We start from the raw sequence: 54924 nt of genomic DNA, 5'->3' as shown, positions 1-54924 counted from the left end.
CCGCGACCGCAGCCATGCCGTCCGGCATGGGCCGACGTTTCGCCGAACCGCCGGCGTGTCGCTCAGCGGGGCCTGAGTCCGTCGACGACGACGTCCAGCATGCGGTTCAGCTGGGGGCGCTGCTCGGGTGCGCCGGCCACGGAGAGCAGACCGGCGAGGATGCCGCCCACCTCGACCGGGTCGATGTCGCTGCGCAGTTCTCCTGCTGCGGCGCCGGCCTCGAGCACCATCGCCAGGACCTGCTGAACCTCGTCACAGACCGGTCCGGTGCCGAAGCGGCCGGAAGCGCTCATGGCGACCAGGGCCTCGCAGATGCCGCGTCGTTCGCCGGCCCAGTCGGCGAATCGGAGCATCCACGCGTGGAGGGCCTGTGCGGGCGGCTCGGTGGCCAGCAGGGTGCGCGCGTCCTCGCGCAAGGGGCGGATCTGGTCCCGGTAGACCTCTTCGACCAGATCCTCCCGGGTGGGGAAGTGTCGGTACAGGGTGGCGTTCCCCACTCCCGCGCGTTTGGCGATCGCGTCCAGCGAGATCGGGCGTCCGGAGGCGAAGGCTTCGGCGGCCGTGGCGATCAGCTGCTCGCGGTTGCGCTGCGCGTCGGCGCGCAGGGTGCTGCGTGGAGGGGTCATGACCTTCGCGATCGTGAGTGGCGGATGAGGCTCGGGAGCGATTCGGGGATGTCCCCGGTTCAGTGTACGGTGAGACAACCGGGGAGTTCCCCGATTACGGGTGGTCCCACCCACCCACCGCCTCAGCGACGAAGGGTTTGCCATGCCTACAGCGGTCATCACCGGGGGGACGACCGGGATCGGCAGAGCGACGGCCGAGCTGCTGCACGCCCGCGGCTACCAGGTCGCGGTCACCGGACAGAATCCCGAATCCCTCGCGCGGGCGCAGTCCGAGCTTCCCGATGACGTGCTCGTCGTCCGATCCGACGGGCGCGTGCTCTCCGACACCGACGCCCTGATGTCGGCGGTGTCGGCGCGGTTCGGATCGTTGGACCTGCTCTTCCTCAACGCCGGGATCCTCCGTCCGGCACCGGTTGCCGAGGTGACGGAGGAATCGTTCGACGAGCACGCCGACCTCAACTTCAAAGGCCAGTACTTCACCCTCCAAAAGGCCCTTCCCCTCATGAACGACGGCGGCTCGATCGTGCTGACCGTCGGCATCGGATCCCGTCGCGGCATCCCTGGCGCCACGGTGGGGGCGGCGACACGCGGCGCGCTGCTGGCCATGCTGCCCTCCCTCGCGCTCGAACTGGCCCCGCGCGGGATTCGCGTCAACGCCGTGAGCCCCGGGGCCACCGACACCCCGCTGCTCGACAAGCTGGGGGTGCCCGAGAGCGGCCGGGACGCCCTGCGCTCGAAGATCCCCCTCAAGCGCTTCGGAACCAGTCAGGAGGTCGCGGAAGCAGTCGCCTTCCTCGCCTCGGACGCCGCCGGCTACATCACCGGCCAGGACATCACCGTGGCCGGCGGCTACGGGCTCGGCGCCTGAAACCCGGGCGGGTCGACCACCGATCCGCATCTCTCGAACGCCACGAACCGCACCTCACAGGAGAACACGATGGCACTCACTCTCGACACCTATCGGCTGCTGGGCCGTTCCGGCCTCCGGGTCTCACCGCTGGCGCTGGGTACGGCGACCTTCGGCACCGAGTGGGGCTGGGGCGCCGAGCGCGACGAGGCGCGCAAGATCTTCGACCGCTACACCGAGCTCGGCGGCAACTTCTTCGACACCGCCAGCACCTACACCAACGGCAGCTCCGAGCGACTGCTCGGCGAATTCGCCCGCACCAACCGCGACAGGATGGTGCTGGCGACGAAGTACTCGACGCTGCGTCAGCCCGGTGACCCGAATTCCGGGGGTACCCACCGCAAGAGCATGCTGGCGTCGGTGGAAGCCAGTCTGCGGCAGCTGAACACCGACTACATCGATCTGCTCTACGTGAACGTATGGGACTTCAGGACGCCGGTGGAGGAGATCCTGCGGGGCCTGGACGACCTGGTGAGGCAGAGCAAGGTGCTGTACGTGGCGATCTCCAGCGCCCCGGCCTGGCAGGTGTCGCGCATGCAGGCGATCGCCGACCTGCGCGGCTGGGCGCCACTGGTCGCACTGGAGACCGAGTACAGCCTGATCGAGCGCACCGCGGAGCGTGACCTGATCCCGATGGCACGCGAGATGGGACTCGGCGTGGTCCCCTTCTCCCCATTGGGCGGCGGAGTGCTCACCGGCAAGTACAGCCGGGAGGACCGGAACCGGGCGGGCTCCGTTGTCGGCGAGACCGCCGGCAACCGCAAGAGCCTCAACGTCGCCCTGGGATGGGTCACCGACCGCAACCTTGCCATTGCCGACGCGGTGAAGCAGGTGGCCTCGGAGCTGGGCCGCACACCCGCCCAGGTGGCACTGGCCTGGGCCCTGAACGCCCCGGGCGTGACGGCACCCATCATCGGCGCCCGCACCGTCGCGCAGCTGGAGGACAACCTGGGTGCCCTACAGGTCGACCTCACTCCTTCCCAGCTGGCCCGCCTCGACGAGGTCAGCGCCATCGGGCTCGGCAATCCGCACGAGCTGCTCACCAGCGATCACATCCGCGCGGTCACCACAGGCGACATGAAGATCCAAACCCTGGGCTGATCCGCTTCATGAATGGCGACGTCCAGATGTATCGGCATGTACTCGATGAGGGAACGGAGCAACCTCGGTATGGGTAGGTACAGCGACAAGAATGTGGTGATCACGGGTGGCAGCAGCGGCATGGGGCTCGCGCTGGCGGAGCTGCTGGTGCAAGGCGGAGCCCGCGTGGTGATCACCGGCCGTTCCCGGGCCAAGCTCGACGCGGCCCGCGAACGGCTCGGCGAGAACGCCGTGGCCGTCCGGGCGGACGTGGCCGCACTGCCCGACCTGGATATGCTCGCCGGCCGTGTGAAGAGCGAGTTCGGCTCGATCGAGGCCTTGTTCGTCAACGCCGGCATCTCACCCCTCACGCCCCTCGAGTCGACGACCGAGGAGGTGTACGACGAGCTGTTCGCGATCAACGTCAAGGGCGCCTTCTTCACCGTGCAGAAGCTCGCCCCGCTGCTGAGCGCGAACGCCGGCATCGTCCTCACCACCTCGATCGCGAACGTCATCGGCATGGTGGACACCAGCGTCTATGCGGCCGGCAAGGCGGCGCTGCGCTCGATGGCCCGCACCTTCTCCCGCGAGCTGCTTCCGCGGGGAATCCGTGTCAATGCCATCAGCCCGGGTCCCATCGACTCGGGGATTCTCGAAACGATGAACTTGTCCGAGGAGGCCGCTGACCAGTTCAGGGCGGAACGGACCGCGAGCAACCCCATGAAGCGCTACGGCACCGTCGAAGAGTTCGCCGAGGCGGCCGCATTCCTCGCCTTCGACGCCACGTACACCACCGGCATCGAGCTGGCCGTGGACGGCGGTGAAACCCAGCTCTGAGTCGTCCACCGTGCCGTCGCCGTCCGCGCCGTGCCCGGTGTCGTCACCCGCGATCAGATCTTCAGCCGCGTTCGGGTCGTGTGACTGAGCCGGTCCGGCGTGCCGCGACGGAACCGCTTCTCGAAGTCCTTGATCGCCTTGCCCACCAGCCGCCGCACCTGCCCGCTGCCACCGCTGCCACCGCGCCGCCGATCCGTGCGTCCACGTCTCCCGCGTCTCCCGCGTCACCCGCCCAACCCGCCCCCGCCCCGCTCCTCGCGTCCGGCGAAGCACGGACGGTCTCCCAGGAGCCCGCCGCCGCCTCCCCGGCGCGGCCGGGCGGAACCGTGCAAGCCGCCTGCACAGAGCCACCTGCTCAGCGGCCTGCTCGGCCGTCGCGGAGGTCGCGCGACGTGGTGTGCGGGGACCATCTCCCCGCGCCGGTCCCGCCCGCGCGAGCCCGTACCGTCCAGCGCGCGCGGCACGCCGCCCGACCCCTCGCGCGCGGCGTGCCGCGAAGATCGAACACGCGCACCCAGAAAAAGTGCTTGCACGGCCCCGTTAGAATGGGGCCCATGGCCATTCTCCTCGCGCATTAGACGGCGGGAACGTCCTCAGCCGTCCATCCCGCCCCCACCCGCTCTGGAGTCTGTCCGTGATCTCCGCCTCCGGCATCGAGCTGCGCGCCGGTGCCCGCATCCTCATCGAGAACGCCTCCTTCCGCATCACCAAGGGCGACCGCATCGGTCTCGTCGGGCGCAACGGCGCCGGCAAGACGACGCTGACGAAGGTCCTCGCCGGTGAGGGCATCCCCGCCGCGGGCCAGGTCACCCGGTCCGGCGAGGTCGGCTACCTCCCGCAGGACCCCCGCACCGGAGACCTCGACGTCCTCGCCCGCGACCGCATCCTCTCCGCCCGCGGTCTCGACGTACTGATCCGCAAGATGCGCGACAACGAGCAGCGCATCGCCAACGGCTCGGGCGCCACCCGCGAGAAGGCCATGCGGCAGTACGAGCGCCAGGAGACGGAGTTCCTCACCAAGGGCGGGTACTCCGCCGAGGCCGAGGCATCCACCATCGCCGCCGCGCTCAACCTGCCCGACCGGGTGCTCGGCCAGCCCCTGCACACGCTCTCCGGCGGTCAGCGCCGCCGGGTCGAGCTGGCCCGGATCCTGTTCTCCGACGCGGACACCCTGCTCCTCGACGAACCGACGAACCACCTGGACGCCGACTCGATCGTCTGGCTGCGGGACTACCTCAAGACCTACCGCGGCGGCTTCATCGTGATCTCCCACGACGTCGACCTGGTCGAGACGGTCGTCAACAAGGTGTTCTACCTGGACGCCAACCGTTCCCAGATCGACGTCTACAACATGGGCTGGAAGCTCTACCAGCAGCAGCGCGAGGCCGACGAGAAGCGCCGCAAGCGCGAGCGGCAGAACGCCGAGAAGAAGGCCGCCGCACTGCACACGCAGGCCGACAAGATGCGCGCCAAGGCCACCAAGACGGTCGCCGCGCAGAACATGGCCAAGCGGGCCGACCGGCTGCTCGCCGGCCTGGAGGCGGTGCGGGCCTCCGACAAGGTCGCCAAGCTGCGCTTCCCGGAGCCCGCGCCCTGCGGCAGGACCCCGCTGATGGCCGAGGGTCTGTCGAAGTCGTACGGCTCGCTGGAGATCTTCACCGACGTCGACCTGGCCATCGACAAGGGCTCCCGCGTCGTCATCCTCGGCCTCAACGGCGCCGGCAAGACCACCCTGCTCCGTCTCCTCGGCGGCGTGGAGACGCCCGACACGGGCGAGGTGCGCCCCGGCCACGGACTCAAGCTCGGCTACTACGCCCAGGAGCACGAGACCCTCGACCCCGAGCGCTCGGTCCTGGAGAACATGCGCTCCGCGGCCCCCGACCTGGACCTCGTGGAGGTCCGCAAGGTGCTCGGCTCGTTCCTGTTCTCCGGCGACGACGTCGACAAGCCGGCCGGCGTCCTGTCCGGCGGCGAGAAGACCCGGCTGGCCCTGGCCACCCTCGTGGTCTCCTCGGCCAACGTGCTGCTGCTCGACGAGCCCACCAACAACCTCGACCCGGCCAGCCGCGAGGAGATCCTGGGCGCGCTGCGCACCTACAAGGGCGCGGTCGTCCTCGTCACCCACGACGAGGGCGCCGTGCAGGCGCTCCAGCCCGAGCGGATCATCCTGCTGCCCGACGGCGTCGAGGACCTGTGGGGCTCCGACTACGCGGACCTCGTCGCCCTGGCTTGATCGAATGAGTGATCCACGGCGTATGGATCATTCGGCCTACCGGTGATCCATCATCTGTGTGAGATCTCCTCGTATCGAGGTGTGTCCTGCATCGATCTCGCGGCCGACCCCTTTGTCGACAGGGGTCGGCCGTCGTGCGTCGCTGACCTGGTACTTCGCCGATGAACCCGTTCGGCCGTACGAACGCGCGTCACTGGAATGACAGGTTCCACTTGTGGGGACGCGCTCCTGTCGTCAAAACCCTGTCCCACGGACCTTGCCGAATGGGTGGCCATCGGGCCCCGGAGGGGTGATCATGAGGGGACCAGAGCGCACTTCCCACGAGGAGGCACGGGTGGCCGAGACTCTGAAGAAGGGCAGCCGGGTAACCGGCGCCGCGCGCGACAAGCTCGCGGCAGACCTGAAGAAGAAGTACGACTCCGGTGCGAGCATCCGGGCACTGGCCGAGGAGACCGGCCGCTCGTATGGCTTCGTGCACCGGATGCTCAGCGAGTCGGGCGTCACGCTGCGTGGGCGTGGCGGGGCGACACGCGGGAAGAAGGCCGCCTCATCCTGATCCGGGCGGCCCGACGGCTTCGATGGTGACCACCCGGTCGGTCTTCCGATCGGCCGGGTGGTTACTGTGCAGTCACTTAGCTGACCGCTAGCTGACCGCACCCATCGGAGGCGCCCCATGGCCACGCCCGACCAGGAACTCGTTCCCCTGCTCGACAAGGACGGCGTACGGCTCACCGTCGACGACGCACTCGCCACGGTGACGCTGACCAACCCCGCCAAGCGCAACGCGCAGAGCCCGGCGATGTGGCGCGCGCTGGCCGAGGCGGGTCGGCAACTGCCGGGCTCCGTCCGTGTGGTCGTGCTGCGCGGCGAGGGCAAGTCCTTCTCCGCCGGCCTCGACCGGCAGATGTTCACGCCCGAGGGGATCGAGGGCGAGCCGTCCTTCATCGATCTCGCACGCAGTGGCGACGCCGAACTCGACGGCGCCATCGCCGGGTTCCAGGAGGGCTTCACCTGGTGGCGGCGCAACGACCTGGTGTCGATCGCCGCCGTCCAGGGCCACGCCATCGGCGCGGGCTTCCAGCTGGCCCTCGCCTGTGACCTGCGCGTCGTCGCCGACGACGTGCAGTTCGCCATGCGCGAGACCGGCCTCGGCCTGGTACCGGACCTGACCGGCACGCACCCCCTCGTCTCCCTCGTGGGGTACGGCCGCGCCGTCGAGATCTGCCTGACCGGCCGCTTCGTGCACGCCCAGGAGGCGGTCGCCACCGGCCTCGCCAACGTCTCCGTGCCCGCCGCCGAGCTGGACCCGACGGTCCGTGAACTGGCCGCCGCGATCCTGGCCGCGCCGCGTGACGCGGTCGTCGAGACGAAGACACTGCTGCGCGGCGCCGGCGACCGGACGTACGACGAGCAGCGGGCGGCCGAGCGCGCCTCCCAGGCCCGCCGCCTGCGGGACCTCGCCGGCCTCGGAGAGTGAGCGCGACGGAGGAGTGAGCGCGGCGGGCCCGAGGCGCGGGGTGGGCCCCGGTGTGTGTGGCCGGGTGTGCGCCTCGTGCCCCATGCGCGTGGCGAGCCCGGCGCGGGTGCCGGGCGCGGCGTGCGTTCAGCGCGCCGAGGTCACCAGCACCGCCACGGTCGGCGGATCCGGCAGCGCGTTCCACACCGCCGCGCGTACCTCCCGGGCCACGTCCACCGCCCGGTGGTCGGCCCGCACGGCGATCTCCACCCGCGCGTGCAGCCGCGGCAGGGCGGCTGGTCCGTCCCGCCGCTCCTCCAGGCGCACCGCCCGTCCGAGCACGTCCGTCAGCGCGGACACCCCCGGCACCGAGAGAACGGCCTCGGCGACGCGCGCCTCGTCACCCTCCCGCGCCACCCCGGCCGACCGGGGCGGCGAGGGCGACCGCTCGAAGCCCGGCTCGGGCTCCGGCCCGGGCCCGGGTTCCGGCTCCGGCCGCTCCGCCTCCCCGTCGAGCAGCGCCGTCACCCGCAGGTCCACCTCGGCCACCACCAGCCCGAGCCGCTCCGCCGCCGCCACCGCCAGCACCGTACGCAGCCGGGCCGCGGTCGTCGGCAGGGGTTCGGAGGCCGCCGCCGCGAAGGCCGCCGTCACCCGCAAGGGCCCCGGAGGCAGCGCGCTCGGCGGCGCCGGCACCACCGGCTCGTACGTCCGCCCGGGATCCGCGACCGCGATCCGCAGCACGCCCAGGCGCACGCCGGGCAGCTCCCGTGCCGCCTCGCGCAGCACCGCGTCCGCCGCCTCCTCCGCGATCCACGCACCGTCCCGCGGTCCGCCCAGGGGGAGCAACCGGCCCAGTCCGATCTGTTCACGCACCGCGCGCGTCCATCTGTCCGCCGTCATTCCTCCAGCCTGCCGCATCCCTGGGGCGAGGTCGGCCCACCGCGCTTACGGTGGCAGGAGGACGACGACCGAAAAGGACGTACGGCGATGAGTGAGACGACCGAACAGAGCAGGACGCAGCTCCCGGACGGCGGCAACGAGACCGTGTCGACCCGGAAGACGACCAGGCGAGGCGGCGGAGACCCGGCGTCCCGCGGACGCACCACCATCGCCGACGGCGTCGTGGAGAAGATCGCCGGACTGGCGGCCCGGGACGTGGTCGGCGTGCACGCGATGGGCAGCGGCGTCAGCCGCACCTTCGGAGCCGTGCGCGACCGGGTGCCCGGCGGCACGAAGTCCGTCACCCGCGGCGTCAAGGCCGAGGTCGGCGAGGTGCAGACGGCCCTCGACCTTGAGATCGTGGTCGACTACGGCGTGTCCATCACCGAGGTCTCCAGGGACGTGCGCGAGAACGTCATCGCCGCCGTCGAACGGATGACCGGCCTCGAGGTGGTGGAGGTCAACATCGCGGTGAGCGACGTCAAGCTGCCCGAGGAAGAGGACGAGGAGCCGGAGTCCCGGCTCCAGTGACACACCGGCCACCGGGCGACCGGACCGCTGAAGGGAGTGCACCGTGAATCTGGCCGTGGTGGGCATGATCGCCGGCATGGCACTGGGCTTCGCCGGATACTTCGGCGGGTTCGGGGCCTTCCTGCTGGTGGCGGCGCTGGGCGCCGTCGGGTTCGTCGTCGGCCGGTTCCTCGAGGGGGACCTGGAACTCGGCGACTTCTTCCGCACGCGCGACGACCGGCGCCGGTGACCTCCGTGAGCGAGGGGCCCGGCGTGCCCGGCACCCGCCCGGCCGTCGTCCCGGCGGCGGAGCGGGGCGCCACCCGGATCGCCGACCGGGTCGTCGCGAAGGTCGCCGCGCAGGCGGCGCGCGAGGCCGTGGGGTCGCTGCCGCCCGACGCCGCCCGCCCGCACGCCACCGTGGTGGTCCATCACCACGCCGCCCACATCCGCGTCCACCTGGAACTCGGCTATCCGACCGACATCGGTCCGCGCTGCCATGCGGTGCGTCGTCATGTCACCGAGCGGGTAGGCGCGTTGGTGGGAATGGAGGTGCCGGAGGTCGCCGTCCAGGTGGAACGCCTGCACCTGGCGGCGGAGCACGGCGTGGTACACGGGAGGACGCCATGAGCGAGCCCCTGGGCTCCGAGGGCACCACACGACGACTGCCGGTTCTGGAGCGGGCGGTGGAGGCAGACGTACCCGCGCCCGAGCCCGGATCCGAGTCCGTCCCCGCGCCGAGCAGCGGGCGCTTCTGGTCGGCCCGCCGGGTCCCGGCGGCCGTCGTCGCGCTGCTGCTCGCCGCCCTCGCGGGCGTCCTCCTGTACGACATCGCCGCCGTGCGTGCCGACCGGCCGGCCCTGCACGTGCGCCGCGAGCTGGCGCGGCAGCTCGCACGACGACCCGTGGACGACACGTGGGTCCTCGTCGGCGCGGGCGTCGCCGCGGCCCTCGGCCTCTGGCTGATCCTGCTCGCCGTCACGCCGGGACTGCGCGACGTCCTGCCCATGCGGCGTCCCCACCCCGATGTCCGCGCCGGCCTTCACCGGGGCGCCGTCGGGCTGGTGCTGCGCGACCGGGCCGTCGAGGTCGCCGGCGTGCAGTCGGTCCACGTCCGCTCCGGGCGCCGCCGGGCCGACGTGCGGGCGGTCGCCCACTTCCGCGACCTGGACGAGGTGCGCGCCGACCTGGACGAGGTGCTCGGCGACGCCGTCCGCGGCCTGGGGCTCGCCCGGCCGCCGAGGCTGTCCGTGCACGTGCGCCGACCCGGACGGAAGGGATGACGACGATGCTCAGGACTGTCAACCGCGTGGCTCTGGGACTCGTGGGCCTCGTCCTGCTCGCCGTCGGCGGCGCCGTGCTCGCCGTCGGCCTGGGCGCCGACCCGCCCTCCTGGTGGATCCACGACGACCGGCACGACGTCCTGCTCAGCACCGCCGAGCGCACCCACTGGCGGGACGAGGGCTGGTGGTGGCCGACCGTCATCGCCGTACTGGCGGTGCTCGTCCTGCTCGCCCTGTGGTGGCTGGTCGCGGTCCTGCGCCGGCACCGTCTCGGCGAGGTCCTCGTCGACACCGGCGACGGCGCGGGCGCCCTGCTGCGCGGCCGGGCCCTGGAGGGCGTCCTGGCCGGCGACGCGGCCCGCCTGGACGGCGTGTCCCACAGCCACGCCCACCTCACGGGCCGCAGGGACGCCCCCGAGGCCCACGTACGGCTCCTGCTGGAACCGCACGTGGACCCCTCCGCGGCCCTGGACCACCTGACGCACGAGTCCCTGGCCCACGCACGGGAATCGGCGGCGCTGACCTCGCTCCCGGCGGAGGTCCGCCTGAGGACCGCCAAGCACAAGGCCGAACGCGTGAGTTGACGCCGGTCGGGGCGGACGCCGCTGGTGACCGGTTGATTCCGGTCACCGGTCGGGGGCAGGCGCCGCTGGTCCGGAACAGGCCCCGGCGCGGCCGGACGCAGCCCGGACGCAGCCCGGACGCGGGTCCGGAAACGCCTGTTGGCGTCGGCCTCAACCCGGAAGCCGACCGGGGACAGGTCCCCGCGGCCGGCCTGAACCCGGTCGCCGGTCGGGGGCAGCTCCGGCGCGGCCGGTCGGACCCCGGACGCGGAGCTGGAACAGGCCCGGTGGAGGCCGGTCTGCATCCGGTCACCGGTCGGGGGCAGCTTCGGTGCCGCCGGTCGGAGCCCGAGGCGGGTCCGGACAGGCCACGGTGGCCGCCGTCTGCATCCGGAGGCCGACCGGGGGCACGCCCGGTGGAGGCCGGTCTGAACCGGCCGCTGGTCCGGAACAGGCCCCGGCGCGGCCGGTAGGACCCCCGACGACGGTCCGGAGCAGGACCGGCGCGGCCGGTCAGAAGCCGTGTCGCATTCCGCCGTCCACGGGGACCATGATCCCGGTCAGATAGGAAGCGGCCGGGGACAGCAGGAAGGCCGCCACCCGCCCGAACTCCTCCGGCGCCCCGTACCGGCGCAGCGGAATCCGGGACTCGTTCGCCGTCCGGGTCGCCTTCGGATCGGCCGACAGCCCGTCCAGCTCGCGCACCCGGTCCGTGTCGATCCGCGCCGGCAACAGCCCCACGACCCGGATCCCGCGCGGCCCCAGCTCGTCGGCGAGCGACTTGGCGAACCCGGCCAGCCCCGGCCGCAACCCGTTGGAGATCGTCAGCCCCGGAATCGGCTCGTGCACCGATCCGGACAGCACGAACCCGATGACACCCCCGGGCCTCAGTTCGGCGGCGGCCGCCCGCGCCAGCCGCACGGCGCCGAGGAACACCGACTCGAACGCGGTCCGCCACTGTTCGTCCGTGGTGTCCGCGGCGAAGCCGGGCGGCGGCCCGCCCACACTCACCAGCACACCGTCGAAGCGGCCGAAGGCCTCCCGCGCGGCCGCGATCAGCCGCGCGGGCGCCTCGGGGTCGGCGTTGTCGACGGCGACCCCGACCGCCTCCGGCCCCAACGCCTTCGCCGCCTCGGCGGCACGCTCCGCGTCCCGTCCCGTGACGACCACCTTCGCGCCGTCCGCGACCAGCTCGCGCGCCGCGGCGTTGCCGAGGCCGCGGGTGGCCCCGGTGACGACGTACACCCGGTCCTTCAGTCCAAGATCCATGGCCCTATCCTGCCTGCTCGCCGCCGTACAGCGTGAGGGCGGTGTTGACGAGGCCGATGTGGCTGAACGCCTGCGGGTAGTTCCCCAGGTGGCGGCCGGCCTTCGGGTCGTACTCCTCCGCCAGCAGTCCCACGTCGTTGGCCAGCGCCACCAGACGGTCGAACAGCTCCCGCGCCTCCTGGACCCGGCCCGTCATGTGCAGGGCGTCCGCGAGCCAGAAGGAGCACGCCAGGAAGGCGCCCTCGTCACCGGGCAGGCCGTCGACCGCCTGCCCGGCGGTGCTGTAGCGGCGCAGCAGACCGTCGTGCCCGAGTTCCTCGCGGACGGCGTCGACGGTGCCGATCACGCGCGGGTCATCGGGCGGCAGGAAGCCGACGCGCGGGATGAGGAGCAGGGAGGAGTCCAGTTCGCGCGAGCCGTAGAACTGCGTGAAGGTGTTGCGCTCGGGGTCGTAACCCTTCTCGCACACCTCGTGGTGCACCTCGTCGCGCAGCGCCCGCCATGCCTCCACGTCGCCGTCGAGACTCGGGTACCGCTCCACCGCGCGGACGGCGCGGTCCGCGGCCACCCACACCATCACCTTGGAGTGCACGAACTGACGGCGGCCGCCGCGCACCTCCCACAGCCCCTCGTCGGGCTGGCGCCAGTTGTCGACGAGCCAGTTCATCAACGCGCACTGGAGCGCCCACATGTGCGGCTTGGGCGACATCCCCGAGACGCGGGCCAGCGACAGCGAGTCCATCACCTCGCCGTAGACGTCCAGCTGGAGCTGGGTCACGGCGCCGTTGCCGATGCGTACGGGACGGGAGTCGGCGTAGCCGGACAGCCACGGCAGCTCGCATTCGGGCAGTCGGCGCTCACCCGCCAGCCCGTACATGATCTGGAGGTCCGCCGGGTCGCCCGCGACGGCGCGCAGCAGCCAGTCCCGCCAGGCCTCGGCCTCCTCCCCGTAACCGGCCGCGAGCAGGACGCCGAGGGTGAGGGTGGAGTCGCGCAGCCAGCAGTAGCGGTAGTCCCAGTTGCGGATCCCGCCCATCTCCTCGGGCAGGGACGTGGTGAGCGCGGCGGCGATACCGCCCGTCGGCACGTAGGTGAGGGCCTTGAGGGTGATGAGGGAGCGGACCACGGCGTCCCGGTGGGGTCCGTCGTAGCGGCAGCGTCCCGACCACGCCCGCCAGTCCTCGACGCTGGCCCGCAGCGCGTCGTACGGGTCGATGAGCGGCGGGCGCGCGTGGTGCGAGGGGTGCCACGTGAGCACGAACGCGACCGTCTCGCCCGCGGCGACCGTGAACTCCGAGTGGGTGCCGAAGTCCTCGCCCCAGGTGTGCACCTCCGGCTCGCTGCGCAACCACACCGCGTCCGGCCCGGCGACCGCCACCCGGTGGCCGTCGACCCGGCGCATCCACGGGACGACCCAGCCGTAGTCGAAGCGCAGCCGCAGGGCGCTGTGGACGGTGACGCGGCCGCGCAGCCCTTCGACGATGCGTACGACGTCGGGTGCTCTGTCGCGCTGCGGCATCAGGTCGGTGACACGGATCGCGCCCTCGTCCGTCTCCCACTCGGTGTCCAGGACGAGCGTGTCGGGGCGGTAGGCGCGGCGGGTGCAGTGCTTCCCGTCGGCGCCCTTGGGCGCGATGCGCCAGTGGCCGTTCTCCTCGTCGCCCAGGAGCCGGGCGAAGCAGGCCCCCGAGTCGAAGCGGGGCAGGCACAACCAGTCGACCGAGCCGTCCATGCCGACCAGGGCCGCGGTCTGTTCGTCGCCGATGACGGCGTAGTCCTCGATGCGGGGGTGCACGGGGTGCGGGTTCCCGGCGAGGCGGCCGGCAACCGGGGCGGGGCCCGGCAGGCTGACACGGTGCCGGTTCGTGCGGCCGACGGCGGTCCGTGGCCCGGGCGCGGGCCGGGCCGGGCCGGCGGCGATCGCCGCACCGATGCCCCGAGATACCGCACGTCCGGGCGGGACCGGACACACCGGCACGGAGACCGGCATGGAGTCGGCATGGAGACCGCACGGAGCCGGCACGGAGACCGGCATGGAGCCGGCACAGAGACCGCACGGAGCCGGCACGGAGCCGGCACGGAGCCGGCACAGAGACCGGCACAGAGACCGGCACAGAGCCGGCACGGAGAGCGCCCCGCGGGCGTCGCTCAGACCGCCGCGGGCTGCGCCTGTGTCGTCTCCTGCGAGGCGGCGGCCTCCCGGCGGTCGCGCAGCTCCCGCCGGACCAGGATCACCCAGCCGATCGGTACGCCCGCGGAGAACAGCCACCACTGGACGGCGTACGCGTAGTTGAGCGCGGCGTCCTCGTCGCCGGGCCTGCCGATCAGCTCCGGGGTGCCGTTGTCGGGCTCGGGCGCCGTCTGCGCGATGTAACCGCCGAGCACCCGCGCGCCGAGGCGCCGCGCCTCCTGCTCGCTGTTGATCAGCATGACCTGCCGGTCGGGCAGCCCCCGGAGGTTCTTGATGCCGCTCGCCGCGGTCGTCTCGTCGGGCATCAGCCGCCCGGTCACGGTGACCTGCCCGGCGGGCGGCGCCGGGATCTCGGGGAACGTGGTCTGGCTGGGGGCGTCGGCGGGGATCCAGCCGCGGTTGACCAGCAGCACCTTGCCGTCCGTCAGGACGAACGGCGTCAGGACGTGGAAACCGACCTCCTCGTCGCCGTTGACGCGACGCCGGACGACGACCTCCCGCCCGGCGTCGAAGTGGCCCACGGCGGTCACGGAGCGGTACCGCTGGCCGGTGCTCACGGTGTGGCCCGGGGAGGTCATCCTCTCCACCGGCACGGGGTCGGCGCCGAGGGCGGCGGCGACCAGGTCGTTGCGGGCGGTGCGCTCGTCGTAGCGGTGCATCTGCCAGATGCCCAGCCTGATCATCGTGGGGATCAGGAGGAGGGCGACGAGCGTGATGATCACCCACTGCCGGGACAACAGGAAGCGGTACACCCCACGACCGTACCTCCCGGTCGTGGGGTGTACTCGGGTGGGGGCCGCCTCAGACCCGGTCGACGATGCCCGCCTTTCCCTCCGCGCGGGCGCAGTGGGCACCGCAGAACCAGTGCCCCTCGACCTCCACGCCCTGGCCGATGATCTGCACCCGGCAGTGCTCGCAGATCGGGGCCATGCGGTGGATCGCACAGGCGAAGCAGTCGAAGACGTGCACGACGCCCTGCGCGTGCACCTCGAAGGTCATTCCGTAGTTGTTGCCGCAAACCTCACATGTCGCCATGCGCCACAGGGTGAGCCGTCGGCGCGGCACGGGCGAGACGGCGCCGGGCGAGTCGCCCGCCAATCACCCGTCCGTACGGTCACCGCCGCGCGGCCGGCTCGACATCCCGCAGCAGCTGGCCGAACGCCGCCTCGTCCACCACCGGCGTGCCGAACTGGCGGGCCTTGACCACCTTGGAGGTGCCCGAGTCCGGATCATTGGTGACGAGCAGGCTGGTCAGCCGGGAGATCGACGTGGCGACGTGCAGCCCGGCCTCGGTCGCGCGGTCCTCCAGCAGCTCGCGCTCGACCGAGGTGTCCCCGGAGAACGCGATCCGCATGCCCTGTTTGAGGCGTTCGCCGTCTTCGTACCGCCCCGGATTGGGGTAGGGGCACGCGGGCCGCTTGCGGGCCGGACGCCAACTCGTCGGCCGGTGGCCGCCGGGCCCTCCCGCCTGCCGGCCGATCAGCGGCGCGGGCCGGTCCTGCCACTCCGTCAGCGGCCGGCACTCGTGCAGCGGCAGCCGTACGCCGCCCGCCGCCGCGGCCCGCAGACTCGGCCGGAACGCCTCCGCCAGCACGCGCGCGTCGTCCAGCGCGTGGTGCGCCCGCCGCTGGACGACACCGAAGTGGGCGGCGAGGGACTCCAGCTTGTGGTTGGGCAGGGGCAGGGCCAGTTCCTTGGAGAGCGCGATGGTGCACAGCCGCTGCCGCACCGGGGCCTCGCGCTTCGCACGCGCGTACTCGCGGGCGATCATCTGCCAGTCGAACACCGCGTTGTGCGCCACCAGGACGCGGCCGTCCAGCCGGTCCGCGAACTCCTGTGCCACGTCCTGGAAGAGGGGCGCGCCCTCCAGTGCCGCGCTCGTCAGACCGTGGATCCACACCGGGCCGGGGTCGCGCTCCGGGTTGACCAGCGTGTACCAGTGGTCCTCGACCTCACCGCGCGCGTCCAGCCGGTAGACGGCGGCGGAGATGATCCGGTCGTCGCGGGCCAGGCCGGTGGTCTCCACGTCAACGACCGCGTATCCGCGGGGATACGCGGCCGGCCACTCCGTGGCGGAGGACACTGTGGGCGTACGGTCTTCGAGCATGGTCAATGAGGATACGGGCCGCCACCGACAGCGGCGGCACGCCTCCCACCCCACCACCCGGCCCACCCACACGCGCGTGCGGGACGAAGCCGGACGGAAGACGCCCGGGGCGTACGGGAGTTCGACACCGGGGCCGGGCGGCGGGGGCGGCGCATGTCACGCCCTCGCGGTCCGCGCCGATCCCCGTCCCGGCAGGCCCTCTTCGGTACCCGTGCGGGGAGCGTCGGTGCGGGGTCCCCGCCGCCCCGGATGCCATCCTCCCGGTGTGACGGAACCAACCCACGACGAGGCTCACGGCGGGTCGCTCGGAGCCCGGCTCAACTGGCTGCGGGCCGCCGTGCTCGGCGCGAACGACGGCATCGTGTCCACCGCGGGGCTCGTCGTCGGCGTGGCCGGAGTCACCGGCGACCGCTCGGCGCTGCTGACGGCGGGTCTGGCCGGCCTGCTGGCCGGGTCGATGTCGATGGCGGCGGGGGAGTACGTGTCGGTGTCGACGCAGCGCGACTCCGAGATGGCCGCCCTCGCACTGGAACGACGGGAGTTGCGGGAGCAGCCGGAGGCCGAGCTGGAGGAGCTGACCGAACTGCTGGAGGAACGCGGCCTGAGCCGCCAGGTGGCCCGGGACGCGGCCGTCCAGCTGACGGAACGCGACGCGCTGCGCGCCCACGCGCGCGTGGAGCTGGGCATCGATCCCGACGACCTCACCAACCCCTGGCACGCGGCCTGGGCGAGCTTCCTCGCCTTCACGGCGGGCGCCCTGCTCCCGCTGCTGGCGATCGTGCTGCCCCCGGCGGACCGGCGGCTGCCCGTGACGGTGGGGTCGGTCCTCGTCGCCCTGGCCTGCACGGGATGGAGCAGCGCCCGCCTGGGAGCGGCGGCACCCGCGCGGGCGGTCCTGCGCACCATGGGCGGCGGGGCGGTGGCGATGGCGGTGACGTACGCGGCCGGGTCGCTGCTGGGCGCGGCGGGGGTCTGAACGGCGGCGGTTCGAGCGGCGGTTCGAGCGGCCGGGTCCGAGCACGGCGGCGGTTCGAGCGGCCGGGCCCGGGCGGTGAGATCCGAACGGCGGCCCCCGAGCGGACCCCGTGGTTCGAGCGGCCGGGTCCGAGCGGTGAGATCCGAACGGCGGCCCCCGAGCGGACCCCGTGGTTCGAGCGGCCGGGCCCGGGCGGTGAGATCCGAACGGCGGCCCCCGAGCGGACCCCGTGGTTCGAGCGGCCGGGTCCGAGCGGCAAGGTCCGAACGGCGGCCTCCGAGCGGACCCCGTGGTTCGAGCGGCCGGGTCCGAGCGGCAAGGTCCGAACGGCGGCCTCCGAGCGGACCTCGCGGTTCGAGCGGCCGGGTCCGGGCGGCAAGGTCCGAACGGCGGCCCCCGAGCGGACCCCAGCTGCTGCCCGACGCCCTGGGCGGCGCTGCTGCCCCACGCCCGCTGTGGCCCATCGGCCCATCGGCCCGTCACCCGGCTTGGCGTGACCGTCACCGTCACCGTCCACGCGTACCGGGCGGCTACCGGGCGGCTACCGGGCCGCGATCGAGCGATCGACGACCACGCCGCGCTCGGGGCCGTGGTGCCCGGCTGAGCCGTCGACCCGGTTCCGCGCCCCTCCCACCGGGCGCGCGGCTCCCCCAGGGGCCCGGCGTCCGGTTTCAGGACCAGCGTGCGGAGTCCGTTCCCCACGGGCCCGGCGGTCGCGTCCAGTCGCCCGGCCCGCCGTCGAAGGACACCGGCGGCAGGACGTACCGCAGCCGCCCGATCGGGCTGACGGTCTCGGCGAGCCAGGACTCCGGCAGAGCGCCGTCGATACCCTCCTCATCCGGTTCCGTGGGGTGCGTGAGCCACGTCGCCGTCCGCGCCAGCGCCAGCCGCACCACACGGCCGTAGCCCTCGGACGACTGCTCGGTGAGGGCGCGCAGGACCGCTGCGGCCAGGAGGTGCCCGGTGCCGTGGTCGAGGGCCTGGGCCGGCAGCGCGCCGGGGCGTTCCGGGGTGCCCTCGACGGCCGCGATGCCGGTCGCCGCCTGCACCAGGCTGTCGAACCCGCGCCGATCGGCCCAGGGCCCGTACGCGCCCCACGCCGACAACTGCGCCACGACCAGCCCCGGCCGGCGCGCGGTCAGTTCCTCCGCCGAGAGCCCGAACCGGTCCAGGGCGCCGGGCCGGTAACCCGTGACCACGACGTCCGCCGTGGCGAGCAACTCCTCGAACCTCCGCCGGTCGACGGCGAGGTCCAGTGTCGCCGACCGTTTCCCGAAGCCGGTGTCGGCGTGCTGGTCGGGCAGTTCGGGCGATTCGGGCGGGTCGAGGCGGAGCACGTCCGCGCCCAGCAGGGCGAGGGTGCGGGTGGCGACCGGGCCGGCGATCACGCGGGTGAGGTCCAGGACGCGGAGCCCGGCGGCGGGCAGCAGGGGAGTGCCGGTCAGGGCGGGAAGCACGCGCGCGCGGGTGGTGTCGAGGCGTTCGCTCTCGACGAGGGGGCGCCGGGCGACTTCCGCCCCCTGCGCGTGGGCGGCCCACTGGGCGGGCGTCCGCGTGGCGACGGCCAGGCCCCCCGCGGCGTACACCGTCTCCTCCACCTCCAGGGCGGATCGCTCGGCGAGGGCCCTCTCGACGGCGGCCGGGTCCGCGGGCAGGTCCAGCGCCCGCAGCAGCCGTTCCCGGTGGTGCGGATAGTTGGCGTGCGTGCGAACCCAGCCGTCGGCCGTGCGCCAGAACCGCGACAGCGGCGCGAACGTGACCGGTGCCCGCCCGTCGATCAGCAGATGCCGCTCACTGGTGAAGGCGGAGGCCACCGCCCCGTCGTCCAGACGTACCCGCGGCACCTCGGCGAGTCCGGCCCGGCGCGCCCCCAGTTCGGCCGCGGCCAGCGCGCACACCCCGACCGAGGCCCGTGCCAGCTCGCGCACCGGGAGCCGGGCCGCGAGGGCGCCCCGCCGTACGACGGCCGACACACGCGCGAGGAGGGCGGGATCGCCGCCCAGCTCCGACCAGGCGAACTCCATGTCAGTCATGACTGCACTATGCATCATTGATTGAATCAATATATAAGCGTGGGGTGTGCAGAGATGGCTCCCTGGTTGTCCCGACGTGCCGGGAGGCCGGGCGGATCAGCTCCGCCCGGCCTCCCGGGTACCGCATGGTCCTGCTGTCGGCTACCTCACCGCGCGCAGCGCGTTCACCACGCCGAAGCCGAAGAAGCCGTTGACGCGCTTGCCGCCCTCGCAGGTCGCGTCCACCACACCGTCACCGTTGCCGTCGTACGGCTCGGTCGGGCAGCCCGGGTTGTCGGCCTGCGCCTTGAGCAGCACCTGGAGCGCCGCCGGAGAGGCCCACGGATGGGTGGACTTCAGCAGCGCGGCCACCCCGGCGACGTGCGGGGACGCCATCGAGGTGCCCTGGAGGAAGCCGTACGCGTTGTTCGGCATCGTCGACAGGATGCGGCCGTTGGCCGACGGGGTCTCCGGGACCTGGTACCGGTCGCCACCCGGCGCCGCCACGTCCACGGCGCCCAGACCGTACGTGGAGTAGTACGACTTGGTGCCCTTGACGCCCGTCGCGCTCACCGTGACGACCCCCGGCAGCTGGGTCGGCACGTCGAAGCACTCGTGCGGGTCCACCGTCCGCGTCACCGGAGTGGAGTCGTCCGGGCTGGAGGCGTCCACGATCGCGTCGGAGTCCAGGTCGTGGTTGGAGTTGCCCGCCGAGGCCACGTTGAGCGTGCCCTTCGACTGGGCGTACAGCTGCGCCCTGTTGACCGCGTCGACGATGGCCTTCTGGTCGGGATCGTCCATGCAGTTGTACAGCCACGGGTCGACGTAGTAGCTGTTGTTCGTGATCTCGACGCCGTGGTCGGCGGCGAACACGAAGGCGCAGACGACGTTCTCCGGGTAGAAGAGGCCGTCCTTCGGGTCGCTCACCTTGATGCCGGCGACCTTCACGCCGGGCGCGACACCGGCCACGCCGATGCCGTTGCGGGCCGCCGCGATCTCACCGGCGACATGCGTGCCGTGGTAGTCCTCGGTCGGGTTGTACGGCCGCCAGGCGCCCTCGCTGGTGTCGGCGACGCCGCCGACGCAGTTCGCCGACTGAGACGCGGAGAAGTTCGGGGCGAGGTCCGGGTGCGTGTCGTCCACACCGGTGTCGATGACGGCGACGGTCACCCTGCTGCTGCCCGGGTTGATCTCCGCGGCCTTGTCGGCGCCGATGGCGCGCAGGTCCCACTGGTCGGCCTCGAGCGGCTCGCTCGCACCGGCCGCGGCGGACGCGCCGGCCGTCCTGGCGGCCTCGGCCGCGGACATCAGCTGGGCGGCGCCCTCGTCGGTCGTTCCCGCCAGGCTCAGCGGCGCGGTGCGCGTCGCGCCCGCCGACTGCACCCCGCGCACCGCGCGTATCCGCGCGCCGAAGTCGGGGTCGGCCGAGTGCACGACGATGACGCCGATCTTCGCGTAGGTCGCGACGACGGTGCCGTCGGCCGCGGCGATCGCCTTCTTCACCGACTCGATCGTGCGGTGGTCCACCTTGGTGTTGACGACGTACGCCAGCGTCGCGGCGTCGGCCGTCCGGGTGGCCGGAGTCGTGTCCGGAACCGCCGAGGCGGCCGTCGGCAGGAAGCCGAGGGACGCGGTCAGCGACAGCACGACGGGCACCGCGAGGGCGAGGCGGCGTCTGGAAGGCAGATGAGCCATGGGGTCTCCACATCATCCGGAAGCGAGACCTGTCCGGACACGGGTTGTGCCTGGACAGGTACATGACGGGTGGTGCTCGCCCGAAGCTATCTCCCCTCCTCACCGACCAGCAATGACCTTCGGGAGGTGAGTTCACCGGCCATGACCTACGGCGGCCGCCGCTCGTTGGCCATGAGCCGCCGTAGGCCACTTCGGAAACCCGTGCGAGGTGTTGAACCCGTCGCCGTGCGCCGCCGTGACCTTGGGCAGGGACGGCGAGGACCCTCGCCCGTCCCCTCACCCACCGCATCCGCAACGCGAGGAGACTCCGTGCCCGCCGAGACACCGCCCCCCTCGAAATCCCCAGCCCAACTCCCCTCCACCGAGGAGTTCGTCGCGGTGCAGGAGAGCGCGGAGTTCGGTGAACTGCGCCGCTCCTACCGCGGCTTCGCCTTCCCGCTGACCTTCGCCTTCATCGCCTGGTACCTGCTGTACGTCCTGCTGTCCAGCTACGCGGGCGACTTCATGGGCACCAAGCTGTTCGGCAACTTCAACGTCGCCATGGCGCTGGGTCTCGCCCAGTTCCTCACCACGTTCCTCATCGCCTGGTGGTACGCGCGCGTGGCCGCCGACAGGTTCGACCCCAAGGCCGACGCGATCAAGTCCCGGATGGAGGGCGGCGCATGAGCACCGCGCACACGTTCCTCGCCGCCGGCGAGGCGAGCGAGCACCGCACGCTGATCATCACCCTGTTCGCCGTCTTCGTCGTCGCCACGCTCGTCATCACCGTGTGGGCGGGCCGCCAGACCAAGGACGCCGCCGACTTCTACGCGGGCGGCCGCCAGTTCACCGGCTTCCAGAACGGTCTCGCCGTCTCGGGCGACTACATGTCGGCCGCGTCCTTCCTCGGCATCGCCGGCGCCATCGCCCTCTTCGGCTACGACGGCTTCCTGTACTCCATCGGATTCCTGGTCGCCTGGCTGGTCGCCCTGCTCCTGGTCGCCGAGCCGCTGCGCAACTCCGGCCGCTACACCATGGGCGACGTCCTCGCGTACCGCATGCGCCAGCGCCCGGTCCGCACGGCGGCCGGCACCTCCACGATCGTCGTGTCGATCTTCTACCTGCTGGCGCAGATGGCGGGCGCGGGCGTCCTCGTCTCCCTGCTCCTCGGCATCACCAGCGACGGCGGCAAGATCGGCATCGTCGCCCTCGTCGGCGTCCTGATGATCGTGTACGTCACCATCGGCGGCATGAAGGGCACCACCTGGGTCCAGATGGTCAAGGCCGTCCTGCTCATCGCCGGCGCTCTGCTGCTCACCTTCCTGGTGCTGCTGAAGTTCGACTTCAACCTCTCCGACCTGCTGGGCTCGGCCGCCGACAACAGCGGCAAGGGCGCCGCCTTCCTGGAGCCCGGCCTGAAGTACGGCGCCACCGGCACCACGAAGCTGGACTTCATCTCCCTCGGCATCGCCCTGGTCCTCGGCACCGCGGGCCTGCCGCACATCCTGATCCGCTTCTACACCGTGCCCACCGCCAGGGCCGCCCGTAAGTCGGTCCTGTGGGCCATCGGCCTGATCGGCGCCTTCTACCTGATGACCCTCGCCCTGGGCTTCGGCGCCGCCGCGCTCATCAAGCCGGACGAGATCACCGCCTCCAACAAGGCGGGCAACACGGCCGCACCCCTGCTCGCGCTCCATCTCGGCGGCGTCGACTCCACCTGGGGCGCCATCCTGCTCGCCACCATCTCCGCCGTCGCCTTCGCCACGATCCTCGCGGTCGTCGCGGGCCTGACCCTGGCCTCGTCCTCCTCCTTCGCCCACGACATCTACGCGAACGTCATCAAGAGGGGCACGGCCACCGAGAAGCAGGAGATCAACGCGGCCCGGTACGCGACCGTCGGCATCGGCGCCGTCTCCATCCTGCTGGGAGCCCTCGCGAGGGACCTGAACGTCGCCGGACTGGTCGCCCTGGCCTTCGCGGTCGCCGCCTCCGCCAACCTTCCGACCATCCTCTACAGCCTGTTCTGGAAGCGGTTCACCACCGCCGGCGCCCTGTGGTCCATCTACGGCGGGCTGGGCACCGCCGTCGGCCTCGTACTGTTCTCCCCCGTCGTCTCGGGCAAGCCCACCTCGATGTTCCCCGACGTCGACTTCCACTGGTTCCCGCTGGAGAACCCCGGCATCATCTCCATCCCCGTCGGGTTCCTGCTCGGCTGGCTCGGCACGCTCCTCTCCAAGGAGGAGCCCGACACCGGCAAGTACGCGGAGCTGGAAGTACGTTCCATGACCGGCACCGGCGCACACTGACGCACCACCTCGAAGGGGCCGCGTCGCGGGCGATCTGTAGATCCCTACGACGCGGCCCCTTCGTGCTCGTGGAGATCGGGCCCCCTCGTTGTCGGTGGTGTCCCGTAGGCTCAAGGTGACGGAACACCTTCGAACCGCTACGAGGGAGGGGGCCCGCGTGCTCATCGACACCTACGGCCGGGTGGCCACCGACCTGCGCGTCTCGCTGACCGACCGATGCAATCTGCGGTGCACGTACTGCATGCCCGAGGAGGGCCTGCAGTGGCTGGCCAAACCGGACCTGCTCACGGACGACGAGATCGTCCGCCTCATCGACATCGCCGTGACCTCCCTCGGCATCGAGGAGGTCCGTTTCACCGGCGGCGAGCCCCTGCTGCGCCCCGGCCTGGTCGGCATCGTCGAGCGGGTCGCGGCCCTGAGCCCGCGCCCCCAGATGTCGCTGACCACCAACGGCATCGGCCTCAGGCGCACGGCGCCGGCCCTCAAGGCCGCGGGCCTGGACCGGGTCAACGTCTCCCTGGACACCCTGCGCCCGGACGTCTTCAAGACCCTCACCCGCCGGGACCGCCACAAGGACGTCCTCGAAGGCCTCCAGGCCGCCCGCGACGCGGGTCTGACCCCGGTCAAGGTGAACGCGGTCCTGATGCCGGGACTCAACGCCGACGAGGCCCCCGACCTCCTCGCCTGGGCCGTCGAGCACGACTACGAACTGCGGTTCATCGAGCAGATGCCCCTGGACGCCCAGCACGGCTGGAAGCGCGACGGCATGGTCACGGCGGGCGACATCCTCACCTCCCTGCGCACCCGCTTCGACCTCACCGAGGAGGGCTCCCAGGAGCGCGGCTCGGCCCCGGCCGAGCGCTGGATCGTCGACGGCGGCCCGCACCGCGTCGGCGTCATCGCCTCCGTCACCCGCCCGTTCTGCGCGGCCTGCGACCGCACCCGCCTCACGGCGGACGGCCAGGTCCGCACCTGCCTCTTCGCCCGCGAGGAGACCGACCTGCGCGCGGCCCTGCGCTCCGACGCCCGCGACGAGGAGATAGCGCGCATCTGGCGCCTGGCCATGTGGGGCAAGAAGGCGGGCGCCGGCCTGGACGACCCGACCTTCGTCCAGCCGGACCGGCCGATGTCGGCGATCGGCGGCTAGGGCCGGGAGGCTCCGGGGCCCGCCTCGCCCCGGGCCGAAGGCCCGGTGGATGCCCCGTTGGACGACTCGGTGGCTCCCTCGCGGGTCTCCCACTCGGCCAGCAGGACCACGTCCTTCAGGAAGCCACGCACCCCGAGGAACTGGGACAGGTGCTCCCGGTGCTCCTCACACGCCAGCCACGTCTTGCGGCGCTCCGGCGTGTGGAGCTTCGGGTTGTTCCACGCCAGCACCCACAGGGCGTCGGTGCGGCAGCCCTTCGCGGAGCAGATCGGGGTCTCGTCACTCACAGATTCGTCTCACAAGTGCGCTGAAAAAGGCGACGCCGAGCAGCCACGGGGGGAGCTGCCCGGCGTCGGTCCGTCGCTCCGACGGGGGATGCGGAGCGCGTACGAAGTATGTCACGACGACCCGGCGCCACGGCACTGGAACAACAGCTTTTATTGGGTCCGGCGCACAGCCGGCTCAAGGCCGCCGCTCGGCCGGACCGCCCTCCGCGTTCCCCGGCAGGGGCCCGGATTCCTCGCGTGCCGACTCCGGTTCCGTCCGCACGGATTCCGCCCGCACGGACTCCGCGGAGGGCTCCTCCCGCGCCGTCCGTTCCTCCGCGCGCGCGGAGGTGATCATCGGGGGCAGGGGGGCGCTCACGAACGTCGACGGGAGTCCCGGCGCGTTCTCCCGCCCGGCATTGGCGATCACCACCGCCACGTACGGCAGGACCAGGCCCAGGACCAGCGCCACCACCGCGACGTGCCGTTCCACGTTCCACAGCGTCGCCGCCAGGATCACCGCCACCGTACGGACCGACATCGAGATCACATACCGCCGCTGCCGGCCCCGCACATCGTCCTGAAGCCCCTGACGTGCCCCGGTGATCCGGAACACCTGGACGTCGCCGCCGTGCTGCTTCCGCATCACATTCCACCATCCACCCGCTGGAACTCTCCCACTCCACCACGGTACGCCGCGGGCGGGCCGCCCCGGAGACCGGGGCGCCGCCGGTCCGGGAGCCGCCGTGCGCCGTACCACGTACGGCCGCACCCGACATGCGGCGTACCGCGGTCGGGCCGACACTGAGGTCAATGCTGGCGTAGAGCCGTACGAGGAGGCAGCCATGGGCTGGTTGTGGGCGATCATCGTGGGATTCGTGCTGGGCCTGATCGCGAAGGCGATCATCCCGGGCAAGCAGCACAGCCCGCTGTGGCTGACCACCATCTTCGGCATGCTGGGCGCGATCGTCGGCAATGCCGTCGCGCGGGGCTTCGGAGTCGACGAGACGCCAGGCATCGACTGGAGCCGGCACATCTTCCAGCTCGTCGCCGCGATCGTGATCGTGGCCTTCGGCGACATGCTGTACATGGCGACGCTGGGCAAGCGCAAGCAGCGCGTCTGAGCATGGGCGAGGGCGCGGCCCGGCGCGCGAGGCGGCCGCGGAGAATCCACGGCCCGGGCACCGGACGCGCGCCCCTGGGGCGCCTACGCTCCCGTCACCTCGACGGCGGCCAGGTTCTTCTTGCCGCGCCGCAGCACCAGCCACCGCCCGTGCAGGAGATCCTCCGCCACCGGGACGGCGTCCTCGGCGGTCACCTTGACGTTGTTCACGTAGGCCCCGCCCTCCTTCACCGTGCGCCGGGCCGCGGACTTGCTGGCCACCAGGCCGACCTCGGCGAGGAGGTCGACCACCGGCGCCGGCTCGGCGACCCGGATGTGCGGCACCTCGGACAGGGCCGCGGCCAGCGTCCGCTCGTCGAGGTCCGCCAGCTCGCCCTGCCCGAACAGCGCCTTGGACGCGGCGATCACGGCGGCCGTCTGCCCGGCGCCGTGCACCAGCGTCGTCAGCTCCTCGGCCAGCGCCCGCTGCGCGGCCCGCGCCTGCGGCCGCTCCTCGGTCTGCCGCTCCAGCTCCTCCAGCTCCTCGCGGGACCGGAAGGACAGGATGCGCAGGTAGGTGGAGATATCCCGGTCGTCCACGTTCAGCCAGAACTGGTAGAACGCGTACGGCGTCGTCATCTCCGGGTCGAGCCAGACGGCGCCGCCCTCGGTCTTGCCGAACTTGGTGCCGTCCGCCTTGGTCATCAGCGGCGTCGCCAGCGCGTGCACGGAGGCGTCCGGCTCCAGGCGGTGGATCAGGTCCAGGCCGGCCGTCAGGTTGCCCCACTGGTCGCTGCCGCCCTGCTGGAGCGTGCAGCCGTAGCGCCGGTAGAGCTGGAGGAAGTCCATGCCCTGGAGGAGCTGGTAGCTGAACTCGGTGTAGCTGATGCCCTGGTCGGACTCCAGGCGGCGGGCCACGGAGTCCTTCGTCAGCATCTTGTTGACGCGGAAGTGCTTGCCGATGTCCCGCAGGAACTCGATCGCGGACAGACCGGCCGTCCAGTCCAGGTTGTTGACCATCACGGCCGCGTTCTCCCCCTCGAACGAGAGGAACGGCTCGATCTGGGAGCGCAGCTTGCCGACCCAGCCGGCGACGGTCTCGGGGTCGTTCAGCGTGCGCTCCGCCGTCGGACGGGGGTCGCCGATCAGGCCCGTGGCGCCGCCGACCAGTGCCAGCGGCCGGTGCCCGGCCTGCTGGAGCCGGCGCACGGTGAGCACCTGCACCAGGTGTCCGACGTGCAGGGACGGCGCGGTCGGGTCGAAGCCGCAATAGAACGTGACGGGACCGTCCGCGAGCGCCTTGCGCAAAGCGTCCTCGTCGGTGGACAGGGAGAACAGCCCCCGCCACTTCAGCTCGTCGACGATGTCCGTCACTGTTCTCGCGTCTCCTTGATGATCTCCGGGCGGTCGGGTGACCACCGGCTACGAGGTTATACGCCCTGGCTGACAGAGCTCATGTTGAAGTCCGGCACCCGCAGTGCGGGCATCGCGGACCTGGTGAACCAGTCGCTCCACTCCCTGGGCAGCGTCTTCTCCGTGCGCCCGGCCTCGGTGGCCCGGCCCAGCAGGCCGACCGGGGACTCGTTGAACCGGAAGTTGGTGACCTCGCCGACCACCTCGCCGTCCTCGACGAGATAGACGCCGTCCCGGGTCAGCCCGGTCAGCAGCAGCGTCGCCGGGTCCACCTCGCGGATGTACCACAGGCAGGTGAGCAGCAGCCCCCGCCGGGTGTCGGCGACCATGTCCTCCAGGGAACGGTCGGAACCGCCGTCCAGGATGAGGTTGTCGGCCCCGGGAGCCACCGGCAGACCGGTCAGGGCCGCGCTGTGCCGGCTGGTGGTGAGCTGCTTCAGCTCGCCACCGCTGATCCACTCGGTGGCCCGGATCGGCAGCCCGTTGTCGAAGACCGACTGGTCACCGCCCGAGGAGTGCGCCACGACGAACGGCGCCGACTCCAGACCCGGCTCGTTCGGGTCGCTGCGCAGGGTCAGCGGCAGCTCGGCCAGCTTCTCGCCGAGCCGGGTGCCGCCGCCCGGCTTGGAGAACACCGTCCGCCCCTCGGCCGCGTCCCGGCCCGACGCCGACCACAGCTGGTAGATCATCAGGTCCGCCACCGCGGTCGGCGGCAGCAGCGTCTCGTACCGGCCCGCCGGCAGGTCGATCCGCCGCTCGGCCCAGCCGAGCCGGACGGCCAGTTCGGCGTCGAGCGCCCCCGGGTCGACGTCCTTGAAGTCCCGCGTCGAGCGGCCCGCCCACGCCGAGCGGGTACGGTCCGGCGACTTCGCGTTCAGCTCCAGCGTCCCGTTGGGCTGGTCGTGCCGCAGCCGCAGCCCCGTCGACGTGCCCAGGTAGGTCGAGACCAGCTCGTGGTTGGCGAAGCCGTACAGTTCCCGGCCGCCCGCACGCGCGCGGGCGAACGCCTCGCCCAGCGCCGGCGCGAAGTCGGCGAACACGGCGGACGAGGTCTCGACGGGCGCCTCGGTGAACTCGGGGGACCGCGCCCCGCCCGTCACCAGGGGCTGCGCGTCCTCGGCCGGAGCGGCACCGCGCGCGGCGGCCTCCGCCGCCCGCACCAGCGGCTCCAGCTCGTCGGCGGTCACCGCGGACCGCGAGACGACCCCGGAGGCGGTGCCCTCCTTGCCGTCGACGGTCGCGATCACGGTGAGCGTGCGCCCGCGCGTGACGCCGTTGGTGGTCAGCGCGTTGCCCGCCCAGCGCAGATTCGCGGTCGACCGCTCGTCGGCGATCACCACACAGCCGTCCGCCCGCGACAGCTCCAGCGCGCGCTCCACGACCTCGTGCGGCTTGTCGGTACGGGCGCTCATCGGCCGGCCTCCTGCGTCGTGTTGAGGATGTTGACGCCCTTGAACAGGGCGGACGGACAGCCGTGCGACACGGCCGCGACCTGGCCCGGCTGGGCCTTGCCGCAGTTGAAGGCGCCGCCCAGGACGTACGTCTGCGGGCCGCCGACGGCCGCCATGGAGCCCCAGAAGTCGGTGGTCGTCGCCTGGTAGGCCACGTCCCGCAACTGGCCGGTGATCCGCCCGTTCTCGATCCGGAAGAACCGCTGCCCGGTGAACTGGAAGTTGTAGCGCTGCATGTCGATCGACCAGGACCGGTCCCCGACGACGTAGATCCCCCGGTCCACGCTTCCGATCAGGCCCTCGGTGGACATCCCCGCCGGATCCGGCCGCAACGACACGTTGGCCATGCGCTGCACCGGCACGTGCGCGGGCGAGTCGGCGAACGCGCACCCGTTGGAGCGCTCGAACCCGGTCAGTCTCGCGATCCGCCGGTCCAGCTGGTAGCCGACGAGCGTGCCGTCCTTGACCAGGTCCCAGGACTGCGCCTCGACGCCCTCGTCGTCGAAGCCGACGGTCGCCAGGCCGTGCTCGGCGGTTCGGTCGCCGGTCACGTTCATCAGCTCCGAGCCGTAGCGCAAGGTGCCGAGCTGGTCGAAGGTGGCGAAGGAGGTACCCGCGTAGGCGGCCTCGTAGCCGAGCGCCCGGTCCAGCTCGGTGGCGTGCCCGATCGACTCGTGGATGGTCAGCCACAGGTTGGACGGGTCGACCACCAGGTCGTACAGGCCCGGCTCGACGCTCGGTGCCCGCATCTTCTCGGCGAGCAGCTCCGGGATCCGCTCCAGCTCCTCGTCCCAGTCCCAGCCGGTGCCGGTGAGGTACTCCCAGCCGCGCCCGGCCGGCGGCGCGATCGTCCGCATCGAGTCGAACTCGCCGCTGGACTCGTCGACGGACACCGCCGTCAGCGCCGGGTGCAGCCGTACCCGCTGCTGAGTGGTCACCGTCCCCGCGGTGTCGGCGTAGAACTTGTTCTCGTGGACGGTGAGCAACGAGGCGTCGACATGGTTGATCCCGTCGGCCGCCAGCAGCCGCGCGCTCCAGTCCGCGAGCAGCGCCGCCTTCTCCTCGTCGGGCACGGTGAACGGATCGATCTCGTACGACGAGATCCAGGTGCGGTCGGCGTGCACCGGCTCGCCGGCCAGCTCCACACGCTCGTCGGACCCGGCCGCCGCGATCACCCGCGCGGAGAGCTTCGCCATCGCCACCGCCTGCGAGGCGACCTTGGCCGCGGCGTCCATCGTCAGATCCACACCGGACGCGAACCCCCACGTCCCGCCGTGCACCACCCGCACCGCGTACCCGAGGTCCGTCGTGTCCGACGACCCGGAGGGCCGGGCGTCCCGGAGCCGCCAGGAGGCGCTGCGCACCCGCTCGAACCGGAAGTCCGCATGGTCCGCGCCGAGCGCACGCGCGCGTGCCAGGGCGGCGTCCGCCAGGGCCCGCAGGGGTAGTGCCAGAAATGACTGATCGATTTCATGGGGCACGGATGCGATCCCTTCGAACTGCTCGCCTGCGAGATACGTCGCAAGCAGTGAATCATGGCTCACCGCGCCCGTTCCTCGGAAAAAGTGGACGACGTTTCCGGCCTGTCCCGTGGGATGTTCCGCGCTCTGCGGCAGGACATCGGACCGCTCCCCGGGGACCCCCCGACCGCGGGAAGCCCGAAACGGCCGGCGCCGAGGGCCCGCCCGCCCATGCCCCCGGAACGGCGGACCGACGTCCCGGCGAACTGTAGAAACCCGACAGTCACCTGTACACGCCACTGTCGGTGCCCGATTCCCTGTCGGCGGGCCCGGACCGATAGGTTCTCGAAGAAGCCGCCTGTCGATCCAGCTGTCCGGGCGGGTGTCAAGACCCCTACGGAAAGGGTGATCCGTTGAGCCGCTCGGTTCTCGTCACCGGAGGCAACCGAGGCATCGGCCTCGCCATCGCCCGCGCGTTCGCCGACGCCGGCGACAAGGTCGCGATCACATACCGGTCGGGGGAGCCGCCGGCCGGCTTCCTGGCCGTCAAGTGCGACATCACCGACTCCGAGCAGGTGGAGCAGGCCTACAAGGAGATCGAGGCCGAGCACGGCCCGGTCGAGGTCCTGATCGCCAACGCCGGCGTCACCAGGGACCAGCTCCTGATGCGCATGTCCGAGGACGACTTCACCTCGGTCCTCGACACCAACCTCACCGGCACCTTCCGGGTCGTCAAGCGCGCCAACCGCGGCATGCTGCGCGCCAAGAAGGGCCGGGTCGTCCTGATCTCCTCGGTGGTCGGGCTGCTCGGCTCCGCGGGGCAGGCGAACTACGCCGCCTCCAAGGCCGGCCTGGTCGGCTTCGCGCGTTCCCTGGCCCGTGAGCTGGGCTCGCGCAACATCACCTTCAACGTCGTCGCGCCCGGCTTCGTCGACACCGACATGACGCAGGCGCTGACCGACGAGCAGCGTGCGAACATCGTCTCGCAGGTGCCGCTCGGCCGGTACGCGCAGCCCGACGAGATCGCCGCGACGGTGCGGTTCCTCGCCTCGGACGACGCCTCGTACATCACTGGAGCCGTCATCCCCGTAGACGGCGGACTGGGAATGGGTCACTGATCACCATGAGCGGAATTCTCGAGGGCAAGCGCGTCCTGATCTCCGGAGTGCTGATGGAGTCCTCCATCGCCTTCCACGCCGCCAAGCTGGCTCAGGAGCAGGGCGCCGAGATCATCCTGACCGCGTTCCCGCGGCCCACGCTGACCGAGCGCATCGCCCGGAAGCTGCCCAAGCCCACCAAGGTCATCGAACTCGACGTGACCAACGACGAGCACCTGGGCCGACTGGCCGACGTGGTCGGCGAGGAGCTGGGCGGCCTCGACGGCGTCGTGCACTCCATCGGCTTCGCTCCGCAGGACGCCCTCGGCGGCAACTTCCTGAACACACCGTTCGAGTCGGTCGCCACGGCCATGCACGTCTCGGCGTTCTCCCTGAAGTCGCTCACCATGGCCTGCCTGCCGCTGATGCAGAACGGCGGCTCCGTCGTCGGCCTCACCTTCGACGCGCAGTACGCCTGGCCGCAGTACGACTGGATGGGCCCGGCCAAGGCCGCCCTGGAGGCCACCAGCCGCTACATGGCGCGCGATCTGGGCAAGCAGAACATCCGCTGCAACCTCATCTCCGCGGGCCCTCTCGGCTCGATGGCCGCGAAGTCCATCCCGGGCTTCGGCGACCTGGCCGCCGTCTGGGACACCCGTTCCCCGCTCGAGTGGGACCTCAAGGACCCCGACCCGGCCGGCCGCGGCATCGTCGCCCTGCTGAGCGACTGGTTCCCGAAGACCACCGGCGAGATCATCCACGTGGACGGCGGCCTGCACGCCATCGGCGCCTGATCTCCCGGCACGTCACCGACGCCCCGCAGCCCGCATCGCGCGGGAGGCGGGGCGTCACCCGTTCGGCGCATCCGGCCGGGCGGCGGGGCACCCGCGCGGGGCACTCTGGAGTGCGCGCCCGTCAAGCGCTTCCCTCCCCAGCCCGGCCGAGGAGGTCCCCTTGTGCGCCTGTTCCGCAGCCTGGCCCCAGTGACCGTCGCCGTCTGCCTCGTCCTGTCCCTGCCGTACGAGGCGTTCCCCCACGCGCGCGTGGAGGACCGGCGTGCCGGCGCCGTACCCGAGGAGCCGTTCGGCGCGGAGTGCCGGACCAGCGTCGACGGGTCGCGGGTGACCGCCTACTGCCACAACCCCGACGCCGTCACCGACCGGGTGCGCCTGCACATCGAGTGCGCGCGCTGGTGGGACCTGGACACCGACGGCGGCCCCGTCGACGTGGGACCGGCCGTGACCGTGCGGCTGACCGGACGCTGCTGGAAGGAGGTCGGCGCGGCCTGGGTCAGTCATCGGCCGGCGTGAACCGGCCGGGCCGGCACAGGAACGGATAGCTCGCCGCCTCGACCGCCGCCGCCTCCGCGTCCCCCGCGCGGATCGCGTCGACCAGCCGGGTGTGGTCCATACGTGTCTCCGGCGTCAGCTCCTCGCCGACGTCCTCGCGCAGCCAGTCCCGCAGGACCTCGCCCAGATCGGCGTACATGGCCGTCATCGCGTCGTTGTGCGAGGCGGCCACCACCGCCAGGTGGAAGGTCGCGTCCGCCGTCACGAAGACCTCGGTGTCCCCCGACTCCCACGCCTCGTCGCGGCGCAGCAGCAGCGTGTCCAGCTGTCCGAGGTCCTTTTCCGTGCGCCGCTCGGCGGCCAGCCGGGCCGCGCCCGACTCCAGGGTGGCCCGCAGTTCGGCGATGTGCCGCGGGTCGGCGTCCGCGAAGCGGCGGTGCATCACGCCCGCCAGCTCGCTGGTCGCCACCACATAGGTGCCCGAGCCCTGCCGGATGTCCAGCAGGCCGTTGTGCGCCAGTGCCCGGACGGCCTCGCGCACCGTGTTGCGCGCGACGCCCAGTTGCTCGACCAGTTCGGGCTCCGTCGGGATGCGCGAGCCCACCGGCCACTCGCCCGAGGTGATCTGGGTGCGCAGCGCGGCGATGACCTGCTCGGCCAGCGCGGAGCGACGGGGATGGCTCAGGGGCATGGCACACCTTCGCACGGGCGGGGCCGGACAACGGGCACCGGGGATGGACAGCCAATCATCCTATGATTCTATGATGGACGACATGGTGAGCGAGAAAACCACGAGCACGCGCGATCAGGTGGCCCCGGCGACGCAGGGCCGTCCGGTGTCCCGGCCCCCCGCCCCGAGCGCGTGGGCGACCCGCCTGGTCGTCCTCGGCATCGTCCTCGCCGCCCTCAACCTCCGCCCCGCGATCACCAGCCTCGGCGCCCTCCTCGAAGAGGTCCGATCCGGCCTCGGCATGAGCGGCGGCGTAGCCGGCCTCCTCACCTCCGTACCCCCGCTCTGCTTCGCCGTCTTCGGCGTCATGGCGCCCCGCCTCGCCCGCCGCTTCGGCGCCGGCGCGGTGGTCTGCGCCGGCATGGCCGCCATCACCGCGGGCCTGCTCGTACGGCCCTACGCGGGCGGTACGGCGGGCTTCCTCGCCGCCAGCGCCCTCGCCCTCATGGGCATCGCCGTCAGCAACGTCCTGATGCCGGTCATCGTCAAGCGCTGGTTCCCCGACCGCGTCGGCTCCATGACCGGCCTGTACTCCATGGCCCTCGCCCTCGGCACGTCGGCCGCCGCCGCCGTCACCGTGCCCATGACCGACGCGCTCGGCGGCGACTGGCGGTCCGGGCTCGTGGTCTGGGCGGGCCTGGCGGCGGCGGCCGTACTGCCGTGGCTGCCGTTGGCGGCCCGCGAGCGGAGGACCACGCCCGCCGCGCGGACCTCCGCGCGCGTGGAGGCACCCGCCGTACTGCGCATCACCCGCAGCCGCACCGCCTGGGCGCTCGCCGTCTTCTTCGGGCTCCAGGCCACCGCCGCCTACATCACCATGGGCTGGATGCCGCAGATCTTCCGCGACGCGGGTGTGCCCGCGAGCACGGCCGGACTCCTGCTGGCCGTCACCATGGTCATGGGGGTGCCGCTGGCCTTCGTGATCCCGCGCGTCGCGACCCGGCTGCCGCACCAGGGACCGATCGTCGTCGTGCTCGGCCTGTGCGGTCTCGCCGGGTACGCCGGCCTGCACTTCGCGCCCGCCGCCGGCGCCTGGGCCTGGGCGCTGCTGCTCGGCGTCTCCAACTGCGCCTTCCCGCTGGCGCTGACCATGGTCGGGATGCGGGCCCGGACCAGCGGGGGAGTGGCCCAGCTGTCGGCCTTCGCGCAGAGCGCCGGCTACCTGCTGTCGATCCCCGGACCGCTGCTGGTGGGCGTGCTCTACCAGCACAGCGGTGGCTGGGGTCTGCCCCTCGCGCTGATGGCGGCGCTCATGATCCCGCAGATGGCGGTGGGAGTGCTCGCCGGCCGCGACCGCACGGTGGAGGAGGAGACCGCCCGCTGACGGCCGCCCGCGCGCCGCTGTCGTCCCGCGGGCCCGCCGACGCCCGCCTCTCCGGCCGCTGTCCTCCTGCGGGCCCGCCGACGCCCCTGCCGTCCTGCGGGCCCGCCGACGCCCGCTCCGGGAGCCGTTGCCCTCCGCCCCGCGAGCCGTTGCCCTCCCGGGAGCCCGCTGGCTCCGCTGCCCTGCCGCGGGCCCGCCGACGCCCCCACGCCCTCGCTGACCCCGCGGGATTTCTGCCGTGCGCCGGGTGCGAGACTTGACCCATGCCAGTGCTCGATCCGAACCCCGAGAACGGCCAGAAGAAGATGCTCATCGTCTTCGGCTCGTTCCTCCTCATTTTTGTGATCATCGGGATCATCGCCACCATCGCCTCCCCCTGACGCGACCCGGCCCCGACCGGCCACGGTGGGGTTAACCCCCCTGTCCCCTAGGGGGTGAGGGTCAGGGTCAAGTGGGTGGACCACCGGATGGGACGACGGCCTCCGGATCCGTACCTTCGAGAGGTGGCCGCACGACGCGGCCGGGAACCCTCGGAGACCAGCGGAGGCACCCATGTCGGCCCCCTCACACACCCGGCCCCACCCGGCCGCCCAGGGCAGCGGCGCCGACACCCGGCTGCCCTGGTGGGCGCTGGCCCTGCCGACCCTCGCCTTCGTCGCCCTTCTCACACTGATACTCAACCCGTCCGACGCCCAGGCGGCATCCGGCGACCCGGCGATCACCGACCTCGTCGACCGCGTGCGGCAGCTCCTCGCGCGCTAGCGCCGGCGATCACGCCCGGGCGCACTCTTCACACCCCGGACCCCGGCCGAGGCGCGTGTCAACTCCCTGCGCCCCATGGCCTGTTTCATGCGAAGCTGGGAGTCATGAGCGTCGCAGAACCCCGCAGGATCGTCCTCTTCCGGCATGCGAAAGCCGACTGGCCACAGGTGACCGACCACGAGCGACCGCTCGCTGACCGGGGCCGCCAGGACGCGGCCCGGGCCGGACGCCGACTGACCGGTACCGGCATTCCCGTCGACCTCGCCCTGTGCTCCACCGCGACCCGCACCCGTGAGACGTGGAAACTCGCCGTCCACGAGTTCCCGCACCGGCCGAGGACGGTCTACGAGGAGCGGATCTACGAGGCCTCGCCCGGCGAGCTGATCGCCCTGCTCAACGAAACCCCGGAAGAGGTGCACAACCTCCTCCTGGTCGGCCACAACCCGGGCATCGAGGGCCTCGCCGAGATCCTCTCCGGCGCCGCCGAGGGCGACGCACGCGAGCGGATGACCCGGCGCGGCTTCCCGGCCGCCGCCTTCGCCGTCGTGTCCTTCGACGGCTCCTGGAAATCCCTGGAGCCGGGTGCGGCCACGCTCGTCGACTACTGGGCGCCGTCCGAGTGACACCGTCACGGTAGACGTGAGGCCCGGCAGCACGCCGGGCCCCGCGGTCGGTCCCGGCCGCTACCCCTCGTCGTGCGTGTCCGCCGCCTCGACCTCTTCCCGGGTGACACCCAGCAGGTACAGGACGGTGTCCAGGAACGGCACGTTCACCGCCGTGTGCGCGGCCTCGCGCACCACCGGCTTGGCGTTGAAGGCGACACCGAGACCGGCCGCGTTCAGCATGTCCAGATCATTGGCGCCGTCACCGATCGCCACCGTCTGCGACAGCGGTACGCCCGCCTCCGCGGCGAACCTGCGCAGCAGCCGCGCCTTGCCCGCGCGGTCCACGATCTCCCCCGTGACCCGGCCGGTCAGCTTGCCGTCGACGATCTCCAGGGTGTTGGCCTGCGCGAAGTCCAGCCCCAGCCGCTCCTTGAGGTCGTCGGTGACCTGGGTGAAGCCGCCGGAGACGACGCCGACCTGGTAACCCAGCCGCTTCAGGGTGCGGATCAGCGTGCGCGCGCCCGGCGTCAGCCGCACCTCGGCGCGCACCTTGTCCACCACCGAGGCGTCGAGGCCCGCGAGCAGCGCCACGCGCGCGTGCAGCGACTGCTCGAAGTCCAGCTCGCCGCGCATCGCCGCCGCCGTCACCTCGGCGACCTCGTCCTCACAGCCGGCGTGCCCCGCGAAGAGTTCGATCACCTCGTCCTGGATGAGCGTGGAGTCGACGTCCATGACGACCAGCCGCTGGGCGCGCCGGTGCAGCCCCGCCGCGACGACGGCGACATCGACACCGAGTGCCGCGGCGTCGGTGACCAGCGCGGTGCGCAGCGGCGCGGTCTCCACCCCGGAGACCGCGAACTCGACGGCGGTGACCGGATACTTGGCCAGCCGGAAGATACGGTCGATGTTGCCGCCGACCTTGGTGATCCTGGCGGCGACGGAGGCAGTGGCCTCCGCGGTGAGCGGGTGCCCGAGCACGGTGACCAGCGACCGTCCGAGTCCGCGCGGCCGGTTGTCCCCGAGGCCGGAGATGATCTCGGCCTGCATCTTCATGGACTCCGCCCAGCTGTGGACGGTCGACCGCAGATCCCCCTCCAGCCCTTGCGGCGGCTCGGTCACGAGCGCGCACAGCACCATGCGGCCACGGGTGACGACCTGCTCGATGTCGACCACGTCGACGGAGTAGGCGGCGAGGGTGTCGAAGAGGCCGGCCGTGATGCCCGGCCTGTCCTTGCCGAAGATCTTGACAAGGAGAGTCGGGAGATCGGAGGCCGAGGTCGGCGAGGTCTGCGAAGCGCTCATGGTGTATCCACCGTATCCGGCACCCAGTGCCTCCCGCCGCCGAGGTCCGCCAGGCGGACACCGAACAGTGGGTGTCGGGTACGCGGCGATCATGTGAAGGGAACACAGGTGAGCGGTCGGCGGGGCCGGATGAGTAGGAGCACTCATGACGCCGTCCGCTCGCCGGCCACAGGCTGGCCGCGTGAACGTGAAACGGAACGTCGAACCCCATGACCTCGGCGACTGGGCCGGGTGGTTTCCGCTGGCCGTGCTGTTCTGGAGCTGGGCGGCGCTGCTCGTGTTCGGCCCCGTCGTGCTCTTGGCCGTTCTCTCGGTTGCCTGGGCACAGCCGATGACCTCACTGGCGCCGTGGGCGAGGGTGGCGGTGCTCCAGGTCGGCGTCACCGCGGCCGTACTGGCACCCCTCCGCTTCGCTCCCGGCGTCCGCCGTCTCGCCCGCCCGGCCCGGTTCGCGTCGCTGGGGTTCCTGGCCGGCGCTGTCGCACCGGCCGTGCTCCTCTGCCTCGACCTCCCTCCCCTGTGACTCACCGACCACCGCCCGGCCGGTCGGGAGGCGGGGGAGGCGGTGGCGGGGGTGGTGGCACGGGGCCGTCGTCCGGTGACCGCTCCCCGGAGCGTGGGTGGCGGGGCGGGCGCCGGGGGCGTCCGGCCGACGGCTCGACGGGGCCCACCATCGTCGGTGCGTCGTACAGTCCGTCCCCGGAGCGTGCGTCCTCCGGTTCTCCCAGCGCTTCCGGCACCCGCAGGTAGGGGTTGGTCGCCGGGTTGGGCGGCCGGTACGGCGTACCCGGCGCGTACGGCCCGGAGTCGCCGTCCGCCGCCTCCGGATGCCCGGACCCGTGCGGCGCCCGCCCCGGACCGGGCCCGTACGGGGGTTGCCCGACCTGCCCAGGCGTCGGGGCCGCCCGGTCGTCCGCCGGGCCCGCCGCCCAGTGATCCATCCGGCCCGCCGCCCCCTCACCCATCGGGCCCGCCGCCCCGTCACCCGCCGGCCCCGCCGTCATGTCACGGGTCGCCGGCGCCACCGCCCGGGTGCCCGCCGCCCCGGTCGCCCGGGCGAGCAGGGCACCGGCCGCGCCGGCGCCGGCCCCCCACGCGGCCCCGAGCAGCAAGGCCGTGCCGAGACGGCCGTGCAGGTCCACGCCGGCGCCGAAGGCGTCGAACCCGAGCACGGACAGGGAGGCGTCCACGGACACGTCCGTCAGCCAGGCGAGCAGCGGCAGGGCCGTCGCGGTCACGACGCCCAGTCGCACCGCGCACCGCCCGACGAAGCCGGCGGCTCCCTCCTCCCGCGCACCACCGGGACGGGAGTCCGCGGCGTCCGCCGCCCTCGCCCGCCCCACGGGGCTCCGCACGGCCGCCAACACCCCCGCCAGCAGCATCATCACCGCCGCCGCGACCCCCAACAGCCATACCCGACCGTCCAGTTCGGCCAGCCGGCCCAGGGTCACCGCCTGATCGGTGTCACTGGCCAGCAGGTCGTCGAGCGGATCGGGCAGCACCCGCGTCAGGACACCCGTCGCCCTGCCGTCCCACGGCACGAACAGACCGACGTCCACCCCGAGCCACACCCCGTTGGGCGCACCGAGCAGCGCCGCGCCCGCGATCCGCTTCGGGTGGTCGTCGCCGATCGCCGCGTACGCGGCCGCCGCGAGCCCGGCGCCCACCGCGACCAGCACCACCGTGACGAGGGCGGACACGGCGGGCCGCACCACCCGGTGCACGGTGTCCCAGCCGTGCGGCAGTGGCGTCCGGCGGGAGGCCAGCAGGGCGATCAGCAGGACCGCGGCCGACCAGACGAGAGCGCCGAGGAGCGTCGCGGCCGTGTCGACGGTGAACCCGACCGCGGCCTGCGCGTCGACCAGGTCCCCGAGCCGGTCGGGCAGCAGGGCACCGATGTCCCCGAGGTCGCCCACCCCGGGGATCCCGACGCCGCCCGCGTCACCGCCGCCGGGCAGGTCGTCCAGCCCCAGGGCCCCGCCGTCGATGGTGATGACGTCGTGGCCGGCCCAGGCCAGGCCGCCCAGGGTGGCCACGAACAGGGCGACCACCGTGCCCCCGCGCGCGAGGAGTTCGGCCGGCGTGACCACGACTCCGGTCGCGCGCAGGGATCGTAGGAAGAACCACGACAGGAGCACCGCGCCCGTCAGGCTCACGCCCAGTGGCGTGATCTCGACGGCGGTGTTCGCCTCCGCGCCCGTCAGGCCGAACGTGGACACATCGCCCGACGGCGTCACGGAACCGCCCGCGCCGAGCGCCACGACGGCCGCCGTCATGGGCCCCAGCGAACCCGCGGTGTCGGCCCCCAGCAGATGCAGCCCGAGCGCCGCCGTCCCCGCCATCCCGATCAACGCCCAGCTCACCGCGGCGATCGCGGACAGCAGCACGTCCAGCCACGGCACACCCTGGTCGTACGCCGCGCTCCCGTCGTTCCCGACGCTCGTGCCGGCACTCATGCAGACCCCCCGATCCGCGGTGCGGAGCGCGGAGATCACCGCGTCCGTCCCCCTCGCGTGCGTTTACCACTCTCCGGCCCGGTTTCAACCCCGTCAACGGGAACGGCCGATGAGACCGCGGGCAGCCCGCGCGCCCCCTTCACAAGGCCCGACTTTCGGTCAGGGGGCCGGGCCTGAAATAGTTCCCGACGATGTTCGACATCCCTAGACTCCCTGTGATGGGGGTAACTCGGGGGACTACTCAGTGGGGCATGGAGTGCCGGAACTCGTACTGGAATTGAACGGACGCACCTGGACGCTCGATCCGTCCAGGTCATACACCCTCGGACGGGATCCGCAGGGGGAGGTCGTCCTCGACGACGCCAGGGTCTCGTGGCGTCACGCCACGGTCACCTTCAACGGCCACGGCTGGATACTGGAGGACCACGGCAGCACCAACGGAACGTTCGTACAGGGCCAGCGCGTCCACCAGGTGGACATCGGGCCCGGCTCGGTGGTCCACCTCGGAAACGCCACCGACGGACCGCGCCTGCACCTCTCCGCCGCACAGACGGCGGTCGCACAGCCGCAGCAGCCGTACGCCGCGCAGGCCGCGAACCCGGGCTGGGCCCAGCAGGCCCCGCCCCAGCAGCAGATGCCGCCGCAGCAGATGCCGCCGCAGCAGATGCCGCAGCCCGGATGGCAGCCGCCGCAGAAGGTCTCCGCGCCCGTGCCGCAGCAGCAGGGCCCCGGCGTCGGCGCGGGGGCGCCGCCGGTCTACGGCGACCGCAGCCCGACCACGTTCCACCAGTTCTCCCTCGGCCGCGTCATGCGCATCGGCCGCGCCCTGGAGAACGACCTGGTCGTCTCCGACCTCCAGGTCTCGCGCAACCACGCCGAGTTCCACTCGACGCCCGACGGGCGCATGGAGATCCGCGACCTCGGCTCGCACAACGGCACGTACGTCAACGGCCAGCCGATCGCCAAGGGCGGCTCGCAACTGCTCGGCCCCACCGACATCGTGGGCGTCGGTCACTCGACGTTCCGGATCGTCGGCGACCGGCTCGAGGAGTTCGTCGACACCGGTGAGGTCTCCTTCTCCGCACGCCACCTGACGGTGACGGTCGACGGCGGCAAGCAGATCCTGAAGGACGTCTCCTTCGGTGTTCCGGAGAAGTCGCTGATCGCGGTCATCGGCCCGTCCGGCTCCGGCAAGTCCACCCTGCTCAAGGCCCTCACCGGCTACCGGCCCGCCAACGAGGGCGACGTCCTCTACGACAACCGGAACCTCTACAAGCAGTTCGCCGAGCTGCGCCAGCGCATCGGTCTGGTCCCGCAGGACGACATCCTGCACAAGGAACTGACCGTCAAGAAGGCCCTCAAGTACGCGGCCAAGCTCCGCTTCCCGGCCGACACCACGGCCGCCGAGCGCAACGCCCGCATCGACGAGGTGCTGCGCGAGCTGAAGCTGGACATCCACAAGGAGAAGAAGGTCACCTCCCTCTCCGGCGGCCAGCGCAAGCGCGTGTCGGTGGCCCTGGAGCTGCTGACCAAGCCGTCGCTGATCTTCCTCGACGAGCCGACCTCGGGTCTCGACCCGGGCATGGACCGCGACGTCATGCAGCTGCTGCGCGGTCTCGCCGACGACGGCCGTACGGTCCTCGTGGTCACGCACTCGGTGGCCGAACTCGCGATCTGCGACAAGCTGCTCGTGATGGCGCCCGGCGGCAGCGTGGCCTACTTCGGTCCGCCCGAGGAGGCGCTGAACTTCTTCGGCTACGACACCTGGGCCGATGTCTTCTCCGCCTTCGAGAACTACCGCGACTACGACTGGGCGGGCCGCTGGAAGGGCTCGCAGCACTACCAGATGTACGCCGCGGACATCGACGCCATCGCCCCGCAGTCCGTGTCGATGACGCCCATGCAGGCGATGAGGCCGCCCAAGCCGCAGGGGTGGATGTCCCAGTTCGTCACGCTGGTGCGCCGCTACGTCTCGGTGATCGCCTCCGACAAGGGCTTCCTGGCCCTGACGGTGATCCTGCCGGCCGTCCTCGGCGCGGTGAGCCTGCTCATCGACTCCGGCAACAGTCTGCTGCCCAACCCGGTCAACCCGAAGACGGGCCGGATCATCCCCAACGGCACGGCCACCACCGTCCTGCTGATCCTGGCGGTCGGCGCCTGCTTCGCGGGCGCGGCCAACTCCGTCCGCGAGCTGATCAAGGAACGGGTCATCTACGAGCGGGAACGCGCCACCGGCCTGTCCCGCTCCGCGTACCTGATGTCCAAGGTCTTCGTGCTCGGCGTGGTCACCGTGCTCCAGGGCCTGCTGGTCGGCGTGATCGGCTTCGCGAGCCGGGAGATCCCGGCGAAGGGCCTGGTGCTCGGCAGCGCCACCATGGTCGAGCTGTCCATCCCGATCATGGCGCTGGGCTTCACCTCGATGATGTTCGGCCTGGTCATCTCGTCGCTGGTGAAGACGGCCGAGAAGACCATGCCGCTGCTGGTGATGTTCGCGATCATCCAGGTTGTGTTCACCGGCTGCCTCTTCGCCCTGAACGGCGCGGTCGGCGTCAACGAGTTCTCGTACCTGATGCCCTCGCGCTGGGCGGTCGCCGCCGCGGGCGCCACGCTGGACTTCAACAGGATCAGCCCGCCCAAGGACGGCGGCGAGACGGACCCGCTGTGGGAGCACACCGTCGGCGCCTGGGGCATGGACATGGCCGCGTTGATCGTTCTCGGCGTGATCTGCGGATTCTTCGTGGCCCGCTTCCTGCGCCGCCACGAGCCCGAGGTCATGCGCAAGTAGCCGCGAGCGGTCGGTACGACGCCGAAGGGCGGCACCCCGGTCGGGGTGCCGCCCTTCGGCGTGTGGGGGGTCCGGCTACGGCTCGGGACGCTCAGTACGCGCTGTTGACGTTGTCGATCGTGCCGTACCGGTCGGCCGCGTAGTTGGCGGCGGCGGTGATGTTGGCGATCGGGTCGTAGATGTTCCAGGACGTGCCCGGGACGTGGTACGCCTTGAAGGTCGGCGGGATGACCTGGAGCAGGCCCTTCGACGGGATGCCGTTGATGGCGTTGATGTCCCAGTCGTTGATGGCCTTCGGGTTGCCCGAGGACTCGCGGATGATGTTCTTGTGCAGCCCGTGGTAGGAGCCCGGGATGCCCTTCTTCTTCATGATGGCGAGGGACTCGCGGATCCAGCCGTCGAGGTTGTTCGGGTAGCTCTTGACGACGACCTGCTTGACCACGGGGCGCTTGGCGGCCCGGCTGGCGGCGGCCTTGGCCTTGCGCGCGGCGGCGGCCTTCTTCGCGGCGGCAGCGGCGGCCGCCTTCTTCTTCGCCGCGGCGGTGGCGGCGGCCTTCTTCTTCGCCACCGCGTCCGCGGCGGCCTTCTTCTCGGCCTTGATGGCCTCGACCTTCAGGCTGGTGCCGGCCAGCTGGTCGGTCACGTCGGCCTTGACGTCACGCACCTGCTCGGAGCTGTAGGCCACACGGGACGAGGAAAGGGCGTCCGTGGTGGTCGTCTGACCGTCGGCCGGAACCACGGTGAAGGCGATGGCGGCGGCGCCGAGTGTGGCGACACCAGCGATCGCGATCTTGTGAGTGTTCTTGGGCATGGCGGAAGGACCTCTTCGAATAGCGCGGAGGTCGCTCTCTTCGTCCGACGGCGGGTGCTCACGGCACGAACGCCGGGGAGGAAACCCGCGGCGCTGAGCGACGAGAGCCATTGTTAGCGGCCGCAAAATGCCCAGGCAAAGGTGTGACGTACTACGCCTGGTAGTGGATCAGGGAAGGGCAAAACGGGACAGATCAGACTGTCTGCCCCGTTCAGGAGGTCCCTTTTGACTCCTATCGCCCTTCGTACGTGATCTGGGCCCTATGTGCGGGCTCACAGGGACGACGAGGTTTTGTCACCGATAGTTGCTCACGCGATGCTCTGTGTGAGGGGCTCCTCTGGCAGGAGGAGATGCACGTCCCCGAACTCGTGCCACAGGTAGGAACCCCGCAGCGCCGCCTCGTAACCGCGGTCGATCGCGGTCCGCCCGGCCACCGCCTCCAGCATCAGCAGATGTGAGGCCTCCGGCTCGTGCAGCCCCGTCAGCAGTCCGTCCACCACCCGCACCCCGCGCTCAGGAGTGACCACGAGGTCCGTCCAGCCCGCACGCGCGCGTACGACCCCGTCGGCCCCCGCCGCCGACTCCACGGCCCGCACCGCCGTCGTCCCCACGGCGATGACCCGGTCCGCTCCCGCCCGCGCCGCGTTGATCAGCCGGGCCGACGCCTCCGGCACCGCGAACCGCTCCGGATACGGCGGCTCGTGCGCCTCCGCCGACGCCACCCCCGTGTGCAGCGTGACCGGCGCGAACCGCACCCCCCGGCTCACCAGCTCCGCCACCAGCCGTGCCGTGAACGGCCGCCCCGCGCTCGGCATCTCCGCGCTGCCCACCCCGTCGGCCGACGGCAGCGCGAACACGGTCTGGTACGCCGACAGCGGCTGATCCCGTTCCGTATAGGCGTAGCGGATGGGTCGCCCGTGCTCCCGCAGCAGCCCCGGCACCGCCCCCTCGGCCACCCGAGCCCACCACAACCGCCCGCCGGGCCCGGTCAGCCCCTCCTCCAGCACCAGCCGCACCCCGGCGGACAGCCGGACCTCCGCCCCGGCCGGACCGCCCGCACGCGGGCGCGTGGTGCCCCGCCCGTCAGGTTCGCGCAGCTCGACCGCCCACCGCCCGTCGTCCCCGAGCGTGGAGAAGTGAACCACCACGCGCGCGTGCCCGATCCGCCCGTCCACGGCGGCGGCCAGCGTCGGCGAGGTGTTCACCACGAGCAGGTCCCCGGCCCGCAGCAGGCCCGGCAGCTCCCCGAACACGTGGTGCGCCGGCTCACTCCCACGCGACACCAGCAGCCGTACGGAGTCACGGTCGCGGCCGGGCCCGCGCTGCTCGGCCGGAACCCGCGCCGACAGCCCCTCGGGCACCCTGCCCCGCTCCCGGTCGCCCTGGACCGGAGGAACCCCCATGGCCGACGTCATCGCCGTCCCTCCAGCAGGGCCGGCGCCGCGTAGCGCCCGCTGGGCGGCCGCTCGTCCAGCAACCGCAGGAAGGCCGGCGCCACACCGCCGGGCTCCGGCCGCGCCCCGTCGTCCCCCGGCACGGCCGCCGCGTACAGGTCCGTCGCCATGTCCCCGGGGTCCACCGCCCACACCCGCAGCTCCGGCTCCTCCTCGCCGAGCACCGCCGCGAGCTGGTCGAGAGCCGCCTTCGACGCCCCGTACCCGCCCCACGTCGCGTACGGCTCGGCCGCCGCGTCCGAACTGACCGTGATCACCGCGCCGTCCGGCGCCGCGCGGAGCAGCGGCAGCGCCTCCTGGACCAGGCCCAGCGCGGCCACGACGTTCACCTCCAGAGCCCGCCGCAGCCCGTCCAGGGGCAGCTCCGCCAGCCGCACCAGCGGCTCGGCGCCCAGCGCGCTCGCGTTGTTCACCAGCAGCCGGCAGCCCCCGAGCCGCCGGGCGGCAGCCACCAGCGCGGCCCGGTGCGCGGGATCGGTCACGTCCCCGGCGAGCGCCTCCACCCTGCTCCCGTGCCCCGCGACCGCGGCCGCCGCCTCCTTCAGCACCTGCGCCGTCCTGGCGTCCAGCACCAGCTCCCAGCCCCGCGCGGCGAGAGCCTCGGCGAGCGCCCGCCCCAGCCCCTTCGAAGCCCCCGTGATGATCGCAACCGGCATGGCAACCGTCCCCTCGTCGACCCGCCACTCGGCGGTGACCTCACGGTAGGAACGCGCCCCTGCGGCCCGCCTCGGACGCGGGACGGGGCCCACCGGGGCCCTTCGACGTACGCCCCACGCACCGGGGACCTCGGCCCTAGGACTTGCGGCCTACCCCGCTGCGTCACAGGTCCGATGCCTGCTGTCACACCCCGCCGGTACCGTGAGGGCATGAGTCAAGGCCCCCGGTCCGGCCTCGCCGCGGTCAGTTCCGCGCTGCTGGCCATGAGCAGGCACCTGGAGGTGCGTGACGTCCTCAAGACGATCGTCGCCTCGGCCCGCGAACTGCTCGACGCGCAGTACGCCGCGCTCGGCGTCCCGGACGATCACGGAGGCTTCGCCCAGTTCGTCGTCGACGGGATCGACGAGGAGCAGTGGAAGGCCATCGGCCCGCTGCCCCGGCAGCACGGCATCCTCGCCGCGATGCTGCACGAGGCCAAGCCCGAACGCCTCGCCGACGTGCGCGAGGACCCGCGCTTCGAGGGCTGGCCGTCCGCCCACCCGGAGATGTCCGACTTCCTCGGCCTGCCCATCCGCGACGGTGACGAGGTCATCGGCGCCCTGTTCCTCGCGAACAAGCTGTGCTCCGCGGAAGAGGACACCCCCCGCGCCCCGAGCCCCGGTCCCCGGGGCGGCTGCCGCTTCACCGAGGAGGACGAGGAACTCCTCTCGATCCTCGCCCAGCACGCGGCGATAGCCCTCACCAACGCCCGCCTGTACGAGCGCAGCCGCGAACTCACCATCGCGGAGGAGCGCACGAGGCTCGCCCACGAGCTGCACGACGCGGTCAGCCAGAAGCTGTTCTCCCTGCGCCTCACCGCCCAGGCCGCCGCCGCCCTCGTCGACCGCGACCCATCCCGCGCGAAGGGCGAACTCCAGCAGGTCGCCGCCCTCGCCGCCGAGGCGACCGACGAACTGCGCGCCGCGGTCGTCGAGTTGCGCCCCGCCGCGCTCGACGAGGACGGCCTGGTGGCCACCCTCCGCACCCACGTCCAGGTTCTGGACCGCGCCCACTCCGCGCACGTGACCTTCACCGGCCACGGCGTCCGCGCCCTCCCCGCCGCCCAGGAGGAGGCCTTCCTGCGCGTCGCCCAGGAGGCCCTGCACAACGCGCTGCGCCACTCCGGCGCCGAGCACGTCGACGTGACCCTCCACAAGCGCGGCCCGGACACGGTCCTGCGCGTCACGGACGACGGCAGCGGATTCGACCCCACGACGGTCCGCAGGGCCGGCCGCCACCTCGGCCTGGTGTCCATGCGGGACCGGGCCGGCGGCATCGGCGGCAGCCTGACGGTGGAATCGGCGCCCGGCAAGGGCACCACGATCGAGATGGAGGCTCCCGGTGGCTGACGCAATCAAGGTGCTGCTCGTCGACGACCACCAGGTCGTCCGCCGGGGCCTGCGCACCTTCCTGGAGGTGCAGGACGACATCGAGGTCGTCGGCGAGGCGTCCGACGGCGCCGAAGGAGTCGCCCGCGCCGAGGAGTTGAAGCCCGACGTCGTCCTGATGGACGTCAAGATGCCGGGCATGGACGGCGTGGAAGCCCTCCGCAGACTCCGCGAGCTGGCCAACCCCGCGCGCGTGCTCGTCGTCACCAGCTTCACCGAGCAGCGCACCGTCGTCCCCGCCCTGCGCGCGGGCGCCGCCGGTTACGTCTACAAGGACGTGGACCCCGACGCCCTGGCCGGCGCCATCCGCTCGGTGCACGCCGGCCACATCCTGCTCCAGCCCGAGGTCGCCGGTGCTCTCCTCTCCCAGGACGAGGCCAACTCGGGCCAGGGCAGAGGCGGTTCCCTCACGGAACGGGAACGCGAGGTGCTCGGCCTGATAGCGGACGGCCGCTCCAACCGGGAGATCGCCCGCGCCCTGGTCCTCTCCGAGAAGACCGTCAAGACCCACGTCTCGAACATCCTGATGAAGCTCGACCTCGCCGACCGCACCCAGGCCGCCCTGTGGGCCGTACGCCACGGTGCGGCCGGCTGACCCGCACCGCCGGCGCGGGACCGGCAGCACAGCGGGTGCCATCCGGATGCGTCTCCTCCGGTCGTAGATTCATACCGTCGTGGGAATGTCCCCCGGATGGCGCATCCTCCGCCGGTCCCCGGCGTTCTCCAGTGCGTGCCGCGGCGGTTGCCGCGGCAATCGCTAAGAGGGGTCAGAAGTGAAGAACCTGAAGAAGGCAGCGGCCGTGACGATGGTGGCCGGTGGGCTGGTGGCCGCGGGCGCCGGGATGGCCTCCGCCTCCAGCGGCGCGTCGGCCGACGCGGTGGCCGAGCGCTCGCCGGGCGTCGGCTCGGGCAACGTCATCCAGGCCCCGGTGCACATCCCGGTCAACGCCGTCGGCAACAGCGTCAACGTCATCGGCGTGCTGAACCCGGCCTTCGGCAACCTGGGCCTCAACCACTGAGGAACCACTGAGGAACCACCGAGAGACCGTCCCGAGTCTCTCCCGGCCTTCCCCGGCCCCACTCCGGGGGAGGCCGGTCCGCTGATCGCCCCCCTGCCCCGACGGGCAGTGCCGGTGCCGAGCCCCTCACCGAAGCGCCTCCGCCGGATCGATCATCGCCGGAGGCGGTGGGCGACAGGGGAGGCGCCCCGTAAGTGCCGGACTGACCGACTCGACGTGCGTGAGCGGATGCGCCGCGCAGGCCGCACCGTCGCCGACTCAAGCCCCGGCAGCGACTCCGGCCCGCCACCCGGGCCCCGCTGCCCCGCTCCCTCACGCCACACCCGCCAACCCGCGCGCACCTCACCCACCCACGCACCCCACCCACGTCCCCACCGCACCGCTACCGCTCCCGTTCCTCCACATACGCGTTGTACGCGGCCACCTGCGCCCGCCGCCCCGTCCGCTCCACCGGCCGCAGAGCGGCAACCCGAGCGCCCATCTCCGAAGCGCTCACCGCACCCCCGTGCCCGTTCTCATGCGCCAGCGACACCAGGAGCCCCACCCGCTGCGCAAGCTCCAGCACCCGCACCGCCCGCGGCGGATACCCCGGCGCCAGCACCTCCCGACCCCGCTCCGCCCGAGCCCGGTACGCCTCGACCGCCGCCTCCGCCACCGGCCCCGAACCGGCCACGTCCAACCGCGCCAGCACAGCCGTGGCGTCGCGCAGCGCCTCCGCCAGCTCCCGCTCGGCCTCGCCCAGCGACGGCACGTCCGCCGGCGGAGCCTCCCGCACGGGAAGGCAGTGCCACACGACCTCCACATGCACATCGCCGTCGGGCCCGGCCTCGTGCACCTCGGGCACCAGCCCGAGCGCGGCACCGTGACAGACCACCGCCTCCTCGGCCTCCAGCGCCCGCGCGTTGAACTCCGGCGGCCCGCTCAGCCCCAGCGGATGCCCGGGCGCCGGCAGCGCCACCCGCAGCCCCCGCACCCCGAGCGCCCGCAGCCGTCCCAGCGCGAGCGTCAGCCCGACGGGCGCGGACTCGCCGGGGAGCCCTTCCACCCGGTGCACGGCGTCCGACCCGACGATGGCGAGGACGGCGTCGTCCGGAGAGACAAGTCCGGCCAGAAGGGCATTTCCCCAAGCGGCAAGGCGACCAGAGCGCGGTTCCGAGAGCATGCCCCCAGCCTAAGGACCGGACCGATGGAACGGCCCACCCGACCGGTGGCGTAGATTTTCCTGGAGGGGCCGCGCCCACCCGCGCGCGGCGGTCCGAGCCACTGGCGTACGCGACAACCGAGACCGGCCACACTGCAAGGGGAGACAACGCGCTCATGAGCGATGTTCTGGAGCTTCATGACGTATCCGTGGTCCGCGAGGGCCGGGCTCTGGTGGACCAGGTCTCCTGGTCGGTCAAGGAAGGCGAGCGCTGGGTCATCCTCGGCCCCAACGGAGCCGGCAAGACGACCCTGCTGAACATCGCGTCCAGCTACCTCTACCCCAGCAGCGGCACCGCCACCATCCTCGGCGAGACCCTCGGCAGGCCCGGCACCGACGTCTTCGAACTGCGTCCCCGCATCGGGGTGGCCGGCATCGCCATGGCCGACAAGCTCCCCAAGCGCCAGACCGTCCTGCAGACCGTCCTGACCGCCGCGTACGGCATGACGGCCGGCTGGCAGGAGGACTACGAGGAGATCGACGAGCGGCGCGCCCGCGCCTTCCTCGACCGCCTCGGCATGACCGAGTACCTGGACCGCAAGTTCGGCACCCTCTCCGAGGGCGAGCGCAAGCGCACGCTCATCGCCCGCGCCCTGATGACCGACCCCGAACTGCTGCTTCTGGACGAGCCGGCCGCCGGCCTCGACCTCGGCGGCCGCGAGGACCTCGTCCGCCGCCTCGGCCGTCTCGCCCGCGACCCGATCGCCCCCTCGATGATCATGGTCACGCACCACGTCGAGGAGATCGCCCCCGGCTTCACGCACGTCCTCATGATCCGTCAGGGCAAGGTCCTCGCCGCCGGTCCGGTCGAACTGGAACTGACCTCCCGCAACCTCTCCCTCTGCTTCGGCCTCCCCCTCGTCGTGGACCAGGTCGGCGACCGCTGGACCGCCCAGGGACTGCCCCTCGCCTGACCGCCCCCGTCCGCGCCCTGTCGGCGGCACACCCGCCGGACCTACCATGAACGCGTGAACGACATCGACGCGTGGGTGTGGTGGCTCGTAGGCGCGGCAGCGCTCGGAATCCCGCTGGTGGTCACCGCGATGCCGGAGTTCGGCATGCTCGCGGTCGGTGCGGTGGCGGCGGCCGTCGCTGCCGGGCTCGGCTTCGACCTGGTCGCCCAGGTACTCGCCTTCGTGATCGTCTCCGTCGCCCTCATCGCCGTCGTCCGGCCCATCGCGGCCCGGCACAGCGCCCAGCGCCCCCGATTCGCCAGCGGCGTCGACGCGTTGAAGGGCAGACAAGCCGTCGTACTGGAACGGGTCGACGGCTCGGGCGGACGCATCAAGCTCGCCGGGGAGGTCTGGTCGGCGCGCGCCCTCGACACCGACCGCGCCTACGACGTGGGGCAGGAAGTTGACGTCGTGGACATCGAGGGGGCCACCGCGATCGTCATCTGACCTTGTCAACTCCCGCACCGCACAAGTGAACCGAACATCCCACGAGCCGGACGACGGTCTGTCACACTCGACCAGCAAGATCTTCGACAAGCCTAAGATCTTCCGAAAGCGCCGAGGCGGAGAAGGGTACGGGGAGCACGATGGAACCGGTCATCATCGTCTTGATCATCCTGGTGGTGTTGGTCTTCATCGCCCTGATCAAGACGATCCAGGTCATCCCACAGGCGAGCGCCGCGATCGTGGAGCGGTTCGGCCGCTACACGCGGACACTCAACGCGGGCCTCAACATCGTCGTTCCGTTCATCGACACCATCCGCAACCGCATCGACCTGCGTGAACAGGTCGTGCCGTTCCCGCCGCAGCCGGTGATCACCCAGGACAACCTGGTCGTCAACATCGACACCGTCATCTACTACCAGGTGACCGACGCCCGCGCCGCGACCTACGAAGTCGCCAGCTACATCCAGGCGATCGAGCAGCTCACCGTCACCACCCTGCGCAACATCATCGGCGGCATGGACCTGGAGCGCACCCTGACCTCCCGCGAGGAGATCAACGCCGCCCTGCGCGGCGTTCTCGACGAGGCCACCGGCAAGTGGGGAATCCGCGTGAACCGCGTGGAGTTGAAGGCCATCGAGCCCCCGACCTCCATCCAGGACTCGATGGAGAAGCAGATGCGCGCCGACCGTGACAAGCGCGCCGCGATCCTCACCGCGGAAGGCACGCGCCAGGCCGCGATCCTCACGGCCGAGGGTGAGAAGCAGTCCGCGATCCTCAAGGCCGAGGGCGAGGCCAAAGCCGCCGCCCTGCGCGCCGAGGGCGAAGCCCAGGCCGTCCGCACGGTCTTCGAGGCGATCCACGCCGGCGACGCGGACCAGAAGCTCCTCTCCTACCAGTACCTCCAGATGCTCCCGAAGATCGCCGAGGGCGACGCCAACAAGCTCTGGATCGTCCCCAGCGAAATCGGCGACGCCCTCAAGGGCCTGTCCGGCGCCATGGGCAACTTCGGCCCCATGGGCGGCGGTTCGAGCTCCAACGGCGGCGGCTCGGACAGCCCCAAGGAACGCCGCGAGAAGCCGTCGATCGACTGACGACCCCGATAGCGCACGGGTCCCCGCGCCTCCTCCGCCAGGAGACGCGGGGACCCGTGCGAACAGCCCCGTACGAGCCGTGCCCGACGGGCGGGCCGTCAGGCCGCGTCCGTGGTCAGCCACTCCGGCAGCGCGGCCAGGTCCTCCTGCCCCAGGGCGAGCAGCATCGCGTCCTGCGGCGTCGGTTCGAACGGCTGCCGCAGCAACGGCATCCCCGCCTGCTCCGGAGTCCGGTTCGCCTTGCGGTGGTTGTCCACCGCGCAGGAGGCGACCGTGTTGAGCCAGGAGTCCTGCCCGCCCTGTGCCCGCGGCACGACGTGGTCCACCGTGGTCGCCCGGCCGTCGCAGTAGGCGCACCGGTGCCGGTCCCTGACCAGGACACCCCGCCTCGACCACGGAGCTTGTCTTCGGAACGGCACCCGTACGTACCTGCACAGCCGGATGACGCGGGGCGCCGGTATGTCCACCTCGGCTCCCCGCATCCGCAGTTCGGGGTGGGCCTGCTCGACGACGGCCTTGTCCTGGAGCACCAGAACGACGGCACGGTTCAGCGTCACCGTCGACAGCGGCTCGAAGCTCGCGTTCAGCACCAGCGTGTCCCGCATACCAGCCCACCTCCTGTGTGCACCGGCCCACCCCCTGGCGGGCTGGGGTCAACTCTGGCCGGGCACGCCGGGATGGACAACGCAATATCCGCCGCTCCCACGGGGGCCTCCCCACCCCCGGCAACAAAATGCCCGCCCCTGATCACTTCCAAGACCAGGGACGGGCAAACGTTGAAGGAACGATGAGCTGACGGGAGCGAGAGCCGCCTCAGCTCACCGCGGGGTTCTCGTACTCACCGATCAGCTGGGCCCGCGCGATCGCGTGGAACCGCAGATTGAACCCGACGGCGGCGGGCGAGGCGTCGGAATCCGCACCGAGCTTCTCCTGGTCCACGGCGTACACCGTGAAGACGTACCGGTGCGGGCCGTCCCCGGGCGGCGGCGCGGCCCCACCGAAGTCCTTGGACCCGTAGTCGTTGCGCGCGTGTACGGCACCTTCGGGCAGGCCCTCGAACTTCCCGCCGCCGGCACCCGCCGGAAGCTCGGTCACCGAGGCGGGGATGTCGAACAGGACCCAGTGCCAGAACCCGCTGCCGGTGGGCGCGTCCGGGTCGTAACAGGTCACCGCGAAGCTCTTGGTCTCCGGCGGGAAACCCTCCCACCGCAGGTGCGGCGAGGCGTTCCCCTCCGCCTGGACCTGGTCGCCCTTGAGTGCCGCGCCCTCCTCGACGTCCTCACTCGTGACCGTGAACGACGGCACGGGCGGATGGAAGTCGTGGGGGAGCGGCCGCCGCTTGAGCTGGGTCACCTCGGTACCTCCTGCATCGGTTCTGGAGTCAGTGGTTCCGAGCCTAGAACCAGTTGCGCTTGCTGCCGACCTCGGACAGCCACTGGTTCAGGTACGCCGCCCAGTCGGTCCCCTGGAAGTCGTTCAGCCCGACCTGGAACGAGCGGAAGGTGTCGCTGCCCTCGCTGAACAGTCCGGGCTTCTTGTCCATCTCCAGTACGACGTCCATCGTGTGCTCGTCGGCGACGAAGCTCAGCTCCACCTGGTTGAGACCCCGGTACTGCGCCGGCGGGAAGAACTCGATCTCCTGGTAGAACGGCAGCTTCTGCCGCGTACCCCGGATGTGACCGCGCTCGAGGTCCGCGTTCTTGAAGCGGAAACCCAGCTGGAGGAAGGCGTCCAGGAGCGCCTTCTGCGCCGGGAGGGGATGCACGTTGACCGGGTCCAGGTCACCGGAGTCCACGGCTCGCGCGATCTCCAGCTCGGTGGTCACCCCGATGTTCATCCCCCGCAGGGCCTGCCCGTCGATCATCGTGATCGGCGTCTCCCACGGGATCTCCAGACCGAACGGCACGGCGTGCACCGCGTTCGCCTGGAGTTCGAAGGCCCCGCCCAGACGCTGCTTGATGAACTCGATGTCCTGCTTGTACTCCTGGTCGCCGCTCTCCACCTCGACCTTGGCCTGAAGCCCGACCGACAGGCCCTCGATCTGCTGGTTGACGGACCCGCCCTGGATCCGCACCTCACCCTGCACGACGCCACCCGGAACGACGTTGACCTCGGTCAGCACCGTCTCGACCGAGGCCCCACCGGCCCCGAGACTCGCGAGCAGCTTCTTGAACGCCATGACTCTCCCTCTACACCTCTACGACGGGATCCTTGATCCCTACAAACGCGATCCGGCCGGAACCGGTTCCGCGCTCCACCCTGGCAAGCGGAGTGCCGGCTGACCACCCCGGCACACCGGCCGCCTCCACTACGCTCGGAGGACATGATCGCGAGCCCCGACCGTACGCCCCTGCCCAGGGCCTTCTTCGAGCGCCCTGTCCCGCAGGTCGCACCTGACCTCCTCGGCCGCCTCGTCGCGCGCACCGACGTGGTGTTCGGCCCGCCCGGACATGTGTACGTCCACTGCACCCACGGCATGTCAGGGCGGTCGGCATGAACGTCGATCTCCTCGCCCATCCCGCCGAAGAGGTCGCCCCCAGGCTGCTCGGGAGTGTCCTCACCTGTAAGACCCCCGAGGGAACCGTGCGTATCGCCATCACGGAGACCGAGGCGTACTCCGGTTCGGCTGACCCGGCTTCCCATGCCTACCGAGGCCGGACACCCCGTAACGCCGTCATGTTCGGAACCGCGGGACACCTGTATGTCTACCGGTCCCACGGGCTCCACTGGTGCGCCAACGTCGTGACCGGGACGGACGGCATCGCCTCGGCTGTCCTCCTCCGGGCGGGCAGGGTCGTCGAGGGGGAGGACCTGGCACGCAAGCGGCGAGGGGAGACGGTTGAGCATCCGCGTCTTGCCCGAGGTCCGGGCAACTTCTGCCAGGCGCTCGGCATCACGGCGGAACACAACGGCGCGGACCTCCTGACGGGCACCTCGGTCATGCTGTCCGAGGGTGAGCCCGTACCCGCCGCGCTCATCCAGGCCGGTCCTCGGGTAGGCGTCAGCAAGGCTCACGACTGGCAGCACCGGTTCTACCTTGCGGGTGATCCGACGGTCTCGGCCTACCGACTGAGCCCGAGAGCCAAGCCGCCCGCCGGAGCCTGAGCCGCTGGACGCCGTTCGCCGTGCCGGGCTCTCGGAGGTTCCGCCCGCAGGCGTCGACTCCCGGCCCGCAGCGACGGGGGACCGGCCGAAGGCCCCGCTCACTCGCACCCGGTCCCTGCGGACCAGGTGCGCAACGACCGCGTACGGGAGGCGCCGGCGACGGCGCCGCCCACCCTTGGCGGTACTGGACCGCCGACGACCCGACGGTGTGCGTACCGGGCTCATGCGCCCCGGCGCCGCGGAAGTTGACTCGACTCGGCCAGCGGCGTAACGTAGCCCGAGCCGCTTGACCCGGGTACGGCGTTCGCCTGCAGCCGGAAGCGGCCAACCCACTACCTACGACGCCCCTCAGCGGGGCCGAACTCGACGTGTCCGCACGTCTGAATTCGAACTCGAAAAGCTCGATTATGAGCTGGCGAGGGAATCGGCTAACGTAGTGAATGTCGAAAGGCCGACAGGCGAAAGCCGAAAGCCCAAGGCAAATCCCGCCGACAGGGAATCGGACCGGAAACGGTCTGATAGAGTCGGAAACGCAAGACCGAAGGGAAGCGCCCGGAGGAAAGCTTGAGAGAGTCTCTCGGGTGAGTACAAAGGAAGC

The 54924-nt window shown here is 71.9% G+C and carries 56 protein-coding genes and 1 pseudogene; 33 read left to right on the top strand and 24 right to left on the bottom strand.

The genetic code is table 11. The features are described from left to right. Nucleotides 1-62: 62 nt before the first annotated feature. On the bottom strand, nt 63-626 hold the full coding sequence (locus tag ACFYO5_RS00285; protein WP_388702533.1) for a TetR/AcrR family transcriptional regulator: 564 nt from the start codon (nt 624-626) through the stop codon (nt 63-65). Nucleotides 627-768: 142 nt separating this feature from the next. On the opposite strand from ACFYO5_RS00285, the gene ACFYO5_RS00280 reads away from it, so the two are divergent. From ACFYO5_RS00280 to ACFYO5_RS00255, 6 genes are all read left to right on the top strand, one after another. Further along, the gene (locus ACFYO5_RS00280) at nt 769-1494 is read left to right on the top strand and encodes an SDR family oxidoreductase (RefSeq protein ID WP_388702532.1); all 726 of its coding nucleotides are present in this window, start codon (nt 769-771) and stop codon (nt 1492-1494) included. Nucleotides 1495-1563: 69 nt separating this feature from the next. Beyond that, nucleotides 1564-2634, top strand: a complete 1071-nt coding sequence (locus ACFYO5_RS00275; protein ID WP_388702531.1) for an aldo/keto reductase — start codon at nt 1564-1566, stop codon at nt 2632-2634. 69 nt (nt 2635-2703) lie between these two features. Then, nucleotides 2704-3450, top strand: coding sequence for an SDR family oxidoreductase (locus ACFYO5_RS00270; protein ID WP_388702530.1), 747 nt, complete (start codon nt 2704-2706; stop codon nt 3448-3450). 634 nt (nt 3451-4084) lie between these two features. Further along, a complete protein-coding gene (locus ACFYO5_RS00265; protein WP_356568193.1) occupies nt 4085-5683 on the top strand; it encodes an ABC-F family ATP-binding cassette domain-containing protein in 1599 nt (532 codons plus the stop codon). A gap of 334 nt (nt 5684-6017) precedes the next feature. Then, nucleotides 6018-6239: a helix-turn-helix domain-containing protein gene (locus ACFYO5_RS00260; protein ID WP_004002281.1), complete on the top strand. Its 222-nt coding sequence runs from the start codon at nt 6018-6020 to the stop codon at nt 6237-6239. Between the two features lie 117 nt (nt 6240-6356). Further along, on the top strand, nt 6357-7160 hold the full coding sequence (locus tag ACFYO5_RS00255) for an enoyl-CoA hydratase/isomerase family protein (RefSeq protein WP_356568195.1): 804 nt from the start codon (nt 6357-6359) through the stop codon (nt 7158-7160). A 126-nt stretch (nt 7161-7286) separates the two neighbouring features. Here ACFYO5_RS00255 and ACFYO5_RS00250 read toward each other — a convergent pair whose 3' ends face one another. After that, complete coding sequence (locus ACFYO5_RS00250) at nt 7287-8042, bottom strand: nucleopolyhedrovirus P10 family protein (protein WP_388702528.1); 756 nt, start codon at nt 8040-8042, stop codon at nt 7287-7289. Between the two features lie 87 nt (nt 8043-8129). On the opposite strand from ACFYO5_RS00250, the gene ACFYO5_RS00245 reads away from it, so the two are divergent. From ACFYO5_RS00245 to amaP, 5 genes are read left to right on the top strand one after another with little or no spacing between them, the layout of a single operon-like run. Next, nucleotides 8130-8612 carry an Asp23/Gls24 family envelope stress response protein gene (locus ACFYO5_RS00245; RefSeq protein ID WP_356568199.1) on the top strand — a complete coding sequence of 161 codons (483 nt, stop codon included), beginning with the start codon at nt 8130-8132 and terminating at the stop codon, nt 8610-8612. Between the two features lie 43 nt (nt 8613-8655). Then, entirely contained in the window at nt 8656-8841 is a 186-nt protein-coding gene (locus tag ACFYO5_RS00240) for a hypothetical protein (RefSeq protein ID WP_356568201.1), read from the top strand. Continuing rightward, nucleotides 8838-9221 (top strand): hypothetical protein, encoded by a 384-nt coding sequence (locus ACFYO5_RS00235; RefSeq protein WP_388702526.1) that lies wholly within the window; start codon nt 8838-8840, stop codon nt 9219-9221. The genes ACFYO5_RS00240 and ACFYO5_RS00235 overlap by 4 nt, the downstream gene beginning before the upstream one ends. Further along, nucleotides 9218-9874: a DUF6286 domain-containing protein gene (locus tag ACFYO5_RS00230; protein WP_356568205.1), complete on the top strand. Its 657-nt coding sequence runs from the start codon at nt 9218-9220 to the stop codon at nt 9872-9874. Before ACFYO5_RS00235 ends, ACFYO5_RS00230 begins: the two co-directional genes overlap by 4 nt. Next, the gene (amaP, locus tag ACFYO5_RS00225) at nt 9871-10458 is read left to right on the top strand and encodes an alkaline shock response membrane anchor protein AmaP (RefSeq protein WP_388702523.1); all 588 of its coding nucleotides are present in this window, start codon (nt 9871-9873) and stop codon (nt 10456-10458) included. Before ACFYO5_RS00230 ends, amaP begins: the two co-directional genes overlap by 4 nt. Before the next feature lie 492 nt (nt 10459-10950). Here the strand turns inward: amaP and ACFYO5_RS00220 are convergent, their stop codons facing one another. The 5 genes from ACFYO5_RS00220 to ACFYO5_RS00200 form a co-directional block, all read right to left on the bottom strand. Further along, a complete protein-coding gene (locus ACFYO5_RS00220) occupies nt 10951-11706 on the bottom strand; it encodes an SDR family oxidoreductase (RefSeq protein ID WP_356568209.1) in 756 nt (251 codons plus the stop codon). Nucleotides 11707-11710: 4 nt separating this feature from the next. Then, the gene (locus tag ACFYO5_RS00215) at nt 11711-13501 is read right to left on the bottom strand and encodes a glycoside hydrolase family 15 protein (RefSeq protein WP_388702521.1); all 1791 of its coding nucleotides are present in this window, start codon (nt 13499-13501) and stop codon (nt 11711-11713) included. 353 nt (nt 13502-13854) lie between these two features. After that, nucleotides 13855-14649: an SURF1 family protein gene (locus ACFYO5_RS00210; RefSeq protein ID WP_388702519.1), complete on the bottom strand. Its 795-nt coding sequence runs from the start codon at nt 14647-14649 to the stop codon at nt 13855-13857. Nucleotides 14650-14698: 49 nt separating this feature from the next. Further along, entirely contained in the window at nt 14699-14932 is a 234-nt protein-coding gene (locus ACFYO5_RS00205) for a hypothetical protein (RefSeq protein WP_356568215.1), read from the bottom strand. Between the two features lie 79 nt (nt 14933-15011). Next, nucleotides 15012-16004 (bottom strand): DEDDh family exonuclease, encoded by a 993-nt coding sequence (locus ACFYO5_RS00200; protein WP_388702518.1) that lies wholly within the window; start codon nt 16002-16004, stop codon nt 15012-15014. A 265-nt stretch (nt 16005-16269) separates the two neighbouring features. On the opposite strand from ACFYO5_RS00200, the gene ACFYO5_RS00195 reads away from it, so the two are divergent. Next, nucleotides 16270-16980, top strand: coding sequence for a VIT family protein (locus tag ACFYO5_RS00195; protein ID WP_356568219.1), 711 nt, complete (start codon nt 16270-16272; stop codon nt 16978-16980). 671 nt (nt 16981-17651) lie between these two features. Here the strand turns inward: ACFYO5_RS00195 and ACFYO5_RS00190 are convergent. Beyond that, nucleotides 17652-19013 carry a CoA transferase gene (locus tag ACFYO5_RS00190; RefSeq protein WP_388702516.1) on the bottom strand — a complete coding sequence of 454 codons (1362 nt, stop codon included), beginning with the start codon at nt 19011-19013 and terminating at the stop codon, nt 17652-17654. A gap of 141 nt (nt 19014-19154) precedes the next feature. Beyond that, nucleotides 19155-20687: a S8 family serine peptidase gene (locus ACFYO5_RS00185; RefSeq protein ID WP_388702514.1), complete on the bottom strand. Its 1533-nt coding sequence runs from the start codon at nt 20685-20687 to the stop codon at nt 19155-19157. A 309-nt stretch (nt 20688-20996) separates the two neighbouring features. On the opposite strand from ACFYO5_RS00185, the gene ACFYO5_RS00180 reads away from it, so the two are divergent. The 3 genes from ACFYO5_RS00180 (at nt 20997) to moaA (ending at nt 24119) form a co-directional block, all read left to right on the top strand. Then, nucleotides 20997-21353 (top strand): DUF485 domain-containing protein, encoded by a 357-nt coding sequence (locus ACFYO5_RS00180; RefSeq protein ID WP_388702512.1) that lies wholly within the window; start codon nt 20997-20999, stop codon nt 21351-21353. After that, nucleotides 21350-22972 (top strand): cation acetate symporter, encoded by a 1623-nt coding sequence (locus tag ACFYO5_RS00175; RefSeq protein ID WP_388702510.1) that lies wholly within the window; start codon nt 21350-21352, stop codon nt 22970-22972. Before ACFYO5_RS00180 ends, ACFYO5_RS00175 begins: the two co-directional genes overlap by 4 nt. A gap of 157 nt (nt 22973-23129) precedes the next feature. Continuing rightward, nucleotides 23130-24119 carry a GTP 3',8-cyclase MoaA gene (moaA, locus tag ACFYO5_RS00170; protein WP_388702508.1) on the top strand — a complete coding sequence of 330 codons (990 nt, stop codon included), beginning with the start codon at nt 23130-23132 and terminating at the stop codon, nt 24117-24119. Here the strand turns inward: moaA and ACFYO5_RS00165 are convergent. Both ACFYO5_RS00165 and ACFYO5_RS00160 read right to left on the bottom strand, forming a co-directional pair. Beyond that, a complete protein-coding gene (locus ACFYO5_RS00165; protein ID WP_388702506.1) occupies nt 24116-24406 on the bottom strand; it encodes a hypothetical protein in 291 nt (96 codons plus the stop codon). The genes moaA and ACFYO5_RS00165 overlap by 4 nt on opposite strands. A gap of 175 nt (nt 24407-24581) precedes the next feature. Continuing rightward, nucleotides 24582-25031 carry a DUF3099 domain-containing protein gene (locus ACFYO5_RS00160; protein WP_388702504.1) on the bottom strand — a complete coding sequence of 150 codons (450 nt, stop codon included), beginning with the start codon at nt 25029-25031 and terminating at the stop codon, nt 24582-24584. A 199-nt stretch (nt 25032-25230) separates the two neighbouring features. On the opposite strand from ACFYO5_RS00160, the gene ACFYO5_RS00155 reads away from it, so the two are divergent. Further along, a complete protein-coding gene (locus tag ACFYO5_RS00155) occupies nt 25231-25509 on the top strand; it encodes a GlsB/YeaQ/YmgE family stress response membrane protein (RefSeq protein WP_388702502.1) in 279 nt (92 codons plus the stop codon). Between the two features lie 83 nt (nt 25510-25592). On the opposite strand, the gene tyrS is transcribed toward ACFYO5_RS00155, so the two are convergent. From tyrS to ACFYO5_RS00140, 3 genes are read right to left on the bottom strand one after another with little or no spacing between them, the layout of a single operon-like run. Continuing rightward, nucleotides 25593-26861 carry a tyrosine--tRNA ligase gene (tyrS, locus tag ACFYO5_RS00150; protein WP_388702500.1) on the bottom strand — a complete coding sequence of 423 codons (1269 nt, stop codon included), beginning with the start codon at nt 26859-26861 and terminating at the stop codon, nt 25593-25595. Nucleotides 26862-26917: 56 nt separating this feature from the next. Next, nucleotides 26918-28312 (bottom strand): metallopeptidase TldD-related protein, encoded by a 1395-nt coding sequence (locus ACFYO5_RS00145; protein ID WP_388702498.1) that lies wholly within the window; start codon nt 28310-28312, stop codon nt 26918-26920. Further along, complete coding sequence (locus ACFYO5_RS00140; RefSeq protein ID WP_388702497.1) at nt 28309-29832, bottom strand: TldD/PmbA family protein; 1524 nt, start codon at nt 29830-29832, stop codon at nt 28309-28311. Before ACFYO5_RS00140 ends, ACFYO5_RS00145 begins: the two co-directional genes overlap by 4 nt. A 392-nt stretch (nt 29833-30224) precedes the next feature. Here ACFYO5_RS00140 and fabG point away from each other — a divergent pair, with 392 nt between their 5' ends. The 3 genes from fabG to ACFYO5_RS00125 all read left to right on the top strand — a co-directional run bounded on the left by fabG (nt 30225) and on the right by ACFYO5_RS00125 (nt 32218). After that, nucleotides 30225-30929 carry a 3-oxoacyl-[acyl-carrier-protein] reductase gene (gene fabG, locus ACFYO5_RS00135; RefSeq protein ID WP_356568242.1) on the top strand — a complete coding sequence of 235 codons (705 nt, stop codon included), beginning with the start codon at nt 30225-30227 and terminating at the stop codon, nt 30927-30929. 5 nt (nt 30930-30934) lie between these two features. Next, entirely contained in the window at nt 30935-31702 is a 768-nt protein-coding gene (fabI, locus tag ACFYO5_RS00130) for an enoyl-ACP reductase FabI (protein WP_073496525.1), read from the top strand. A 162-nt stretch (nt 31703-31864) separates the two neighbouring features. Then, complete coding sequence (locus ACFYO5_RS00125; protein ID WP_356568245.1) at nt 31865-32218, top strand: hypothetical protein; 354 nt, start codon at nt 31865-31867, stop codon at nt 32216-32218. Here the strand turns inward: ACFYO5_RS00125 and ACFYO5_RS00120 are convergent. Further along, a complete protein-coding gene (locus tag ACFYO5_RS00120; RefSeq protein WP_388702494.1) occupies nt 32199-32888 on the bottom strand; it encodes a FadR/GntR family transcriptional regulator in 690 nt (229 codons plus the stop codon). The genes ACFYO5_RS00125 and ACFYO5_RS00120 overlap by 20 nt on opposite strands. 82 nt (nt 32889-32970) lie before the next feature. Here ACFYO5_RS00120 and ACFYO5_RS00115 point away from each other — a divergent pair, with 82 nt between their 5' ends. From ACFYO5_RS00115 to ACFYO5_RS00100, 4 genes are all read left to right on the top strand, one after another. After that, nucleotides 32971-34251, top strand: coding sequence for a CynX/NimT family MFS transporter (locus ACFYO5_RS00115; RefSeq protein WP_388702492.1), 1281 nt, complete (start codon nt 32971-32973; stop codon nt 34249-34251). 263 nt (nt 34252-34514) lie between these two features. After that, entirely contained in the window at nt 34515-34631 is a 117-nt protein-coding gene (locus ACFYO5_RS00110) for an SGM_5486 family transporter-associated protein (protein ID WP_356568251.1), read from the top strand. Between the two features lie 172 nt (nt 34632-34803). Continuing rightward, a complete protein-coding gene (locus ACFYO5_RS00105; RefSeq protein WP_356568253.1) occupies nt 34804-35013 on the top strand; it encodes a hypothetical protein in 210 nt (69 codons plus the stop codon). Nucleotides 35014-35117: 104 nt separating this feature from the next. Then, nucleotides 35118-35636, top strand: a complete 519-nt coding sequence (locus ACFYO5_RS00100) for a SixA phosphatase family protein (RefSeq protein ID WP_388702490.1) — start codon at nt 35118-35120, stop codon at nt 35634-35636. A 60-nt stretch (nt 35637-35696) separates the two neighbouring features. Here ACFYO5_RS00100 and serB read toward each other — a convergent pair whose 3' ends face one another. Then, nucleotides 35697-36920 carry a phosphoserine phosphatase SerB gene (gene serB, locus ACFYO5_RS00095; RefSeq protein WP_356568257.1) on the bottom strand — a complete coding sequence of 408 codons (1224 nt, stop codon included), beginning with the start codon at nt 36918-36920 and terminating at the stop codon, nt 35697-35699. 181 nt (nt 36921-37101) lie between these two features. Here serB and ACFYO5_RS00090 point away from each other — a divergent pair, with 181 nt between their 5' ends. Further along, on the top strand, nt 37102-37443 hold the full coding sequence (locus ACFYO5_RS00090) for a hypothetical protein (RefSeq protein WP_388702488.1): 342 nt from the start codon (nt 37102-37104) through the stop codon (nt 37441-37443). A gap of 1 nt (nt 37444) precedes the next feature. On the opposite strand, the gene ACFYO5_RS00085 is transcribed toward ACFYO5_RS00090, so the two are convergent. After that, a complete protein-coding gene (locus tag ACFYO5_RS00085; protein ID WP_388702486.1) occupies nt 37445-39376 on the bottom strand; it encodes a streptophobe family protein in 1932 nt (643 codons plus the stop codon). A gap of 244 nt (nt 39377-39620) precedes the next feature. On the opposite strand from ACFYO5_RS00085, the gene ACFYO5_RS00080 reads away from it, so the two are divergent. Beyond that, nucleotides 39621-42161 (top strand): FHA domain-containing protein, encoded by a 2541-nt coding sequence (locus ACFYO5_RS00080; protein ID WP_388702484.1) that lies wholly within the window; start codon nt 39621-39623, stop codon nt 42159-42161. A gap of 91 nt (nt 42162-42252) precedes the next feature. Here the strand turns inward: ACFYO5_RS00080 and ACFYO5_RS00075 are convergent, their stop codons facing one another. The 3 genes from ACFYO5_RS00075 to ACFYO5_RS00065 all read right to left on the bottom strand — a co-directional run bounded on the left by ACFYO5_RS00075 (nt 42253) and on the right by ACFYO5_RS00065 (nt 45082). After that, nucleotides 42253-42972 (bottom strand): transglycosylase SLT domain-containing protein, encoded by a 720-nt coding sequence (locus tag ACFYO5_RS00075; RefSeq protein ID WP_388702482.1) that lies wholly within the window; start codon nt 42970-42972, stop codon nt 42253-42255. Nucleotides 42973-43280: 308 nt separating this feature from the next. Then, nucleotides 43281-44387 (bottom strand): S-adenosylmethionine:tRNA ribosyltransferase-isomerase, encoded by a 1107-nt coding sequence (locus ACFYO5_RS00070; protein ID WP_388702481.1) that lies wholly within the window; start codon nt 44385-44387, stop codon nt 43281-43283. Then, nucleotides 44384-45082 (bottom strand): SDR family NAD(P)-dependent oxidoreductase, encoded by a 699-nt coding sequence (locus ACFYO5_RS00065; protein ID WP_388702479.1) that lies wholly within the window; start codon nt 45080-45082, stop codon nt 44384-44386. Before ACFYO5_RS00065 ends, ACFYO5_RS00070 begins: the two co-directional genes overlap by 4 nt. A 210-nt stretch (nt 45083-45292) precedes the next feature. Here ACFYO5_RS00065 and ACFYO5_RS00060 point away from each other — a divergent pair, with 210 nt between their 5' ends. The 3 genes from ACFYO5_RS00060 (at nt 45293) to ACFYO5_RS00050 (ending at nt 47529) form a co-directional block, all read left to right on the top strand. Then, nucleotides 45293-46471: a GAF domain-containing protein gene (locus tag ACFYO5_RS00060; protein ID WP_388702478.1), complete on the top strand. Its 1179-nt coding sequence runs from the start codon at nt 45293-45295 to the stop codon at nt 46469-46471. Beyond that, nucleotides 46464-47105 (top strand): response regulator transcription factor, encoded by a 642-nt coding sequence (locus ACFYO5_RS00055; RefSeq protein WP_356568272.1) that lies wholly within the window; start codon nt 46464-46466, stop codon nt 47103-47105. The genes ACFYO5_RS00060 and ACFYO5_RS00055 overlap by 8 nt, the downstream gene beginning before the upstream one ends. Before the next feature lie 178 nt (nt 47106-47283). Next, nucleotides 47284-47529, top strand: a complete 246-nt coding sequence (locus tag ACFYO5_RS00050) for a chaplin (protein ID WP_356568274.1) — start codon at nt 47284-47286, stop codon at nt 47527-47529. A gap of 382 nt (nt 47530-47911) precedes the next feature. On the opposite strand, the gene ACFYO5_RS00045 is transcribed toward ACFYO5_RS00050, so the two are convergent. Further along, nucleotides 47912-48691, bottom strand: a complete 780-nt coding sequence (locus ACFYO5_RS00045; RefSeq protein WP_388702477.1) for a hypothetical protein — start codon at nt 48689-48691, stop codon at nt 47912-47914. Nucleotides 48692-48846: 155 nt separating this feature from the next. Here ACFYO5_RS00045 and ACFYO5_RS00040 point away from each other — a divergent pair, with 155 nt between their 5' ends. The 3 genes from ACFYO5_RS00040 to ACFYO5_RS00030 all read left to right on the top strand — a co-directional run bounded on the left by ACFYO5_RS00040 (nt 48847) and on the right by ACFYO5_RS00030 (nt 51221). Next, a complete protein-coding gene (locus tag ACFYO5_RS00040; RefSeq protein WP_388702476.1) occupies nt 48847-49644 on the top strand; it encodes an ABC transporter ATP-binding protein in 798 nt (265 codons plus the stop codon). Nucleotides 49645-49698: 54 nt separating this feature from the next. Further along, nucleotides 49699-50130, top strand: a complete 432-nt coding sequence (locus ACFYO5_RS00035; protein ID WP_388702474.1) for an NfeD family protein — start codon at nt 49699-49701, stop codon at nt 50128-50130. 140 nt (nt 50131-50270) lie between these two features. Beyond that, the gene (locus ACFYO5_RS00030) at nt 50271-51221 is read left to right on the top strand and encodes an SPFH domain-containing protein (protein WP_388702473.1); all 951 of its coding nucleotides are present in this window, start codon (nt 50271-50273) and stop codon (nt 51219-51221) included. A 98-nt stretch (nt 51222-51319) separates the two neighbouring features. On the opposite strand, the gene ACFYO5_RS00025 is transcribed toward ACFYO5_RS00030, so the two are convergent. The 3 genes from ACFYO5_RS00025 to ACFYO5_RS00015 all read right to left on the bottom strand — a co-directional run bounded on the left by ACFYO5_RS00025 (nt 51320) and on the right by ACFYO5_RS00015 (nt 53400). Beyond that, nucleotides 51320-51826 carry an HNH endonuclease gene (locus ACFYO5_RS00025; RefSeq protein WP_356568283.1) on the bottom strand — a complete coding sequence of 169 codons (507 nt, stop codon included), beginning with the start codon at nt 51824-51826 and terminating at the stop codon, nt 51320-51322. Between the two features lie 208 nt (nt 51827-52034). Continuing rightward, a complete protein-coding gene (locus tag ACFYO5_RS00020) occupies nt 52035-52574 on the bottom strand; it encodes a YbhB/YbcL family Raf kinase inhibitor-like protein (protein ID WP_388702471.1) in 540 nt (179 codons plus the stop codon). Between the two features lie 43 nt (nt 52575-52617). Next, on the bottom strand, nt 52618-53400 hold the full coding sequence (locus ACFYO5_RS00015; RefSeq protein WP_356568287.1) for a sporulation protein: 783 nt from the start codon (nt 53398-53400) through the stop codon (nt 52618-52620). 144 nt (nt 53401-53544) lie between these two features. Between ACFYO5_RS00015 and ACFYO5_RS00010 the strand changes: the two are divergent. Then, nucleotides 53545-53646, top strand: a pseudogene (locus tag ACFYO5_RS00010) (3-methyladenine DNA glycosylase); the annotation flags it as partial. Between the two features lie 68 nt (nt 53647-53714). Then, complete coding sequence (locus ACFYO5_RS00005) at nt 53715-54326, top strand: DNA-3-methyladenine glycosylase (RefSeq protein ID WP_388702468.1); 612 nt, start codon at nt 53715-53717, stop codon at nt 54324-54326. Nucleotides 54327-54924 lie beyond the last annotated feature (598 nt).

Source organism: Streptomyces sp. NPDC006259, assembly GCF_042870975.1.
Lineage (GTDB): Bacteria > Actinomycetota > Actinomycetes > Streptomycetales > Streptomycetaceae > Streptomyces.
The sequence above is the reverse complement of the archived record's forward strand: the minus strand, read 5'-3'. Positions and strand labels throughout refer to the sequence as shown.

Bases quoted from the DNA above. Each gene is read 5' to 3' on its own strand.
- ACFYO5_RS00200 (WP_388702518.1), bottom strand. From the start codon at position 16,004: ATGCTCGAAGACCGTACGCCCACAGTGTCCTCCGCCACGGAGTGGCCG.
- ACFYO5_RS00250 (WP_388702528.1), bottom strand. From the start codon at position 8,042: ATGACGGCGGACAGATGGACGCGCGCGGTGCGTGAACAGATCGGACTG.
- ACFYO5_RS00100 (WP_388702490.1), top strand. From the start codon at position 35,118: ATGAGCGTCGCAGAACCCCGCAGGATCGTCCTCTTCCGGCATGCGAAA.
- ACFYO5_RS00275 (WP_388702531.1), top strand. From the start codon at position 1,564: ATGGCACTCACTCTCGACACCTATCGGCTGCTGGGCCGTTCCGGCCTC.
- ACFYO5_RS00280 (WP_388702532.1), top strand. From the start codon at position 769: ATGCCTACAGCGGTCATCACCGGGGGGACGACCGGGATCGGCAGAGCG.
- ACFYO5_RS00230 (WP_356568205.1), top strand. From the start codon at position 9,218: ATGAGCGAGCCCCTGGGCTCCGAGGGCACCACACGACGACTGCCGGTT.
- ACFYO5_RS00270 (WP_388702530.1), top strand. From the start codon at position 2,704: ATGGGTAGGTACAGCGACAAGAATGTGGTGATCACGGGTGGCAGCAGC.
- ACFYO5_RS00060 (WP_388702478.1), top strand. From the start codon at position 45,293: ATGAGTCAAGGCCCCCGGTCCGGCCTCGCCGCGGTCAGTTCCGCGCTG.
- ACFYO5_RS00120 (WP_388702494.1), bottom strand. From the start codon at position 32,888: ATGCCCCTGAGCCATCCCCGTCGCTCCGCGCTGGCCGAGCAGGTCATC.
- ACFYO5_RS00115 (WP_388702492.1), top strand. From the start codon at position 32,971: ATGGTGAGCGAGAAAACCACGAGCACGCGCGATCAGGTGGCCCCGGCG.
- ACFYO5_RS00085 (WP_388702486.1), bottom strand. From the start codon at position 39,376: ATGAGTGCCGGCACGAGCGTCGGGAACGACGGGAGCGCGGCGTACGAC.
- serB (WP_356568257.1), bottom strand. From the start codon at position 36,920: ATGAGCGCTTCGCAGACCTCGCCGACCTCGGCCTCCGATCTCCCGACT.
- ACFYO5_RS00175 (WP_388702510.1), top strand. From the start codon at position 21,350: ATGAGCACCGCGCACACGTTCCTCGCCGCCGGCGAGGCGAGCGAGCAC.
- ACFYO5_RS00045 (WP_388702477.1), bottom strand. From the start codon at position 48,691: ATGCTCTCGGAACCGCGCTCTGGTCGCCTTGCCGCTTGGGGAAATGCC.
- ACFYO5_RS00075 (WP_388702482.1), bottom strand. From the start codon at position 42,972: ATGCCCAAGAACACTCACAAGATCGCGATCGCTGGTGTCGCCACACTC.
- ACFYO5_RS00205 (WP_356568215.1), bottom strand. From the start codon at position 14,932: ATGGCGACATGTGAGGTTTGCGGCAACAACTACGGAATGACCTTCGAG.
- ACFYO5_RS00190 (WP_388702516.1), bottom strand. From the start codon at position 19,013: ATGACTGACATGGAGTTCGCCTGGTCGGAGCTGGGCGGCGATCCCGCC.
- ACFYO5_RS00025 (WP_356568283.1), bottom strand. From the start codon at position 51,826: ATGCGGGACACGCTGGTGCTGAACGCGAGCTTCGAGCCGCTGTCGACG.
- ACFYO5_RS00285 (WP_388702533.1), bottom strand. From the start codon at position 626: ATGACCCCTCCACGCAGCACCCTGCGCGCCGACGCGCAGCGCAACCGC.
- ACFYO5_RS00110 (WP_356568251.1), top strand. From the start codon at position 34,515: ATGCCAGTGCTCGATCCGAACCCCGAGAACGGCCAGAAGAAGATGCTC.
- ACFYO5_RS00070 (WP_388702481.1), bottom strand. From the start codon at position 44,387: ATGACGTCGGCCATGGGGGTTCCTCCGGTCCAGGGCGACCGGGAGCGG.
- ACFYO5_RS00255 (WP_356568195.1), top strand. From the start codon at position 6,357: ATGGCCACGCCCGACCAGGAACTCGTTCCCCTGCTCGACAAGGACGGC.
- ACFYO5_RS00030 (WP_388702473.1), top strand. From the start codon at position 50,271: ATGGAACCGGTCATCATCGTCTTGATCATCCTGGTGGTGTTGGTCTTC.
- amaP (WP_388702523.1), top strand. From the start codon at position 9,871: ATGACGACGATGCTCAGGACTGTCAACCGCGTGGCTCTGGGACTCGTG.
- fabI (WP_073496525.1), top strand. From the start codon at position 30,935: ATGAGCGGAATTCTCGAGGGCAAGCGCGTCCTGATCTCCGGAGTGCTG.
- ACFYO5_RS00105 (WP_356568253.1), top strand. From the start codon at position 34,804: ATGTCGGCCCCCTCACACACCCGGCCCCACCCGGCCGCCCAGGGCAGC.
- ACFYO5_RS00145 (WP_388702498.1), bottom strand. From the start codon at position 28,312: ATGAGCGCCCGTACCGACAAGCCGCACGAGGTCGTGGAGCGCGCGCTG.
- ACFYO5_RS00005 (WP_388702468.1), top strand. From the start codon at position 53,715: ATGAACGTCGATCTCCTCGCCCATCCCGCCGAAGAGGTCGCCCCCAGG.
- ACFYO5_RS00245 (WP_356568199.1), top strand. From the start codon at position 8,130: ATGAGTGAGACGACCGAACAGAGCAGGACGCAGCTCCCGGACGGCGGC.
- ACFYO5_RS00160 (WP_388702504.1), bottom strand. From the start codon at position 25,031: ATGCGGAAGCAGCACGGCGGCGACGTCCAGGTGTTCCGGATCACCGGG.
- ACFYO5_RS00155 (WP_388702502.1), top strand. From the start codon at position 25,231: ATGGGCTGGTTGTGGGCGATCATCGTGGGATTCGTGCTGGGCCTGATC.
- ACFYO5_RS00040 (WP_388702476.1), top strand. From the start codon at position 48,847: ATGAGCGATGTTCTGGAGCTTCATGACGTATCCGTGGTCCGCGAGGGC.
- ACFYO5_RS00185 (WP_388702514.1), bottom strand. From the start codon at position 20,687: ATGGCTCATCTGCCTTCCAGACGCCGCCTCGCCCTCGCGGTGCCCGTC.
- ACFYO5_RS00220 (WP_356568209.1), bottom strand. From the start codon at position 11,706: ATGGATCTTGGACTGAAGGACCGGGTGTACGTCGTCACCGGGGCCACC.
- ACFYO5_RS00015 (WP_356568287.1), bottom strand. From the start codon at position 53,400: ATGGCGTTCAAGAAGCTGCTCGCGAGTCTCGGGGCCGGTGGGGCCTCG.
- ACFYO5_RS00065 (WP_388702479.1), bottom strand. From the start codon at position 45,082: ATGCCGGTTGCGATCATCACGGGGGCTTCGAAGGGGCTGGGGCGGGCG.